Annotated in this window: 57 protein-coding genes (1 of these 57 cut by a window edge); 23 read left to right on the top strand and 34 right to left on the bottom strand. The window is 61.2% G+C overall.

Annotated elements, in window-relative coordinates; translation table 11 throughout:
- The 3 genes from ACWPWQ_RS18990 to ACWPWQ_RS18980 all read left to right on the top strand — a co-directional run.
- Positions 1-976 carry the 3' portion of a multidrug effflux MFS transporter gene (locus ACWPWQ_RS18990; RefSeq protein WP_454010524.1) on the top strand. 191 nt of this gene lie to the left of the window's left edge, so the window shows 976 of its 1,167 coding nt (coding positions 192-1,167); its start codon lies beyond the left edge, outside the window; the stop codon is at positions 974-976.
- 157 nt (positions 977-1,133) lie between these two features.
- Positions 1,134-2,183: an oxidoreductase gene (locus ACWPWQ_RS18985; protein ID WP_454010523.1), complete on the top strand. Its 1,050-nt coding sequence runs from the start codon at positions 1,134-1,136 to the stop codon at positions 2,181-2,183.
- A 309-nt stretch (positions 2,184-2,492) separates the two neighbouring features.
- Complete coding sequence (locus ACWPWQ_RS18980; protein WP_025328222.1) at positions 2,493-2,726, top strand: hypothetical protein; 234 nt, start codon at positions 2,493-2,495, stop codon at positions 2,724-2,726.
- 84 nt (positions 2,727-2,810) lie between these two features.
- On the opposite strand, the gene ACWPWQ_RS18975 is transcribed toward ACWPWQ_RS18980, so the two are convergent.
- Complete coding sequence (locus ACWPWQ_RS18975) at positions 2,811-3,266, bottom strand: NfeD family protein (protein ID WP_139434045.1); 456 nt, start codon at positions 3,264-3,266, stop codon at positions 2,811-2,813.
- Positions 3,263-4,186 carry an SPFH domain-containing protein gene (locus ACWPWQ_RS18970; protein WP_139434046.1) on the bottom strand — a complete coding sequence of 308 codons (924 nt, stop codon included), beginning with the start codon at positions 4,184-4,186 and terminating at the stop codon, positions 3,263-3,265. Before ACWPWQ_RS18970 ends, ACWPWQ_RS18975 begins: the two co-directional genes overlap by 4 nt.
- Before the next feature lie 198 nt (positions 4,187-4,384).
- Between ACWPWQ_RS18970 and cysG the strand changes: the two genes are divergently transcribed.
- From cysG to cysC, 5 genes are all read left to right on the top strand, one after another.
- A complete protein-coding gene (gene cysG / locus ACWPWQ_RS18965; RefSeq protein WP_454010522.1) occupies positions 4,385-5,815 on the top strand; it encodes a siroheme synthase CysG in 1,431 nt (476 codons plus the stop codon).
- A 104-nt stretch (positions 5,816-5,919) separates the two neighbouring features.
- Positions 5,920-6,828 carry a sulfate adenylyltransferase subunit CysD gene (cysD, locus tag ACWPWQ_RS18960; protein ID WP_106885853.1) on the top strand — a complete coding sequence of 303 codons (909 nt, stop codon included), beginning with the start codon at positions 5,920-5,922 and terminating at the stop codon, positions 6,826-6,828.
- Between the two features lie 23 nt (positions 6,829-6,851).
- On the top strand, positions 6,852-8,279 hold the full coding sequence (gene cysN / locus ACWPWQ_RS18955; protein WP_454010521.1) for a sulfate adenylyltransferase subunit CysN: 1,428 nt from the start codon (positions 6,852-6,854) through the stop codon (positions 8,277-8,279).
- A 4-nt stretch (positions 8,280-8,283) separates the two neighbouring features.
- Positions 8,284-10,008, top strand: coding sequence for an SLC13 family permease (locus ACWPWQ_RS18950; RefSeq protein ID WP_202047182.1), 1,725 nt, complete (start codon positions 8,284-8,286; stop codon positions 10,006-10,008).
- Between the two features lie 49 nt (positions 10,009-10,057).
- Positions 10,058-10,651, top strand: coding sequence for an adenylyl-sulfate kinase (gene cysC, locus ACWPWQ_RS18945; protein ID WP_454010520.1), 594 nt, complete (start codon positions 10,058-10,060; stop codon positions 10,649-10,651).
- A gap of 125 nt (positions 10,652-10,776) precedes the next feature.
- Here the strand turns inward: cysC and ACWPWQ_RS18940 are convergent, their stop codons facing one another.
- From ACWPWQ_RS18940 to ACWPWQ_RS18865, 16 genes are all read right to left on the bottom strand, one after another.
- On the bottom strand, positions 10,777-11,373 hold the full coding sequence (locus ACWPWQ_RS18940; protein WP_199767361.1) for a DUF2971 domain-containing protein: 597 nt from the start codon (positions 11,371-11,373) through the stop codon (positions 10,777-10,779).
- Between the two features lie 464 nt (positions 11,374-11,837).
- A complete protein-coding gene (locus ACWPWQ_RS18935) occupies positions 11,838-12,410 on the bottom strand; it encodes a YkgJ family cysteine cluster protein (RefSeq protein WP_454010519.1) in 573 nt (190 codons plus the stop codon).
- 504 nt (positions 12,411-12,914) lie between these two features.
- Positions 12,915-13,130 (bottom strand): hypothetical protein, encoded by a 216-nt coding sequence (locus ACWPWQ_RS18930; RefSeq protein WP_454010518.1) that lies wholly within the window; start codon positions 13,128-13,130, stop codon positions 12,915-12,917.
- Positions 13,131-13,539: 409 nt separating this feature from the next.
- Positions 13,540-13,854: a hypothetical protein gene (locus ACWPWQ_RS18925; protein WP_454010517.1), complete on the bottom strand. Its 315-nt coding sequence runs from the start codon at positions 13,852-13,854 to the stop codon at positions 13,540-13,542.
- 54 nt (positions 13,855-13,908) lie between these two features.
- Entirely contained in the window at positions 13,909-14,064 is a 156-nt protein-coding gene (locus ACWPWQ_RS18920; protein WP_454010516.1) for a hypothetical protein, read from the bottom strand.
- A gap of 1,050 nt (positions 14,065-15,114) precedes the next feature.
- Positions 15,115-15,462, bottom strand: coding sequence for a hypothetical protein (locus ACWPWQ_RS18915; RefSeq protein ID WP_454010515.1), 348 nt, complete (start codon positions 15,460-15,462; stop codon positions 15,115-15,117).
- 136 nt (positions 15,463-15,598) lie between these two features.
- Positions 15,599-16,027, bottom strand: coding sequence for an ester cyclase (locus tag ACWPWQ_RS18910; protein WP_454010514.1), 429 nt, complete (start codon positions 16,025-16,027; stop codon positions 15,599-15,601).
- A gap of 677 nt (positions 16,028-16,704) precedes the next feature.
- Entirely contained in the window at positions 16,705-18,333 is a 1,629-nt protein-coding gene (locus ACWPWQ_RS18905) for a methyl-accepting chemotaxis protein (protein WP_454010513.1), read from the bottom strand.
- A gap of 262 nt (positions 18,334-18,595) precedes the next feature.
- Entirely contained in the window at positions 18,596-19,444 is an 849-nt protein-coding gene (locus tag ACWPWQ_RS18900) for a TIGR03899 family protein (RefSeq protein WP_454010512.1), read from the bottom strand.
- 133 nt (positions 19,445-19,577) lie between these two features.
- A complete protein-coding gene (locus ACWPWQ_RS18895) occupies positions 19,578-20,051 on the bottom strand; it encodes a DUF3299 domain-containing protein (protein ID WP_139434054.1) in 474 nt (157 codons plus the stop codon).
- Positions 20,052-20,084: 33 nt separating this feature from the next.
- Entirely contained in the window at positions 20,085-21,332 is a 1,248-nt protein-coding gene (locus ACWPWQ_RS18890; RefSeq protein ID WP_454010511.1) for an ABC transporter permease, read from the bottom strand.
- 79 nt (positions 21,333-21,411) lie between these two features.
- Positions 21,412-22,098 (bottom strand): ABC transporter ATP-binding protein, encoded by a 687-nt coding sequence (locus tag ACWPWQ_RS18885; protein ID WP_454010510.1) that lies wholly within the window; start codon positions 22,096-22,098, stop codon positions 21,412-21,414.
- A 4-nt stretch (positions 22,099-22,102) separates the two neighbouring features.
- Positions 22,103-22,675 (bottom strand): DUF2796 domain-containing protein, encoded by a 573-nt coding sequence (locus ACWPWQ_RS18880; RefSeq protein ID WP_454010509.1) that lies wholly within the window; start codon positions 22,673-22,675, stop codon positions 22,103-22,105.
- Positions 22,676-22,710: 35 nt separating this feature from the next.
- Positions 22,711-23,001, bottom strand: coding sequence for a hypothetical protein (locus ACWPWQ_RS18875; protein ID WP_454010508.1), 291 nt, complete (start codon positions 22,999-23,001; stop codon positions 22,711-22,713).
- A gap of 43 nt (positions 23,002-23,044) precedes the next feature.
- Positions 23,045-23,587 carry a YtfJ family protein gene (locus tag ACWPWQ_RS18870; protein WP_429108638.1) on the bottom strand — a complete coding sequence of 181 codons (543 nt, stop codon included), beginning with the start codon at positions 23,585-23,587 and terminating at the stop codon, positions 23,045-23,047.
- 219 nt (positions 23,588-23,806) lie between these two features.
- Complete coding sequence (locus ACWPWQ_RS18865; RefSeq protein ID WP_202047168.1) at positions 23,807-24,685, bottom strand: hypothetical protein; 879 nt, start codon at positions 24,683-24,685, stop codon at positions 23,807-23,809.
- A 123-nt stretch (positions 24,686-24,808) separates the two neighbouring features.
- On the opposite strand from ACWPWQ_RS18865, the gene ACWPWQ_RS18860 reads away from it, so the two are divergent.
- Positions 24,809-25,159, top strand: coding sequence for a hypothetical protein (locus ACWPWQ_RS18860; protein WP_193558717.1), 351 nt, complete (start codon positions 24,809-24,811; stop codon positions 25,157-25,159).
- A 27-nt stretch (positions 25,160-25,186) separates the two neighbouring features.
- Here ACWPWQ_RS18860 and ppa read toward each other — a convergent pair whose 3' ends face one another.
- Entirely contained in the window at positions 25,187-25,717 is a 531-nt protein-coding gene (gene ppa / locus ACWPWQ_RS18855; protein WP_005329022.1) for an inorganic diphosphatase, read from the bottom strand.
- 234 nt (positions 25,718-25,951) lie between these two features.
- On the opposite strand from ppa, the gene mpl reads away from it, so the two are divergent.
- Together mpl and ACWPWQ_RS18845 are read left to right on the top strand one after the other, a co-directional pair.
- Positions 25,952-27,316, top strand: a complete 1,365-nt coding sequence (mpl, locus tag ACWPWQ_RS18850; RefSeq protein WP_454010507.1) for a UDP-N-acetylmuramate:L-alanyl-gamma-D-glutamyl-meso-diaminopimelate ligase — start codon at positions 25,952-25,954, stop codon at positions 27,314-27,316.
- Positions 27,313-27,924 carry a flavin prenyltransferase UbiX gene (locus ACWPWQ_RS18845; protein ID WP_429108644.1) on the top strand — a complete coding sequence of 204 codons (612 nt, stop codon included), beginning with the start codon at positions 27,313-27,315 and terminating at the stop codon, positions 27,922-27,924. Before mpl ends, ACWPWQ_RS18845 begins: the two co-directional genes overlap by 4 nt.
- A 79-nt stretch (positions 27,925-28,003) precedes the next feature.
- Here the strand turns inward: ACWPWQ_RS18845 and ACWPWQ_RS18840 are convergent, their stop codons facing one another.
- Positions 28,004-28,618, bottom strand: a complete 615-nt coding sequence (locus ACWPWQ_RS18840) for a TetR/AcrR family transcriptional regulator (protein ID WP_025328201.1) — start codon at positions 28,616-28,618, stop codon at positions 28,004-28,006.
- A gap of 201 nt (positions 28,619-28,819) precedes the next feature.
- On the opposite strand from ACWPWQ_RS18840, the gene hpt reads away from it, so the two are divergent.
- From hpt to ACWPWQ_RS18825, 3 genes are all read left to right on the top strand, one after another.
- Positions 28,820-29,350 (top strand): hypoxanthine phosphoribosyltransferase, encoded by a 531-nt coding sequence (gene hpt / locus ACWPWQ_RS18835; protein ID WP_041205063.1) that lies wholly within the window; start codon positions 28,820-28,822, stop codon positions 29,348-29,350.
- Between the two features lie 112 nt (positions 29,351-29,462).
- On the top strand, positions 29,463-30,380 hold the full coding sequence (locus ACWPWQ_RS18830; RefSeq protein WP_139434064.1) for an ABC transporter ATP-binding protein: 918 nt from the start codon (positions 29,463-29,465) through the stop codon (positions 30,378-30,380).
- Positions 30,377-31,150, top strand: a complete 774-nt coding sequence (locus tag ACWPWQ_RS18825; protein WP_454010506.1) for an ABC transporter permease — start codon at positions 30,377-30,379, stop codon at positions 31,148-31,150. Before ACWPWQ_RS18830 ends, ACWPWQ_RS18825 begins: the two co-directional genes overlap by 4 nt.
- 61 nt (positions 31,151-31,211) lie before the next feature.
- On the opposite strand, the gene ACWPWQ_RS18820 is transcribed toward ACWPWQ_RS18825, so the two are convergent.
- The 9 genes from ACWPWQ_RS18820 to thpR form a co-directional block, all read right to left on the bottom strand.
- Positions 31,212-31,559 carry a putative quinol monooxygenase gene (locus ACWPWQ_RS18820; RefSeq protein WP_139434066.1) on the bottom strand — a complete coding sequence of 116 codons (348 nt, stop codon included), beginning with the start codon at positions 31,557-31,559 and terminating at the stop codon, positions 31,212-31,214.
- Positions 31,560-31,579: 20 nt separating this feature from the next.
- Positions 31,580-32,434: a pantoate--beta-alanine ligase gene (panC, locus tag ACWPWQ_RS18815; RefSeq protein WP_139434067.1), complete on the bottom strand. Its 855-nt coding sequence runs from the start codon at positions 32,432-32,434 to the stop codon at positions 31,580-31,582.
- 188 nt (positions 32,435-32,622) lie between these two features.
- On the bottom strand, positions 32,623-33,417 hold the full coding sequence (gene panB, locus ACWPWQ_RS18810; RefSeq protein WP_163147221.1) for a 3-methyl-2-oxobutanoate hydroxymethyltransferase: 795 nt from the start codon (positions 33,415-33,417) through the stop codon (positions 32,623-32,625).
- An 18-nt stretch (positions 33,418-33,435) separates the two neighbouring features.
- Complete coding sequence (gene folK / locus ACWPWQ_RS18805) at positions 33,436-33,933, bottom strand: 2-amino-4-hydroxy-6-hydroxymethyldihydropteridine diphosphokinase (RefSeq protein WP_247625581.1); 498 nt, start codon at positions 33,931-33,933, stop codon at positions 33,436-33,438.
- Between the two features lie 10 nt (positions 33,934-33,943).
- Positions 33,944-35,416 (bottom strand): polynucleotide adenylyltransferase PcnB, encoded by a 1,473-nt coding sequence (gene pcnB, locus ACWPWQ_RS18800; protein ID WP_162519105.1) that lies wholly within the window; start codon positions 35,414-35,416, stop codon positions 33,944-33,946.
- A gap of 143 nt (positions 35,417-35,559) precedes the next feature.
- Entirely contained in the window at positions 35,560-36,462 is a 903-nt protein-coding gene (gene gluQRS, locus ACWPWQ_RS18795) for a tRNA glutamyl-Q(34) synthetase GluQRS (protein WP_454010505.1), read from the bottom strand.
- Between the two features lie 112 nt (positions 36,463-36,574).
- Positions 36,575-37,024: an RNA polymerase-binding protein DksA gene (gene dksA / locus ACWPWQ_RS18790; protein WP_005329052.1), complete on the bottom strand. Its 450-nt coding sequence runs from the start codon at positions 37,022-37,024 to the stop codon at positions 36,575-36,577.
- A 125-nt stretch (positions 37,025-37,149) separates the two neighbouring features.
- Positions 37,150-37,887 (bottom strand): DNA/RNA nuclease SfsA, encoded by a 738-nt coding sequence (gene sfsA / locus ACWPWQ_RS18785; protein ID WP_139434071.1) that lies wholly within the window; start codon positions 37,885-37,887, stop codon positions 37,150-37,152.
- Positions 37,884-38,429: an RNA 2',3'-cyclic phosphodiesterase gene (gene thpR, locus ACWPWQ_RS18780; RefSeq protein ID WP_454010504.1), complete on the bottom strand. Its 546-nt coding sequence runs from the start codon at positions 38,427-38,429 to the stop codon at positions 37,884-37,886. Before thpR ends, sfsA begins: the two co-directional genes overlap by 4 nt.
- A 234-nt stretch (positions 38,430-38,663) precedes the next feature.
- On the opposite strand from thpR, the gene hrpB reads away from it, so the two are divergent.
- The 3 genes from hrpB to gloA2 all read left to right on the top strand — a co-directional run bounded on the left by hrpB (position 38,664) and on the right by gloA2 (position 44,140).
- Complete coding sequence (gene hrpB, locus ACWPWQ_RS18775) at positions 38,664-41,111, top strand: ATP-dependent helicase HrpB (protein WP_454010503.1); 2,448 nt, start codon at positions 38,664-38,666, stop codon at positions 41,109-41,111.
- Between the two features lie 254 nt (positions 41,112-41,365).
- Positions 41,366-43,687 carry a penicillin-binding protein 1B gene (gene mrcB, locus ACWPWQ_RS18770; protein WP_139434074.1) on the top strand — a complete coding sequence of 774 codons (2,322 nt, stop codon included), beginning with the start codon at positions 41,366-41,368 and terminating at the stop codon, positions 43,685-43,687.
- Positions 43,688-43,729: 42 nt separating this feature from the next.
- Positions 43,730-44,140, top strand: a complete 411-nt coding sequence (gloA2, locus tag ACWPWQ_RS18765; protein WP_429161143.1) for an SMU1112c/YaeR family gloxylase I-like metalloprotein — start codon at positions 43,730-43,732, stop codon at positions 44,138-44,140.
- A gap of 66 nt (positions 44,141-44,206) precedes the next feature.
- Here the strand turns inward: gloA2 and ACWPWQ_RS18760 are convergent, their stop codons facing one another.
- Both ACWPWQ_RS18760 and ACWPWQ_RS18755 read right to left on the bottom strand, forming a co-directional pair.
- On the bottom strand, positions 44,207-44,527 hold the full coding sequence (locus ACWPWQ_RS18760; RefSeq protein WP_025328187.1) for an SMR family transporter: 321 nt from the start codon (positions 44,525-44,527) through the stop codon (positions 44,207-44,209).
- The gene (locus ACWPWQ_RS18755) at positions 44,515-44,907 is read right to left on the bottom strand and encodes a DMT family transporter (protein ID WP_139434076.1); all 393 of its coding nucleotides are present in this window, start codon (positions 44,905-44,907) and stop codon (positions 44,515-44,517) included. The genes ACWPWQ_RS18760 and ACWPWQ_RS18755 overlap by 13 nt, the downstream gene beginning before the upstream one ends.
- Before the next feature lie 158 nt (positions 44,908-45,065).
- On the opposite strand from ACWPWQ_RS18755, the gene ACWPWQ_RS18750 reads away from it, so the two are divergent.
- The gene (locus ACWPWQ_RS18750) at positions 45,066-45,947 is read left to right on the top strand and encodes a LysR family transcriptional regulator (RefSeq protein WP_139434077.1); all 882 of its coding nucleotides are present in this window, start codon (positions 45,066-45,068) and stop codon (positions 45,945-45,947) included.
- Positions 45,948-46,010: 63 nt separating this feature from the next.
- On the opposite strand, the gene ACWPWQ_RS18745 is transcribed toward ACWPWQ_RS18750, so the two are convergent.
- Entirely contained in the window at positions 46,011-46,526 is a 516-nt protein-coding gene (locus ACWPWQ_RS18745; protein ID WP_265436838.1) for a DUF2937 family protein, read from the bottom strand.
- Positions 46,527-46,734: 208 nt separating this feature from the next.
- Between ACWPWQ_RS18745 and ACWPWQ_RS18740 the strand changes: the two genes are divergently transcribed.
- Positions 46,735-47,418 carry a phosphatase PAP2 family protein gene (locus tag ACWPWQ_RS18740; protein WP_454010502.1) on the top strand — a complete coding sequence of 228 codons (684 nt, stop codon included), beginning with the start codon at positions 46,735-46,737 and terminating at the stop codon, positions 47,416-47,418.
- Between the two features lie 279 nt (positions 47,419-47,697).
- Positions 47,698-48,618 (top strand): TSUP family transporter, encoded by a 921-nt coding sequence (locus ACWPWQ_RS18735; RefSeq protein WP_454010501.1) that lies wholly within the window; start codon positions 47,698-47,700, stop codon positions 48,616-48,618.
- A 38-nt stretch (positions 48,619-48,656) separates the two neighbouring features.
- Here the strand turns inward: ACWPWQ_RS18735 and ACWPWQ_RS18730 are convergent, their stop codons facing one another.
- Together ACWPWQ_RS18730 and hemL are read right to left on the bottom strand one after the other, a co-directional pair.
- Entirely contained in the window at positions 48,657-49,481 is an 825-nt protein-coding gene (locus tag ACWPWQ_RS18730) for a hypothetical protein (RefSeq protein WP_429161174.1), read from the bottom strand.
- A gap of 210 nt (positions 49,482-49,691) precedes the next feature.
- Positions 49,692-50,978, bottom strand: a complete 1,287-nt coding sequence (hemL, locus tag ACWPWQ_RS18725; RefSeq protein ID WP_408844866.1) for a glutamate-1-semialdehyde 2,1-aminomutase — start codon at positions 50,976-50,978, stop codon at positions 49,692-49,694.
- A gap of 223 nt (positions 50,979-51,201) precedes the next feature.
- Between hemL and clcA the strand changes: the two genes are divergently transcribed.
- From clcA to erpA, 3 genes are all read left to right on the top strand, one after another.
- The gene (clcA, locus tag ACWPWQ_RS18720; protein ID WP_454010500.1) at positions 51,202-52,596 is read left to right on the top strand and encodes a H(+)/Cl(-) exchange transporter ClcA; all 1,395 of its coding nucleotides are present in this window, start codon (positions 51,202-51,204) and stop codon (positions 52,594-52,596) included.
- Between the two features lie 87 nt (positions 52,597-52,683).
- On the top strand, positions 52,684-53,376 hold the full coding sequence (locus tag ACWPWQ_RS18715) for a DUF6776 family protein (RefSeq protein ID WP_342059619.1): 693 nt from the start codon (positions 52,684-52,686) through the stop codon (positions 53,374-53,376).
- An 89-nt stretch (positions 53,377-53,465) separates the two neighbouring features.
- A complete protein-coding gene (gene erpA / locus ACWPWQ_RS18710; RefSeq protein WP_025328177.1) occupies positions 53,466-53,816 on the top strand; it encodes an iron-sulfur cluster insertion protein ErpA in 351 nt (116 codons plus the stop codon).
- Positions 53,817-54,148 lie beyond the last annotated feature (332 nt).

Here is a 54,148-nt window from a genome sequence, read left to right as displayed (position 1 = left end):
CGGGCGCAAGCCCATCGCCCTTGGCGGCGTGCTGCTCTATGGTCTGAGCGCCCTGGCCGCCGGTTTTGCGGCGAGCCTCGGCGAGCTGATGCTGGCGCGGGTGCTGCAAGGCTTCGGTGCCTGTGCCACCTCGGTCGCCGCCTTCTCCGTGGTGCGTGACAGCTATGGCCCCAAGAAGAGCGGTCAGATGATCTCCTACCTGAACGGCGCCATCTGCTTCATTCCGGCGCTGGCGCCCCTGCTAGGTGGCTGGCTCACCGCCAAGGCGGGCTGGTCGGCCAACTTCTGGTTTATGGCCGGGTATGCCGTTGTGGTCGGTAGCTGGCTGCTGTGGCGCATGCCGGAGACCCGCCCGGAGGAGACCAGCAGCAGCGGCCCGCTCATCAGCTGGTCCCGCTACAGCCCTGTGCTGCGCTCCCCGAGCTTCCTGTTCAACGCGGGGCTCTGCATGCTGGCGATGGCGGTGATCCTGGCCTATGTCACGGCGGCGCCGGTACAGCTGATGGTGAAGCTGGGTCTGGACATGAACGGGTTCAGCTACTGGTTCACCGCCAACGCGGCGCTCAACATCCTGGCCTGCTTCCTGGCACCGCGCTTCATCGCCAGGGTGGGACCGAGACGCACCCTGCGCATCGGCCTGCTGGTGCTGCTGCTGTCGGCCATCCTGCTGACGCTGACCATGCACCTGGCTCATCCGCTGGCGATGATGGGGCCGGTATTCCTCTCCAGCATCGGCTTCGCCATGATACTGGGTGCAGCAGCAGGCATGGCGCTGGCTCCCTTCGGCCACTGCGCCGGGACCGCCGCCGCCCTGCTCGGCCTGTTCCAGATGAGCGGCTCCGGCGCCCTGGTGGGGATCACCGGTTGGTTGATGCCGGATCCCCTGAGCCAGCTGGCCCTGCACATGTGGCTGCTGCTGCCCCCCTTGCTGATGCTGATGACGCGGCAGGGTCGTCGCCTCTGCCTGCAGTCTTGATGCGCGGGGCAGAGCCCCGACGTCGATGGATAACGTCGCTTGCACAGGCCATAAATCCTGTGCTCTGATGAACGAAACGGGGGCTTAAGGCCCCCTTCTTTTTTGGGCGCAGCGTCGCCAGGTGCCTATCATATTGGACAGTTCAGCGGAGAATCCCATGAGTCAGACAATCAACGCCGCCCTGGTGGGTTACGGCTTTGCAGGACAGACCTTCCACGCCCCCTTCCTGACCAGCACCCCGGGGCTTGCCCTGCGCCGGGTGGTGAGCCGTGATGCCGCCAAGGTGCAGGCCGAGCTGCCGGGCTGCCAGGTCGGCACCCTGGACGAGGTGCTGGCCGACAGCACGGTCGATCTGGTGGTGATAGCGACCCCGAACGATACCCATGCCCCCATCGCCCGTCAGGCTCTGCTGGCGGGCAAGCACGTGGTGATCGACAAGCCGTTCGCGCTGGATCTGGCCGAAGCCGAGGCGCTCGTCGAGCTGGCCGAGAAGCAGCAGCGGCTGCTCAGCATCTTCCACAACCGGCGCTGGGACGGGGACTTCCTCACGGTGCGCCGTCTGCTGGCCGAGGGGGCGCTGGGGCAAGTTGCCCAGTTCGAATCTCATTTTGATCGCTACCGCCCCGAGGTGCGTCAGCGCTGGCGCGAGGCGGGCGGCCCGGGTTCCGGACTCTGGTTCGATCTCGGTCCCCACATCCTGGATCAGGCGTTGCAGTTGTTCGGCCAGCCTGACTGGATCCAGGCGGATTTGGCCGCCCAGCGCCCCGGCGCCCTGAGCGATGACTACTTCCACGTGGTGCTGGGTTACGGCGAGATGCGGGTCATTCTGCACGGCAGCTGCCTGGTCTCTGCCACCATGCCGCGTTTCGTCATCCACGGCAGCGAAGGATCCTTCATCAAGTTCGGCATGGATGTGCAGGAGGAGCAGCTCAAGCTCGGCCTGCGCCCGCCTGCGGCGAACTGGGGCCAGGATCCCGAACCCGGTCAGCTCAGCCGCATGGTGGAGGGGCAATCCTCGGTGCAGGCGGTGAGCGGGGAGGCTGGTGATTACGGCGCCTACTACCGCGGTGTCTGCGCCGCCATCAGGGGGGAGGCCGGCAACCCAGTGCCCGCGGTGGAGGCCCTGGCGGTGATGGCACTGCTGGATCTGGCCAGAGAGAGCGACAGCCAGGGGCGGCGGCTGAGCTGTCAGAAGCTGTCTGACTGAGGGCACGTTCACGATACCGATGACGGCTGCCGAAATGGCAATGATTGACTGACAATCGTTCTCTTGTTGGTTTTTAATCGTGCAGTTTCGCGTCAATAAAGGCGTATTGTATTAACATTTGTCGTTGCAGTAGTTCTTTTTATCCAGCCAACGAGAAAATATCATTGTGATACGCGTTTTCATTGGTCGCATATGGGGATATATTTCGCGCGCCTCCCGACTCCCGGTGGCTCGCTGTTTTACCGGGGGCGAAGACGCACAGTGATGGTTTTTGACACCATCTCTCCATCTTTTTTTGAGGGTATGCACATGAACAAAGTACTGGTAGCCGGTATCCTGGGTCTGATGTTGACCGCCTGTGGTCAGAAAGAAGAAGCCGCCGCTCCGGCCGCTACTCCGGCCGCCGACGTTGCTGCAACTGTTAGCGAAGCTGCCTCTACCGTAGAGAAGGCCGCTTCCGAAGCCTCTGCTACCGTCGAGAAGGCTGCTGCTGACGTGGCCACCAAGGCAGAAGCTGCTGTGAGCGATGCCAAGGCCAACTAAGCCTGCACCTCATAAAAAAAACGGGCCCGGCGGTAACGCCGGGCCCGTTTTTTTTTATGGCCACTGCGGGCAACGGCTCCCCGCTCAGGGCAGCGGCTCCACCAGCAGGATATGGGAGTCATATCCCGTCACCCGGACTCTGCTGCCCGCCGCCAGCGGCTGGTTGCAGCGCACCGTCCAGACGGTGTCATCCAGGTGCACCCGGCTCATCCCCTGGCTCACCTCATCGAGCAGGGTCAGCTCCCGTCCCAGATAGCTCTGCATCCGCTCGTTGATGGGGGCGGCCGCATCCCGGCTCGAGCGGTCGCGCTTGTGCTGCCAGCGCCACCAGGCCCAGGTGGTCACCAGGGACTGCGCCGCGAACAGCAGCAGCTGTGCCTGCCAGCCGAAGGGCCAGATCAGCAGCAAGATCCCCACCTCCAGGGCGGCGATGCCGGTCCAGAGCAGGAAGCCCACCGATCCCAGCACCTCGATGGCCAGCAGCACGAAGCCGAGCCCCAGCCAGTGCCAGTGGGTCAGCCCCTCGAACAGGGCTGTCATGACTTGCCGACCTTGCCATCTTTATTGAACAGCTCGGCCATGCCGGCCACCGAACCTATCAGGCTGCCCGCCTCCAGCGGCATCATGATGATCTTGCTATTGGGCCCTTCGCCGATGCGGGCCAGGGCCTCGGTGTATTTCTGGGCCACGAAATAGTTGATGGCCTGCATATCCCCCTCGGCGATGGCCTGGGAGACCATGTGGGTCGCCTTGGCTTCCGCCTCGGCGGCACGCTCTCGCGCCTCGGCGGCGAGGAAGGCGGCCTGGCGTTCCCCCTCGGCTTTGAGGATCTGGGACTGCTTCTCCCCTTCCGCTTTCAGGATCTTGGACTGGCGCACCCCTTCGGCCTCCAGCACCTCGGCCCGCTTCTGGCGCTCGGCCTTCATCTGGGCGTTCATCGCCTCCACCAGGGCGAGCGGCGGGCGCACATCCTTGATCTCGATCCGGGTCACCTTGATGCCCCAGGGGGCGGTGGCGGCATCCATGGTGCGCAGCAGCTTCTCGTTGATGGTGTCGCGCTGGGAGAGCATCTCGTCCAGCTCCATGGCGCCGAGCACTGTCCGCATATTGGTCATCGTCAGATTTCTGATGGCGCTGGTGAGATCGTTGACCTCATAGGCCCCTTTGCGGGCATCCACCACCTGCACGAAGCTGATGGCGTCTATGGTGACGTTGGCGTTGTCCCGGGAGATCACCTCCTGGGCCGGGATGTCCAGCACCTGCTCCATCATGATGATCTTGTGGCCGACTCTGTCCACATAGGGGATCAGCAGGTTGAGGCCCGGGGTCAGGGTGCGGGTGTAGCGGCCGAAGCGCTCCACGGTCCAGTTGAAACCCTGTGGCACTATCTTGATGCCCGCACTCAGGGTGGCCAGCACCAGGAACACGAAGATCCCCAGCACAATCAATGACTCATTCATGGTAAAGCTCCTTATGAAACACTTTCACTAGCCTAGAGTCTGGTGCGAACCACCACAAGGACATTCGCTCCCCTTTGCCACCGCACGGCTTTACTAATTACTAAAACGCATTAAAGAGCATTTTTTATTATTTTGAGGGATAAGGACTCCTGCCTATAGTCGCCCAAGATGTCGTCGTATGCCGAGGAGTGGGCCCTGATGGATTATTTACCTATGTTTGCCAGGTTGGAAGGCCGCCCGGTATTGCTGGTGGGCGGGGGCGAGGTTGCCCTGCGCAAGGCGCGCCTGCTGCTGGCGGCAGGTGCCCGGCTGACCCTGGTCTCCCCCGAGCTCGAGCCCGACTTCCATGAGTTTGCCGGTCGCTTCACCCATGTGGCGGCGCGCTTCGACCCGGCCCATCTGGCCGGCCAGATCCTGGTGGTGGCGGCGACCGACAGCCTCGAGGTCAATGCCCTGGTCTACCAGAGCGCCAACCAGCTCGGGCTTTTTGTGAATGTGGTGGATGACCCCGAGCGCTCCAGCTTTATCTTCCCCTCCATCATCGATCGCAGCCCCATCATGGTGGCCGTCTCCAGCGGCGGCAAGGCGCCGGTGCTGGTGCGCCTGTTGCGCGAGCGGCTCGAGAGCCTGCTGCCCCGCCATCTGGGCGGACTGGCGGAGCTCTCCGGCCGGGTGCGCAGCCGGGCCAAGCGGGTGCTGGCCTCCCTCTCCGATCGCCGCCGCTTCTGGGAGCGCGCCTTCGCCTCCAACACCCTGGCCGGTCTGATAGAGAAAGCCGATTGGCAGGGGGCCGAGCAGTGGCTGAACGAGGGGCTGGACAAGGCCCAGACCGAAATGGGGGAAGTGGTGCTGGTAGGGGCGGGCCCCGGCGATCCGGGCCTACTGACCCTCAAGGCACTGCAACAAATTCAGCAAGCCGAAGTGGTGCTCTATGACCAGCTGGTCTCCCCGGAGATCCTGGATCTGGTGCGCCGGGACGCCACCCTGGTGTCGGTCGGCAAGAAGGCGGGGGCCCACAGCGTGCCCCAGGAAGAGACCAATCGCCTGCTGGTGGAATACGCCAGGGCGGGCAACCGGGTGGTGCGGCTCAAGGGGGGGGATCCCTTCATGTTCGGCCGTGGCGGCGAGGAGCTGGAAGTGCTGGCAGAGGAGGGCATCCCCTTCTCCGTGGTGCCCGGCATCACGGCCGCCGCCGGTGCCACCGCCTATGCGGGCATTCCGCTGACTCACCGTGACCATGCCCAGAGCGCCGTCTTCATCACGGGCCACTGCCAGAAGGAGGGCAAGGAGCCCGACTGGCAGCAGCTCGCTTCAACCAACCAGACCCTGGTCATCTACATGGGGCTGATGCGCTCCGAGCACATCCAGCAGCAACTGGTGAGCCATGGCCGAAGCGCCGCCACCCCCATCGCCATCATAGAGCGGGGCACCACGGCGCGGCAGCGGGTGCTGACCGGCACCCTCGACGATCTGGCGGAACTGGCCCAGCAGGCGGTGAGCCCGTCCCTCATCGTCATCGGCGAGGTGGTGGCCTTGCGCAAGCAGCTCGCCTGGTTTGGCGAGCAGGGTGGCGAGCGGGCCGAGACAGAGGCGAGCCGCCACGAACTCAAGCTGGTGAGCCTGGCCTGAAGGGCGAGACCCGAATCGATTTGACGGTGCGGCCAAGGCGGCACCGAACTGAACCAGAACCGCGCCCCGAGCAGGCGCGATAGCAATGAACCGAGGACCCAGACATGGACCGTGAAAGACTTACCCACTTGCAGCAGCTGGAAGCCGAGAGCATCCATATCATCCGCGAGGTGGCTGCCGAATTTGAAAACCCGGTGATGATGTATTCCATCGGCAAGGACTCCTCCGTCATGCTGCACCTGGCCCGCAAGGCCTTCTATCCGGGCAAGATCCCCTTCCCGCTGCTCCACGTGGACACCAACTGGAAGTTCAAGGAGATGATCAAGTTCCGGGACGAGACCGCCAAAAAATACGGGCTGGATCTCATCGTCCACAAGAACCCGGACGGCCTTGCCATGGACATCAACCCCTTCGTGCACGGCAGCGGCAAGCACACCGACATCATGAAGACAGAGGGGCTCAAGCAGGCGCTCAACAAATACGGCTTCGATGCGGCCTTCGGTGGCGCCCGCCGCGACGAGGAGAAGTCCCGTGCCAAGGAGCGGGTCTACTCCTTCCGTGACAAGTCCCACCGCTGGGATCCGAAGAACCAGCGCCCGGAGCTGTGGCGCGTCTACAACAGCCAGGTCAACAAGGGGGAGAGCATCCGGGTGTTCCCGCTCTCTAACTGGACCGAGCTCGACATCTGGCAATACATCTATCTCGAGAACATCGACATAGTGCCGCTCTACTTTGCCGCCCATCGCCCGGTGGTGGAGCGCAATGGCATCAAGATCATGGTGGATGACGAGCGCATGCCCATAGGCCCGGAAGACGAGGTGAAGCAGGAGCTGGTGCGCTTCCGCACCCTGGGCTGCTACCCGCTGACCGGGGCCATCGAATCCAATGCCACCACCTTGCCCGAGATCATCGAAGAGATGCTGCTCACCACCTCGAGCGAGCGGCAAGGGCGGCTCATCGACCACGATCAGGCCGGCTCCATGGAGCAGAAGAAGCGTCAGGGCTATTTCTAAAAAATGTTCTAAGGAATCGCATCATGAACAACCACATTCAGACCGCCATCAGCGAACAGGGCATTGAAGCCTACCTGCACGCCCAGCAACACAAGAGCCTGCTGCGCTTTCTCACCTGCGGCAGCGTGGACGACGGCAAGAGCACCCTCATCGGCCGCCTGCTGCACGACTCCCAGCAGATCTATGAAGATCAGTTGAAGGCGCTGGAATCCGACAGCCAGAAGCTCGGCACCACGGGCGAGAAGCTGGACCTGGCACTGCTGGTGGACGGCCTGCAGGCGGAGCGCGAGCAGGGCATCACCATAGACGTGGCCTACCGCTATTTCTCCACCGCGAAACGCAAGTTCATCATCTCGGATACCCCGGGCCACGAGCAGTACACCCGCAACATGGCCACCGGCGCCTCCACCTGCGATCTGGCCATCATATTGATCGACGCCCGCAAGGGGGTGCTGGATCAGACCCGTCGCCACAGCTTTATCGCGAGCCTCCTTGGCATCAAGCAGTTCGTGGTGGCGGTCAACAAGATGGATCTGGTGGAGTTCAGCCAGGAGGTGTTCGATCGCATCAGTGCCGAATACCGCGAGTTCGCCAGGAAGCTCAGCGTCGACACCATCCACATAGTGCCGGTCTCGGCCCTGGACGGTGACAATGTGGTGAACCAGAGCGACAAGCTGGCCTGGTACGAGGGCGAGACCCTGCTCTCATTGCTGGAGAGCGCCGAAGTGGAGCGCGAGCTGGAGCGCCATCCGGTGCGCCTGCCGGTGCAGTACGTGAACCGCCCCAACCTCGATTTTCGCGGCTTCGCAGGCACCCTCGCCTCCGGCATCCTGCGGGTCGGCGACAAGCTGGCGGTGCTGCCGTCCGGCAAGGAGAGCACAGTCACCCGCATCGTCACCTTCGACGGGGATCTGGAGTACGCCCTGCCGGGTCAGGCCATCACTGTCACCTTCGCGGACGAGATCGACATCAGCCGGGGCGACCTGCTGGTGGATGCGGCGAAAAAGCCCCAGGTGACCCAGAACGTGCTGGCTCACATCGTCTGGATGGGGGAAGAGTCCCTGCAACCGGGCCGGGTCTATGACGTCAAGCTGGCCACCAAGAAGAGCCGCGGCCAGGTGGAGGCCATTCGCCACCGCATCGAGATCAACAAGCTCGACGAGCTGGACGCCTCCGAGCTCAAGCTCAACGAGATCGGCCTGTGTGAATTCAGCCTGACCGACCCGGTGGCGTTCGACCCCTACAAGGAGATCCGCGATACCGGCAGCTTCATCCTGATCGACCGGCTGACCAACGTCACCGTGGGCGCGGGCATGATAGTGGAAGGCTTGGCCGCGAAAGTGGCTAAAGGGCAATACAGCGAGTTCGAAGTGGAGCTCAACGCCCTGGTGCGCAAGCACTTCCCCCACTGGCAGGCGCTGACCATCAGCAACGATTCCGGCAAGGAGTAAGCCCATGACCTGGCAACAATCCCTGGTGCTGGGTCTGCTGGCTGCCCTCGTCGCCCTGCTGATCCAGGGCAAACTCCGGCCGGCGCTGCTCTTCTCGGGCGCCGTGCTCATCACTTATCTGAGCGGCCTGGCGGACATCAACGCCGTGGTGGCGGGTTACACCAACAGCGCCCTGCTGACCCTGGTGTTGCTGCTGCTGGTCTCCTTGGCGGTGGAGAAGACCCGGGTCATGAGCTGGTTCGCCAACCTGGTGGGCACCGGCTCTTTCAACAAGGTGCTGGTGAAGGTGTGGTTCTCCACCGCCTTCCTGTCGGCCTTCGTCAACAACACCGCCGTGGTGGCCTCCATGCTGGGGGCGGTCAAGCGCAACCCCAACCATGCGCCCTCCCGGCTGCTGCTGCCCATGTGCTTCGCGGCGACCTTTGGCGGCGTGCTGACCCTGATCGGCACCTCCACCAACCTCATCGTCAACAGCTTCCTCATCAAGATGGGGGCGCCGCCGCTCGGCATGTTCGACTTCTTTATGGTGGGGGCGGGGACATTGCTGACCGGCCTGGTGGCCGTGTTGCTGTTTGCCCGTCACCTGCCGGAGCAGGACACAGAGATGAGCCGGGAATCCGGCTACTTTCTCGAGGCCAAGGTGGGCCCCGGCTCCCCCATGGCCGGTCGCAGCGTCAAGGAGAACGGCCTGCGCAGCCTGAAGAGCCTCTATCTCGCCGAGATCATTCGCGGCAACCAGGTGATCTGCCCGGTGCAGCCGGAACACGAGCTGCACGAAGGGGACATGCTGCTGTTTTGCGGCGACGTGGAGAGCGTCGGTGTGCTGCAGGAGCTCAAGGGGCTGGATCTCTACGGTCAGCACCGCCTCAACGGCCAGCATCTGGTGGAGGTGATCGTCAGCCACAGCTCGCGGCTGGTGGGGCAGACCATCAAGGATGCGGAGTTTCGCACCCACTTCGATGCGGTGGTGCTGGCGGTGCGCCGGGGCGAGACCCAGCTCACCGGCGGCCTCGGCCAGATTGAACTGCACGCGGGGGACACCCTGCTGCTGGCCCCCGGCCCCAAGTTTGCGGGCAACAAGTCTCTCTCCCGGGAGTTCGTGGTGGTGAGCGGACTGGAAGCCTCCACCCGGCTCGATGGCAAGCGCAGCGCCGCCGTGGTGCTGGGGTTTCTCGGGGTGCTGGCGCTGTCGGTGTTCGATCTGGTGCCGCTGTTCAAGGGGTTGTTGGTGATGTTGGTGGTGCTGCTCTTCTCCCGCATCCTGACCCTGGACGAGATCCGCCGCCGCTTTCCCCTCGACATCTGGCTGGTGGTGGGTGGGGCGCTGGCCATCGCCGATCAGCTGGAGAAGAGCGGGCTGGCCAGGTTGATTGCCGACTGGCTGATGGGGGAATTCAACGGCTCCAGCCCCATCATCGCCTTTATCGGCATCTACCTGTTTACCCTGGTGCTGACCGAGCTGATGAGCAACAACGCCGCCGCGGCCCTGGCCTTCCCCATGGGCTACCAGCTGGCGCTCAGCATGGACGTCTCCACCATGCCGTTCATCCTGGCGGTGCTGTTCGGGGCCAGCTCCAGCTTTATACTGCCCTACGGCTACCAGACCAACCTCATGGTCTATGCGGCGGGCAACTACAAGATGCCGGATTATCTCAAGCTGGCGGTGCCTGTCTCCCTGGCCTACAGCCTCGGAGTGATCGTCATGGTGCCCCTGCTGTTTCCGTTTTAAGGCGCAACCCTCTTCGTTTTGGGGCCCTGATGCCTCGCAAGGAGTTTGAATGAGCAATATCGTGTGGCATGCCCATGCCGTCGACAAAGAGAGCCGGGCCGAGCTTAAAGGGCAGAAGCCGCTAGTGATCTGGTTCACCGGGCTCTCCGGGGCGGGCAAGTCCACCCTGGCGGGTGCGCTGGAGCAGGCGCTGGCCGCCGAGGGCAAGCACACCTATCTGCTGGATGGGGACAATGTGCGCCACGGCCTGTGCGGGGATCTCGGCTTCGATGACGCCGCCCGCCAGGAGAATATCCGCCGGGTCGGGGAGGTGGCAAAACTCATGGTGGATGCGGGCCTGATCGTCCTCACCGCCTTTATCTCGCCGTTCCGTGCCGAGCGGGATCTGGTGCGTAGCCTCCTGGGGCCGGACGAATTTGTCGAGGTGTTTGTGGATGCGCCCCTTAGCGTGTGCGAAGAGCGCGACCCCAAGGGGCTTTACAAGAAGGCGCGAGCGGGGGAGATCCGCAATTTCACCGGCATCGACTCCGCCTACGAGGCCCCCGAACAGCCGGAAATCCATCTGCTGAACGCCGGTAAGCCGGTGGAAGCGCTGGTGGAAGAGCTGTTGACCGCCCTGCGGCAGCGGGGGTTAATCGATTGATGCCCATGTTATCCGCCGATCATTCATAGCAGAGGGGGCCTTGGCCCTCTTGTTTATTGCTTGCCGGCTATTTCCCTTGTCGTCAGCGGTTCTTTGCTTAAGCACATAAAAAGGTGGGTGTCATACTATCCTGTCACGCTCGCTTTACTTGTTATGTCTTTTTTCATTGCGAAACTCTTCCATTGGTCGTTTTCCACTAAGCTTGACTTATAAATTTTTAATGATTTGCAGCCAGGCATTGATTTTAGTGTTGCTTTAACATGTTCTACGACTTCAATCGGAAGCCAAGGACTTAAAATTATTCTGTTTATTGCAATCAACGGAACATTTAGTCTATATGTTTTTGCTGATGTTTTTTTAGAACCCCAAAATATCCTGAATTCCTTTTCATCTTGAAAAGCGTAGCGTTTGATAAAGGGAAGTTCATCCTCGTCTAATGGATCATCTCGCAATTGCTGAATAGTACAATACTCTACTGATTCAGCTCTTAGCTGTTTACATTTAGATACATACCCCTCCAATTTTTCTTTTGAAAATTCAATGCACACACCACTTGACCCAGAAGAAAATACTTTCCAGTGGTGGTATGTTTCGGGTGCTTCAGTTAGACATAATGCAGCGAACCCTTGCAATAACTTTCTTGTGGCATACTGCTCAATATAATACGAGTCATTTCTGTCATCCCATAATTTTGGATTCAGTAACACCAGCTCCTTAGTCATTAAATAGTCAATGAGAAATGGAAGTTCCGTATATCTTCTAACGTTTTTTTTTAATCTCATACTATTCCTTTATCATGGAGGGTAAATCTGGGACATCCACTATTGGGACTGTAGCGTGGTGTGTTGTTTTGCTTGATGGGTTGCTAGTCGAGGAGTGTGCCATGACTATCGCTCGTTCACTCAAGTCGGCAATCTTCATTCGGAGTTCTTTGTTCTTTTTAGACCACCTTGGTATTCCTCAATATCGACTTTGATGCCAAGGATGAAGTTGGTTGAAAAAACACATTTCAAGCCAAAGTCACGAGATTTTCTCATCCCCGCCCCAAAGCCCTCAGTGCGGTTTTGATCACGGCAGCCACAGCCAGTCATACCAAGGCTCACTCAAATTTGTGGGTGTCACAAGAGTTCCTCATGCTCTGGGCAGCACTGCGGTCTCACAGCAATATTTTGTTAGATCGTGATAGTTAGAAGATTTCTCGTATATCAAATAATCTATTTCTCCTCGATTCATAAATTAAATATTCAAAGCTCTTCTGGGTTTCAGTGAAATTTAATAGTGGCATTATTTCTTGGTTGCAACGCTCAAGTTCGCACCAATAGGATGTTTTTGTTAACACAACATGCCTTCTACAAACAAATGGTCGCACATTGTATATGCTGCAACCGTTGTCCTTTAGGAAGGGGCAAGGTTTATTCTGCGTTATGTCATATGCAGAGAATGCTTTTCTCTTGATCTTTAAGGATTTCTCTATGTACTCCACTTCTAGCTCGGAAACTGATACTGGAATATGGCAACAATGAGAGCAACCTTTTTTGCAAGGTGTGAATTTATCTACATAAGCATAAATCTCATTCATTTCTGAGAACAAGGAAGATAACTTGTTTAAATAATTAGCTTTACTTTTTGAGATTCTAGCATATAAGCCTTCTTCTTTTTTAGACAGAGAAGAAGGAAACAGCCTAATCATTTTTTCACGATTCGAATTCGAGAATTCAACGGCCATTTTGGGATTCTTTTCATCGAGTTCACGATCCATAAAAGGTCCTACGTTGCTAAAACTCTAACTTTTACTTGTGGGGTTGTGAAGCAACCGCACACCAATTTTTGGTTATAGCTTTACTATATTTAATGCGTATTCAGTTTCGGATTCTTTGCATTTCATTATTTTCACGTGTGAAAATTTCGCATCAGACTTAACTGTTTTTAGTAGTTCATCTGTAAAGCATTGTGTTGCATTAGCACCGATTAATATTTCCATGACCGATTCTTGTGGATATTTAAAAAGATGAACTTTTGGGGGGTGACCATCCAGAACTCGGTCTCATCTTTAAGTACAGAACATATCCTCCATTCTTGCTCATACTCCCAAATATCGGACTTCAAAGAAAAAGATCTGTGCTATTTATTTGTCTTAAAGCCTTGGATGGACGTTTTTTTAATATAATTAACCTTTCTCAAATGATAAAACTCATCTTTTTCAGAGCGTTTCCTGTTAAAAAATGATGTGAGGAATCAAACCAATGCAGAAGCCCTATGTGAATCAGCATAATGAGACCACATCAAAGATTTTTCCTTTTTCAGTTAAGCTCAAAACACCAACAAGCTGATTGGAAACGTTAGTTAGTGTGCTTGATACATTTTTCGCTGCTACACTTGATTGACGTTTTATCCAGCCTTGGTTGTTATTAATCTGATCGCGAACCCATTTTTTTAAATCATGCCCAATTAGCATGGTTCTCAACTCAAGCGAGCTCATCGATTTTTGATTGAATCAGTTTATCAAAGTTTTTATCTATCTCATCTTGAACCTCATCAATAGACAATGTTGATTCTATTACCGGCTTAAACTCGAAAGGATCATTAAAAGCTATAGGTTGAGAGAATCTAATGCTTCTATTTTTAAGACATCAATTCTTTCAGGTGGCAGATATTTATATATAGGAGCATAATTGTCTCAAAAGTTAAAAAATCTTGTATTTTGGGCTAAAAAATCTTTGGCTGGGGCTGAACGAAAAATAGCTGCAAAATGTATCTGCAAGATTTTTCAAATCGACCCCATCCATCTTTATCCAGCTCTGGTTTATGTGATGATGCTTGTCCGTTGTGCTTCGCTTCGCTCTGCGCTAACCTACAACAACCACGTGACCGTCCCTGAGTTTCAGTCTTCAGCGCTTCAATCCAGTTGACACAGGGTTTATTGGTTTGGGTTGCTTCGCCTTAACCATATATTCATATCGCTGACGACCTCTTTGCGGGCTTTTACCGTTACTGTTTTTCAATCCGTGATCAAGTGATTCGTAATGCCGATATTCAATATTTATTTTACCGAGAGCCTTAAGACGCAGCATCATTTCATCTGTTTTTTGAGGTGATACCGAGATATCCATTCCTCCCTGAATGATCAGCAAAAAGAGGAGACTTTGCTTTTTAAGGATCAAGCTGATCGATGGAGAACATCTGCTGCCACCAATGATAGCCATGCCCGCTCATATCAAGCTCGAAGGGTTTGCTGAAGAACATGCTCGGCAAATCCTCTAAAGCCGTCGATCTCTTTCTCTCGCCGCTTCGGGATTGTTATGTTTTTTTACAGCGATATCTGTGAGATCATCGATAAACCAGCGACCACCGCCATTAAAGGCGATGGTGGCATCGATATAGTCAACATCTGCGGTAACCAGGTTGGCGATCACGGCACCTTCACCCAGAGATAAATCTCTTGTGCCCCTCTTTTCGAACGGGTATCGAGCACAGCCTTGATATCACGCTACCCGTTCAGGTTGTCCTTTTCAAGGTACTGAGCAGGGCAGTCCTTGCGTGCCGGATCGGTACTGTGTTTTAATTTACTATCAATGTTGTATTTTTCGATTAGTAAAACATCAGCTTCTAGGCCAGACATTCTTATAGTCGGTGAGTATAGAGTCTATTTTCAACACACTATTGCAATCAGAGCCTTGCAGGATCAACAGCAGTGTATCTGTGTCATAGGAATGTGGAACCAAATAATACGAGATAGGTGAGCCATCGTCTCTACTCGCTGTACGAGTCATGATATCTTTCGCGCTCACTGAGCATGTCAAAAAGGAGCAAGAGTAAAGATATTGCCCAGTTGCATTTTTCTTGACCTAATAGTGGTGAGGTAATGGTGAGTGTCCCAATAGCTACCGAAGTATTCATTTTCCGGAATGATATAAATAATACCAGTGACCGCATCTAATATATAACTCATCGCCTCCGATTTTTATCCGCAAAGCCTAACGTTTCAGTTATGGTGGAAGACCTTGTGCGTTTTTATGAAAAAATAATCAATTTAATTTTTTCGGAAGAAATTAGTTCCCGATAGGAATTGATTTTTTCATTTACATAAAGTGATTTAACATCGTTTTGATAACATACCTGACGTTGAACCAGAAGGAGCCTTCGCGAAAGAATTTGCCATTGATAAAAGCCATCTCGTCTTTTAATACGAGTTCATCCTCACCAATGAAGAGGCATGCCGCTCTCACCTGATAGCGTGATTTCCTCTCCGAAGATGATGACGTGGATGAGCTGGAAGAGGCATGTTCTCCAGTTGATGTAGTGACAGACATGTCGTCACATGCGATTATAAAAAGTAAAGAAAGCATAAGGGGTGAAAATATGTTTCATAATCTATTCCTAACGCCAGGCTTTGGGGCGGCTGAAGCGCAGTGTAAATCGCCCCAGCCTGGCTGCTGTTGACAATATCATCTTGCTATAAGCGATTAACCACCAAATTCACGGCTAATAATTTGTGTAGGGACAACATTCTCTGGTAAGTCATTCGACATTTTTTGAGCAAGTTCACCAGCCAAACCAAATGCGTTGTCAACAGGATCTACCTTCATTCCGCTTTCGACAGCCAACTCCAAAAATTTCTTGCCAATCTCATTGCACGCATCAACCCAGTTTTTGGGCAGCTCCCCCATGGTGAGCTTGGGCTGACAGACCAGTTGAAATGTATTCTTGCCTTCTTGTATTTGAAATGCCACCTCAACAAATTCACTTTTATATGGGTTGGCTAACGCACTTGAACTAAGTAAATAAATGGCTCCAATATATGATTTTTTCATGACACGTCCTTGTAATTTGTAACGCCCACCAAGGGGCTGATAGCATACGGCCGCTAAACTAAGCGGCAACAAAATAACCATTTCGGCCAATGGGGTTGGAAACGCCGCGCGATGACAGTCTCTCTTGAGGCGTTTGTTAGCTGAATTGCCCAAGATGTAATTCGAGCTGATTATGCAAACCCTGATTTTCCTGCTGAATCCAGTATTCAACTATTTTATTTCCGCTAACTCGATATACCGCGCTGCCTACTGTCGAGAGCGTTAAACCAGTGGGTTCATAACCCAGGATATTCCCTAGATGTCGACCTTCTTGACGCCAACGCACATATACTTTTTCACCTTGGGTTAAAAATTCTTCAATGAAAAGTTCATAATCGCCATAAGCCTCGAGAAACTCCTCTACATGTAGACGATAATTTTCCGGGGTTCGATCTATTGCTTCCGAAACGCCAGACACAATTTGATGGGCTACGACAACCGGGGCTAGATATTGAACGGCCAACTCTGGTTTTTTCCCTGACCGAACGTGCTCGATAAAACCTCTTACCACTTCTTCCACTGACATAAACGCTTCCCTCCATATGACACTGCTCCGCCCTGATAACCGCCATAAACAAGCCAATGTTAAATCAGCCTATTGCCAGCCAGGCTTGGGGGAGGCATTTGTTTGACTTCTTCTTTATCGCGACACTATTGCAACTGGATAAAAAACAGCCATGGGGCCAGTCATGGAAAGCATCGGCATGGCTACCGCCCCTGAATTCCAGCCTCCAGCTTGCTGCGCTTTCCCTGCGATATGGCTCTGGTCTGGCTCATGGCTGACTCCGACAAGAGGCGATCCTGATGGCTATGTTACCGAACGGAGCCGGTGAGGGAAGGGGGACAGGGTAATTTCTCGGGCAAGATCAATAAATTGAGTGGCCATGGGGTTGTGGTCTGGAGTGGATGGTGGATGAGAAGGATCTCCAGGCGCTGCTCTTTTTCACGCTCAACGCTCACGGCGTATGGGGGCGGGAGTGAACCAGGATTCAGCTCTGCTGAGCAGCCATGCTGCGTCGCCGATATGGTCGCACGGCAAGGCAAGCTGGTGGCTGCGCGGGCGGATGGGCCGCTCGATGCATTGCGGGTCGGGGCCTTATCTCGGGACCTCATAATGTCGATGGGCCCCGTCTTGTGAGAGACGGGGCCCATGTTTTTTTGTATTAGCGCACGGTCTTTGGGTCTGGTTTGCTCCGTGAAGGCTCAGCGGGCCAGCAGGGGCTGGCCGCTGGTCAGGGTCGCACTGGTTGGCTGGGCGGCGGGATGCTGCTGGAACTGGCGCACCAGCCGCTCCAGTTCGCCGAGTTGGCGCACCAGCTGAATGATGCCCTGCACGGCGTGGCGGCTGCCCTGGCTGGAGTCGTCGGCCAGGGTCTTGATGCTGAGCACGCTGCGGTCGATGTCGGCGGTGACCTGGGACTGCTCCTGCACCGCCTGGGCTATCTGGCTGCTGCCGGAGGCCACCTGCAGCAGGCGATCGCTTATCTGTTGCAGCACGTCCCCGGTGGCGGCGGCCTTGAGTCGGCAGATGGCGGAGCGCTGCTCTCCCTTCTCCATCGCCTGTTCCGCATCCCCGGCGCTGCCCTGCAGCAGGGTGATCATCTTCTGGATCTCGCCGGTGGACGATTGGGTCTTGATGGCCAGGGTGCGGATCTCGTCCGCCACCACAGAGAAGCCGCGACCCGCCTCGCCGGCCCGGGCGGCCTCGATGGCGGCGTTGAGGGCCAGCAGGTTGGTCTGGTTGGCGATGTTGTTGATGACGTCCAGGATGCCGTCGATGGCCCGGCACTGGGTGGCGAGGGTGGTGATCACCCCCTTGGAGGCGATCAGCTCGCTGTGCATCCCCCCCACCTCGACCAGTGTCTCCTGCACGCTGCGGTTGCCCTCCCTGAACAGATCGGCGGTCTCATCGAGCCGATCGGAGGCGGCGGTCGAGCTGTGGGAGACCTCGCGGATGGACTCCGCCATCTGGGTGATGGCGGTCGCCACCTGGTTGGTCTGGGCCTGCTGTTGCTGCAGGTTGTCGGTGATGGTCTCGGCGTTGTGCAGATCCGTCTGGGCGGATGACAGGATCTGCTGGCAGGTCTGCTGGGTGCGGGCCAGCACCGCATTGAACTCGGCCTGGTTCATCTGCATGGCGAGCTCGACGGCGGCCAGGCGATCGACCCGGCCGGTGTAGAGCAACTGCATCAAGGGGTTGTCGAAGCGGTCGCGGGCCAGGGTATCCAGCCGCGCGAGGCGGCGAGAGAGGGTCTGGTTGATGGCGAGTGCCAGCATCAGGGAGAGGGCGCCGAGGAGAAGGGGCCAGTCAGTGCCGTGCTGATAGCCCAGAGCCACCAGGGCCGCCAGGCAAGGCAGCAGGCAGAGAGTGAGCGCAAGGGTGTGGGAGAAGGGGGGAAGGCGCAGGGCCCGCGGGGTCTTGCCGCTGCGAATCTCCTCATAGACTCGCTCCGCCCGCTGCTTGACTGCGTCATCCGGCGCCGTGCGCACCGACTGGTACTCCACCACCTTGCCGCTCGCATCCTGGATGGGGGTCACGAAGGCGCTGACCCAGTAGTGATCCCCGTTCTTGCAGCGGTTCTTGACCGGGCCCATCCAGCTCTTGCCTTCCCGCAGATGGCGCCACATGTCGGCGAAGGCCTGGGGCGGCATGCCGGGGTGGCGGACCAGATTGTGGGGCGCGCCCTGCAGCTCCTCCAGGGTGAAGCCGGCGATCTGGCAGAACTCGTCGTTGGCATAGGTGATGCGGCTCTCCAGATCCGTGGTGGAGATGAGGTTCTGGTGCACTGGATAGAGGCGCTCACGCTGGGTAACGGGTTGATTGACTCTCATGGCGGCGTCCGGCTGTGGAGGGGATGATGAGTCCCGACAATTTGGGACTAGTGGTCCCATTGCAAGCCGTGCACCAGAGTGTCAGAAGGCGCTTAAATTGTGTGCAGAATGCATCTTGTCTGCCCAAAACCCGGGAATCGACGAAAACGAGCCGGGCCTGTGTCTCCGCCTGCTGAATCGTTTCGCTTTTTGGGAGCCGTTTTGGCAACGGCGGGACGGGTTTCGCAATTTGGCAAGGCGGGGCCGGGGGGCCCCGCCGGGATCAGCTGGGGAGAGCGGGCTCGCCGGCCGGGGCCAGCATCAGGGTCTCTATCTGCAGGTTGGTCGAGAGTAGTGTCTTCAGGTCCTGCAGGTACTCCTCCAGGGGCGGCTCTTCCAGCAGCAGGGCAAGCTCGTTGCCGATGGGGGTGAGGCGGTAATAGAGCAGGGTGAGGTTGCTCTGGCGCTGGCGCAGGCGCCAGCGCTGATTGCCGAAGGCCAGCTCGACCCCGTCCGCAGGCAGGGGACCGGATTCCAATTCGCCGCGGTGCAGCAGGCCGAGATCGCACAGCAGCAGCAAGGCGCTGTAGGGGACCCGGTATTTGCCCAGCCCCATGCGGGTGACCTTGGCGCGGCTGAGCAGGCCAGCCCCCTTGTGCATGCCCAGCAGCAGACGCTGCTCGTCGCTGCCCTCGTAGTGACAGGAGAGGGCGCAGATGCGCTGGAACAGCTGGGCTTCGCGCTGGGTCATCTCCTTGAGGGTGTTGAGGGCCCGGATGGAGAAGCGGCCCGGGGTCGCCACCTCCAGGGCGAAGATCCGCCCCCACAGCTGCTGCATGGGCGCCATGCTGATGTCTTCGGCCAGTTGCAGGAAGCGGGTCAGCCAGTCGCTGTCCATCTCGCCGCCGGCCGCCGTCTCTTCACAGTGGCGGGCGGCCATCACCATGATGGCCTCCAGATTGCGCTGGCGGGCAGCCTGATCCGCCAGATGGCGGAAGGTGGCGCGCTGTTCGAAGGTGCTGTCGCTGTTGCGGGTCAGCATGCCGTCTATGCCACGGCTGCGGGCCAGGCGCAGGGTCTGCTCCTGGCTGCTCAGGATGGCACTCTCTTTCTTGGGGGGCAGGTCGGCCATGCTGGCTCCGTGATCGCAGGGTCTGGTGTTGAATGTTACTCCAACCGGGCCCATGAACAATCCCTCAGGCGGGGACGGCGTCACCGGGCCCAGGATAAAAAAATGGCCTCCCGCAGGAGGCCATCGGCGTGGCTTACTCTTCGTAGACGCTGACCTCGACCGCATCCATGGAGTAGGAGGCGGTCGCCATCTCGTGGCTGGAGCTGACGGTGTGCATCTTGCCCTTGACCCAGATGGCGTCCCAGAGATCGTCCACCGGTGCCCCCTTGGGGTAGCTCACGTAGATCACCTGGTTGGTGGGGGGCGGCGGCACGTGGATGCAGGCGCCGAAGTAGGGCACCAGCAGGAAGGCGGTGATGGTCTTGGCATCCCCCTCTAGCGGCACCACGAAGCCGGGGATCCGCACCTCCTGGTTGTCCAGCTTCTTGTTCACCCCGCCCACCGGCTGCGGCACCGACATGGGATCTTCGTGATTGACCTGGGGCGGTGGCAGCAGCTTCTCCCCCTCCGGGATCAAGACGTCCCAGTCGATGGTCTTGTAATCGGCGGCCATGGCAGGCAGCACCAGCAGGCCGGCCAGCAGCGCCACTATCTTCCACTTCATCATCTGTCCTTCTTTCTTGGTCGTATGCGTCCGGGGTCAGACGCGGATGCTCATGCCGTCGCTCAGGCTGTAGCGGTAAGCGCGGGCGGCGGGGAGCAGGCCTATCACCATGCCCGCCAGCCAGACCAGCCCCAGCAGTTGCCACTCATAGGCGCTCGGCAGCCCCAGGCTCATTTGCAGGCCATAGTGGCTGAGCAGCCAGGGGGTGGCAAGCCCCTGGCCGAGATAGAGCGCGGCCACCCCGAGGGCGATGCCGAGGGTGGTCAGCGCCATCGCCTCCAGCGCCAGCAGCAGGAAGAGGTGGGCAGGACCCGCGCCCAGGGATCTCAATATGGCGAGCTCGCGGCGCCGCTCGTTGAGGCCCGCCAGCAGGGTGGTCAGCATGCCGATGAGGCCCGCCACCACCACGAAGCTGGCGATGACAGAGAGCGCCGTCTCCGCCACGCTCATCAGGCTCCACAGCTCCTGCAGGGCGGCACCCGGCAGGATGGCCATCAGCGGCTCCCTGGGGTAGGTGTTGATGCTGCGCTGCAACTGGAACGCCAATATGCGGTTGCTTAAGCCCACCATAAAGGCGGTGATGGTCTTGGGGGTGAGATCCAGCGCCAGCGCCTGCTCCGGGGTGACGTTCTTGCTGTGACGGCCGGTGTCCCAGCCCAGGTGTATCGCCTCTATGCCCGCCAGCGGCACATGTATGGTGCGATCTATGGGGGTACCGGTCGGTGCCAGAATGCCCACCACCTTGAACGGCATGTTGTCGTGCTGGCTGAAGGAGGTGTTGCCGGCGCCGTGGGCGATGACGATGGCTTGATCCAGCTTGTAACCCAGCTTCTGTGCCACCTGGGCGCCCAGCACCGCCTCGAACGGCGTCTCGAACGGGCGTCCCTCGCGCAGTTGCAGCGACTGCTGCTGGCCGTACTTCAGATGGGTGAAGTAGTCGCCGTTGGTGCCGAGCACCCTGAACCCCTTGTGGGAGTCACCGAGGGAGAGCGGGATGGTCCAGGCGACGCCTGGCTTTGTCTTGATGGCCTGGTAGGAGTCCCAGCCCACGTTGTTGGTGGGGTTGCCGATGCGAAACACCGAGTAGAGCAGCAGGTTCACCTGACCGGAGCGGGCGCCGACGATGAGGTCGGTACCCGAGACGGTGTTGGAGAAGCTTTCGCGCGCCTGGGTGCGCACCCGCTCCACCCCGAGCAGCAGGGTGACGCTGATGGCCACGGCCAGCAGGGTGAGCCCGGCGGTGAGGCGACGGGCCCAGAGACTTTGCAGGGCGAGTTTCAGCATGGTGCCCTCCGTTCTTTCGCTTGTGATCGACCCGACCCGACGGGGTTGGCCGGGCAGAGGCCCTGGCTTGCGTCAGTCATCATGCCGCCCTCCGGTTGAGCAGTTGCAGATTCTCCACCCGGGGGAAGAGGGGCTCCAGATAGGGGTCGTGGCTGACGAAGACGAGGGTCGATCCCTGCTTGTCGCACTCCTCGAACAGCAGCCGGATGAAGGCGGCTCTGTTGTCGGTATCCAGGGCCGAGGTGGGCTCGTCGGCGATCACCAGGGGGGGCGAGCCGATCAGCGCCCGGGCGGCGGCGACCCGCTGCTGCTGGCCGATGCTGAGGGCGTGGACGGGTCTGTGCAGCGCCTCGTCCGGCAGTTGCAGCTCCCCTAGCAGGCGGCGCGCCTCCTGCTCCGGGCTCCCCTGCAGGCGGGCGCGCTTCTCGGGGGAGAAGGTGAGGGCGGCGGTGACGTTGTCCAGCACGGATAAAAACGGCAGCAGATTGAACTGCTGGAAGATGTACCCCAGATTGGCCGCCCGGAAGTGGTCACGGGCACGGCCACAGAGCCGGGCCAATGGCTGGCCCAGCACCTCCAGGGTGCCGTGGTTGGCGGTCTGGATCCCGGCCAGCAAGCCGAGCAGGGTGGACTTGCCACAGCCCGACGGCCCCTTGATAAACACCCGTTCCCCCTCGGTGATGGTGAGGGCGGGCAGATCGAGCACAGCCTCGCCACCTGGCCAGGCAAAGGCCAGATCGCGGATCTCAACCACGGCGTTTTTCATGGCGTTACCAGCTCAGCTTGTTGGCGGACGGGGTCAGCTCGGCCGCGGTCTGGCCGGTGGGCAGTATGCCCTGCACGCTCAGCTTCTCCAGGCTCGGGTAGAGGCTGAACAGGGTGGCCTCCAGGCCGGTGAGCTTGGCCGGAGTGGCGCAGGTGTAGGTATACATGGCGCCCATGTCCGCATGACCCGCTTCGTCATGGTGGTGTTCATCGTGATCACCGGCGGCCTTGTCATGGTCATGGTCATGCTCGTGATCCTCTTTGGCGGCTTGCAGCTCCTGCTGGGTCAGCTTGCAGCCGGCGGCCGGGTCCAGGCGGAACAGGGCGTCAGGCTGCTGGAGGCGGGCCACCGCCTTGGCGTATTGCGCCTTCTCTTCATCGCTCTTGGCGGCATGCTCGAAACCCACCAGATCGGCGGCGGGTGCCTCCAGCTCGATCATCAGCTGGTTGCCGTCGACCACCAGATTGAGATGGCCGTGGCCGTGCTCGTGGGCGCCGTGGCCGTGGCTCTCGTGTTCGTCGTGATGTGCCTGGGCGCCGAAGGCGGCGGCCGCCAGCAACAGGGTGATAGCTTTCATCGTTAATCCTTTTGAAAAATTGATAAGAAACTGATTCAACGGAAGAAACAATGAGGGTATGGCGGGGCTCTGATGCGGCTATGCCCCGTTGTGGTGGTGGTGATGGTCGGCAGAGTGGCGCCGACAAACAGCACTATGGCAGAGGACGGGGTGGGGATTAAGGGGGACGGGGTCAGTGCCAGCTTGCCATCCAGATGCAGGGCGCAGAGGGAACAGGCGTGGCTATGTTCGGGCAGGTCGGCTTCGAGCGGGTGCTGTGCCAACGCCGGTTGCATCCACAACCAGCCCAGCAGCAACACCCAGATTGTCAACGTGGAACGACCCATAGACCCTTATGGAAAGGGCGCCATCAGCGCCCTTCTCTCTGATTCAGAGACGGGACTGGATGAGCCCCATCACCTTGGTTATCTCGGTGGCATCGAGCTGGCCATCTTTGGCAAACAGCACCTTGCCCTCTTTATCCAGCACTATGATGGCCGAACTCTCCGGCGCCAGATCCCAGGCGTTGCGGGCCATGCCCTTGGCATCCAGCACCATGGCGGACCAGGGGAACTCTTTCTTGCTGTCTTCGGCGCTGCTCTTCACAAAGCCGGAGGTGCCCCAGATGGCGTCATTACTGTTGATGATGGTGACCGTCTGGTACTTGTCATGGGGCAGCTTGGCCGCCTTGATCGCCTCTATCATGGGGGCGTTGAGCTCCTTGGCGCTGGAGCGACCCGCGATATGCTGGATCAGAAAGACCTTGCCGGTCAGTACCTTGCTTTGCCAGGGCTGATAGCTGATCGCTTTATCCTTCAGCACAAGCTCACCCTTGTCGCCGATGTTGACCAGCGGCACCTGGGCCGACTCCTTGATGTTGTGGGCCAGAACCAGGGTTGGCAGCAGCGCCAGGGTAAGTACGAGATGTTTCATCCGTATGACACTCCTTTGTTATGTTATAACGATTTTGGGATCGAGGGAATGGGACAACCCACATCCTAAACTGATCGGATCTGTTTAAAAAGTGTTAAATAAACGCGAGAGTTGATCAGGTCACAGCATCAATCTGCTCCTGAATCTGCAAACAACGGCGGCAAGGATGGCACGGAGTCGATAAAAATCAACTGGTTGCCCATGTTTTGGGCGCTGGACTCAATAGAGTGGCTCACTGACCAGGGGGATCTGGGCCATGGTCATCTGCTGGGCCAGCAGGGGGGAGCCGGTCAGCAGCACGTGGCGCTGGTTGTCTATCACCAGGGTATCTCCTTCCAGCCCGCTGTCGGCGGTGATGGCGAGCCAGGCCGGCGAGACGCTGCCGATGCTGATGCCCGGATAGATGATGCTGAGGTTGTATTGCGGTGCCAGCTCCGCCAGCAGGCTGGCCATCAGCAGCGCCTTCTCGTCGCTGTCGGCCTTGTTGTCCTGCAGGGCCTGCAGGGGAGGGGCGAAGTGATCCATCTGCTCGGGTGGGGTGGGGATGGCGCTCAGCCACTCCTGCAGCAGGGTGACGCTGGTGGCCAGATCCTTGGCCGAGAACTGCCGGGCCAGGGGCTTGAGATCCCCCTTGAACTGGTAGAACAGCTGGGAGTAGTTGGGCCTCACGCAGGGGAGCTGGCGATTGGCCGGGTGCACGCAGGGCAGCACCCGCATCTCGTAGAAGGCATCTTCCTGATACTGCTCGTAGGCTTGCCAGAACTGGGTGGATTCTAAGCTGTTGTCATGCAGGGTGAAGGCCTGCTCCAGATTGCGAAACTTGGTCGCCGTCTCCGGGCTGTGCTGGTTGATCTGGTTGATGCTGTTGTAGAGCCTGGGGCTGATGTAGGAGTAGAGGGTCTCCAGCGGGTAGTTGAGGGAGGTATCGAGCAGGGTCATCTCGTGGCGGCTGGCCGAGAGGACCCGCTCGTCCGTGCTCAGTTGCAGGTGCTTGCGTTGACCGTCGGCTGATTGCCACTGCCAGCTCAGGTTGACCTCGTTGGCCATAGCCGCGGAGCCGAAGAGTAGACTCCACAGCAGGCCTTGTGCCAGTTTCATGGTGTGCATCCTGCTTGGGTGATACTAAACAACTAGGTGAGCCGACGGAATTTGGATTGGTTTAGTGATGACGATATTGGTAATTATCTGATCCAGCTTTAAATTTAATCAGGGAAATAAGTCATGCGGGAAATAACCATGAAGCCTGTTTCAATGTGTTTGCTGATATTGCTCTCTCTGCCGGCACTGGCGGGTCAGGTGATCGTCAATCAGGGCATGTCCACGGCAGATACCTTCGCCCTGCGGGATCAGCTGGCACGGGAACATGAGTGGCAGGAGTGGTTGCGGTTCCAGCAGGCCGTCAAGTGGCTGGAGGTGCTGCCGGTCAACTGCGATCTGGTGGGGGGCGCCGGGCGGGAATATCGCTGTGGCGACAACTATTACCGCCCCTATCGACAGAACGGGCGCGATCTCTATATCCAGGGGGACCCCCCCGGCCAGTCCCCGCAACGGCCGATAAAAAAGGCGCCATAAGGCGCCTTTTTTTTGCGAGAGAGACGCTTACTTGGCAGCGTAACGCTCGGCAGAAGTCAGGATTTCGGCTTCGGCGGCGGCCTTGTCGCCCCAGCCTTCCACCTTGACCCACTTGCCTGCTTCCAGTTCTTTGTAGCGCTCGAAGAAGTGCTGGATCTGGGCTTTCAGCAGCTCGGGCAGGTCGTTCACATCCTGGATGTGATCGTACTGCTTGGTCAGCTTGGAGTGGGGAACGGCCACGATCTTGGCGTCTTCGCCAGATTCGTCGGTCATCTTCAGCACGCCGACCGGGCGGCAGCGGATGACGGAGCCGGCCAGCAGCGGGTAGGGAGTCGGCACCAGCACGTCGACGGGGTCACCGTCCAGGGACAGGGTGGCGTTCACGTAACCGTAGTTGCACGGGTAGAACATAGGGGTGGACATGAAGCGATCAACGAAGATGGCACCGCTGTCCTTGTCGACTTCGTATTTGATCGGGTCGGCATTCTGCGGGATTTCGATGATGACGTAGATGTCGTCAGGCAGGCTCTTGCCAGCCGGTACCAGGTTCAGGCTCATGACGTTTCCTTTGAGTGTTGGAGTCAAGTTTGCAGGCCGACATTATAGCGATGTCCCGTCAAATGACCATATTTCGCGGGCAGGGGAGCACGCTGGTGGATGTCGCGCCGCCTGAGTTCGTCCGATTTCTGTCGCCTCGCCAGGGCTGACTGCGCCCTGGCCATGGTCGCGGCTTGTGCCACTGGGTCAACAGACCCTAGAATGCGCACTCCCTTTACTGGAAAAGGCAGCGGTATGCACATTCACATTCTCGGGATCTGCGGCACCTTCATGGGTGGTCTGGCGGTGTTGGCAAAACAGCTGGGCTATCGAGTCACCGGCTCGGATGCCAACGTCTATCCCCCCATGAGCACCCAGCTCGAGCAGCAAGGCATAGAGCTGACCGAGGGTTATGACCCGTCCCAGCTCGATCCGGCGCCGGATCTGGTGGTGATCGGCAACGCCATGAGCCGCGGCAACCCCTGTGTTGAATATGTGCTGGACCGCAATCTGCCCTACATCTCCGGCCCCCAGTGGCTGCTGGAGCACGTGCTGCAGGATCGCTGGGTGCTGGCCGTGGCGGGCACCCATGGCAAGACCACCACCGCCAGCATGCTGGCCTGGGTGCTGGAGTACGCCAAGCTGGAGCCCGGCTTCCTCATCGGCGGCGTGCCGGGCAACTTCCCGGTCTCCGCCCGTCTCGGCTCCGCCCCCTTCTTCGTCATCGAAGCGGACGAGTATGACTGCGCCTTCTTCGACAAGCGCTCCAAGTTCGTCCACTACCACCCGCGCACCCTGGTGATGAACAACCTGGAGTTCGACCACGCGGACATCTTCCCGGATCTCGCCGCCATCCAGCGCCAGTTCCACCACCTGATGCGCACCGTGCCGAGCAATGGCCGGGTGCTGTTCCCCCAGGCCGACGACAACCTCAGCGCCGTGCGCAAGATGGGCTGCTGGAGCGAGGTGGAGCTGGTGGGTCAGGACGACGCCAAGTGGAAGGCGGTCAAGCTGGCCGATGACGGCTCCGCCTTCGAGGTGTGGCTGGATGGCGTCAAGCAGGGGGAGGTGCACTGGGAGTGCATCGGCGAGCACAACGTCAACAACGGTCTGATGGCCATCGCCGCCGCTCGCCATGCCGGTGTCATGGTGGAGCACGGGATCAAAGCTCTCTGCCAGTTCAAGTCCCCCAAGCGGCGGATGGAGCTCAAGGGCGAGGTGGCGGGCATCAGCGTCTATGACGACTTCGCCCACCACCCCACCGCCATCGAGACCACCCTCGGCGGCCTGCGCGCCAAGGTGGGTGAAGCCCGCATCCTGGCGGTGCTGGAGCCCCGCTCCAACACCATGAAGCTCGGGGTGCATAAAGAAGAGCTGGCCGGCTGCTTCGACGGCGCCGACCAGGTGTTCTTCTTCCAGCCTGCGAACATCGGCTGGGATCTCGGCGAGGTGACAGCCCACATGACCCGACCCGCCACCGTGTTTGACGATCTGGAGACCCTGATCGGCGCCCTGGTGGCCGAGAGCCGCGCGGGGGATCATATTCTGATCATGAGCAACGGCGGCTTCGGCGGCATTCACGACAAGCTGATCGCCCGCCTCAGGCAAGGCACATCATGAACAAGCAGATCACCCTGGCGCTGACCGGTGCCTCCGGCGCCCCCTATGCCCTGCGCCTGCTCCAGTGTCTGGTGCAGGCGGACTATCGGGTCTACCTGCTCGCCTCTTCGGCGGCCAGAGTTGTACTCAAGACCGAGCAGCAGCAGGAGTGGCCAGGCTCGCCGAAAGAGCTGTCGGCCCATCTCTGTCGCCAATATGGCGCCAAAGAGGGGCAGATAATCGCCTGCGGCAAGGAGGAGTGGTTCTCGCCGGTGGCCTCCGGCTCGGCGGCGCCGAAACAGATGGTGGTCTGTCCCTGCTCCATGGGCACCGTCTCGGCGATTGCCAACGGTACCTCGGACAACCTGCTGGAGCGGGCGGCGGATGTGGTGATCAAGGAGCGCGGCCAACTCATTCTGGTGCCCCGCGAGAGCCCCTTCTCGGCGATCCATCTGGAGAACATGCTGAAACTGGCACGACTCGGGGTGACCATCATGCCCGCCGCACCGGGGTTCTACCATGAGCCGAAAAGCATCGAGGATCTGGTGGACTTCATGGTCGCCCGCATTCTCGATCATCTGGGTGTCGAGCATGAGCTGACCAGTCGCTGGGGCTATGCCAAGTCCTGAGTCAGCGAGACGAAAGAGAGACAAACAAAAGCGGCGCCGACCTGAACAGTCCGGCGCCGCTTTTTATTGGCAGGGAGGATCAGACCACCTGGAGGGGGGCCGTCACGTACTTGAACAGAAAATCGGTCACTTCTTCCCGGCTCGGGCGCTGTGGCTGATTGATCATCTGCATCATGACGTAGCCGAACCCGGTCAGGGAGCGGGCCAGATCCTGCGCCGACAGCACGCTCTGGATCTCGCCGCTGTCCATGGCCGCTTGCAGGTGGGGGGCGATGCGCTCCAGCGCCTTGTCCAGCAGGCGGGTGTAACGGGGCCAGACCTCTTCCCGTACCGATGAGCTCCATTCCAGCCAGATGCTGGCGTGGTCCGGTTTGTCATAGGCGGCGTCAACGAACAGCTTCACATGGCGGTGGATGCTGTCCCTGACCGAGCCCTGGCCGTTATAGGCCTGCTCGAGGATCTGCTGCACAAAGCCTTCAATCTCGGCCAGCACTTCATCGACCAGATCTTCACGGGTGTTGAAATAGTTGAACACGGTGGCAACCGAGACTTTGGCCTGCTCGGCAATCTCGGCATGTCCCGCACGGCCGATGCCGCGACGGGAAAATACCTCGATGGCACATTCCATCAATTGATCACGACGAGCCTCCGGCGACAGCCGGGTCCGACGTCTTATTTCTGCGCGTGGTTCCATAGTTTTTTCATCTAATAGTTATTGATTATGGTGTTTATAGTATTGTCACCGATAATGCCCGAAGGCTTGCTAACTCTATCAATTAAAATAAGCCGATAAAAGCATCACGTATGCCTGACGCCTTCCGGTTGGAGTGGTAGAATCATCGGTTTTGATGTTAATGAACGGCCAATAACCCTTTGGCCATTATTGGAGTATGTGATGAAACACAACGTCGAGGTGATGATCTCCGAGGCCGAGGTCGCCGCCCGGATCGCCAAACTGGGTGAAGAGATCACCGCCCGTTACCAGGGCTCCGATGAAGTCGTGATGATTGGCCTCTTGCGCGGCTCCTGCGTCTTCCTGGCCGATCTCTGCCGTCAGTGCCAGCTGCCCATCACCCTGGATTTTATGACTGCCTCCAGCTATGGCTCCGGCATGCACAGCACCCGTGACGTGCGCATCCTCAAGGATCTGGATGATGACATCAAAGGCAAGGACGTGGTGATCGTCGAGGACATCATCGACACCGGTTACACCCTCAACAAGGTGCGCGAGATCCTCTCCCTGCGCGAGCCGAAATCCCTGGCCATCTGCACCCTGCTGGACAAGCCGTCCCGTCGTGAAGTCCAGGTGCCGGTGGACTGGATTGGCTTCGCCATCCCGGACGAGTTCGTGGTGGGCTGTGGCATCGACTACGCCCAGAAGTACCGTAATCTGCCCTTCATCGGCAAGGTAGTTCCGCAAGAGTAAGCAAGGCTCGGACGTGGCAGGGCAGCTTGGCCGCCCGCCATCGACTGTCTTCAGGCGGCGCTCGAGCCGCCTTTTCTGTCTCGAGATGGGCTCATCCATCACAGGGGTTGCAATGAACGCATTGGAAATCAGCGGTCTGAAGAAGACCTATCAGGGGGGCGTCGAAGCCCTCAAGGGCATAGATCTCACCGTCAAGCAGGGGGATTTCTTCGCCCTGCTCGGCCCGAACGGGGCGGGCAAGTCCACCACCATCGGCGTGATCAGTTCGCTGGTGAACAAGAGTGCCGGCAAGGTCAAGGTGTTCGGTTACGACATCGACACCGATCTGGAGCTGGCCAAGGCCCAGCTCGGGCTGGTGCCCCAGGAGTTCAACTTCAGCCAGTTCGAGAAGGTGAGCCAGATTGTCACCCATCAGGCCGGTTTCTACGGCGTGCCAAGTGCCGAGGCCAAGGTGCGCGCCGAGAAGTACCTGCGCCAGCTCGATCTGTGGGACAAGCGCGACATGGCGGCCCGCACCCTCTCTGGCGGCATGAAGCGCCGGTTGATGATAGCCCGCGCCCTGATGCACGAGCCTAGGCTGCTGATCCTGGATGAGCCGACCGCCGGGGTGGACATCGAGATCCGTCGTTCCATGTGGAGTTTCCTCAAGGATCTGAACGAGCAGGGTGTCACCATCATACTCACCACCCATTACCTGGAAGAGGCCGAGATGCTGTGTCGCAACATCGGCATCATCGACAAGGGGCGCCTCATCGAGAACACCAGCATGAAGAACCTGCTCGGCAAGCTGGGCCGCGAGACCTTCCTGCTGGATCTGGTACCCGGCAGCCAGGTGCCGACCCTGCCCGAATTCAACGGTCGCATGCAGGATGAGCACACCCTGGAGGTGGAGCTGGACAAGAGCCAGTCCCTCAACAGCCTGTTCGAGCAGCTCTCCGCCCAGGGGGTGAAGGTGCTGAGCATGCGCAACAAGGCAAACCGGCTGGAAGAGCTGTTCGTCAACCTGGTAGAGGAGGGTCGCAAAGCATGAACCCCATGACCTATTACATCGCCTTCAAGAGCATACTGGCCAAGGAAGTGAGCCGCTTTACCCGGATCTGGATCCAGACCCTGGTGCCGCCGGCCATCACCATGAGCCTCTACTTCGTCATCTTCGGCAACCTCATCGGCTCACGCATCGGCGACATGGGGGGCTTCAGCTACATGGAGTTCATCGTGCCCGGCCTCATCATGATGTCGGTCATCACCAACTCCTACTCCAACGTCGCCTCCTCCTTCTACAGCGCCAAGTTCCAGCGCAACGTGGAGGAGCTGCTGGTGGCGCCGGTGCCCAACTACATCATCATCGCCGGCTACGTGGGCGGCGGCGTGGCACGTGGTCTGTGTGTCGGCCTCATCGTCACCCTGGTCTCCCTGTTCTTCGTGCCGCTGCAGGTCCACCACCTGTTCAGTGTCTGCGTCACCGTGCTGCTGACCTCGATCCTGTTCTCTCTGGGGGGGCTGATCAACGCCGTGTTCGCGAAGTCGTTCGATGACATCAGCATCATCCCGACCTTCATCCTGACGCCGCTCACCTATCTGGGTGGGGTCTTCTACTCCATCAGCCTGCTGCCGCCGTTCTGGCAGGGGGTCTCCCAGGTGAACCCCATCATCTACATGGTGAATGCGTTCCGCTACGGCTTCCTCGGCATCTCCGACGTGCCGCTCGGCACCGCCTACCTCATCATCATCGGCTTCATCGTCGCCCTCTACGGGCTGGCCTGGTGGCTGATTTCCCGGGGTACCGGGCTGCGCCACTGAGGCGCAAACCGGCCAGCAAAAAGGCGCCCTCGGGCGCCTTTTTATGTGCTTGAGATCTGCCTCAGAGGGCAGGGGCGTCATAGTCCGCCGGCTCGTCGCTGTAGACGCAGACGTTCCACTTGGCCGCCAGCCCCTCTTCGGCCAGACAGTAACGCTCGAAGAAGGCCTTGATCTCGGCGCGCTGGCAGTGGGCCTCGAAGCTGGCCATGTCTTGCCAGATCTCGTTGAAGACGATGGGGAAGCTCTCCCCCTCGGCGAAGGGGCTGGCAATGTGTCGGGTGACTCTGTACTGCAGGCAGCCGTCTTCCCTCAGGGTGTTGGGCTCCAGCCCCTGCAAGACCTGGAACAGGGCCTGCTCCTTGCCCGGCTTGGGCAGGAACTGGGCAATGCAATAAACCTTCTTGGACATCTTTGTCTCCTTGCCGTGTCTCAACCCTGAAGGGTGACGACACTGTTGTCGATAAGGCGGGCCTTGCCCAGATACGCGGCCATCAGGATCACCAGCCGCTTGCTGGCGGCGCTGGCCGATTCGAGGGTGTCGGCGTCGACGATGTCGATGGCATCCGTCCTGAATCCGGCGTTGTCGAGACGCTGGCTGGCCTGGGCCACCAGGGAGGGGAGGTGGTGGTTCCCCGCCTCAATCTGCTCGGCTATCCAGTTCATGGTGCGCGCGAGCTCGGGGGCCAGGGCGCGCTCGGCAGCGGTCAGGTAGCCGTTGCGCGAGGAGAGGGCCAGCCCGTCCTCGGCCCGCACCGTGGGCACGCCGACTATCTCGACCGGCATGGCCATGTCGGCCACCATCTTGCGAATGAGCGCCAGCTGCTGGTAATCCTTCTGGCCGAAACAGGCCACGTCGGGCTGCACCAGGTTGAACAGCTTGGTGACGACAGTGCTGACACCGCGGAAGTGCCCCGGGCGCAGCGCCCCTTCCAGCAGGCCGGAGAGACCCGGCACCTCGACGAAGGTCTGGCTGGCCAGCCCGTGGGGATACATCAGCTCCGGGGTCGGGGTGAACACCAGATCCACGCCGGCGGCCTCAAGGGCGGCGCAGTCCTGCTCCAGGGTGCGGGGATAGTTGGCGAGATCCTCGGCCTTGTCGAACTGCAAGGGGTTGACGAAGATGCTGACCACCACCTTCTCGCCGTGGCTGCGGGCCTCATCGACCAGGGTGAGATGGCCCTGGTGCAGATTGCCCATGGTGGGTACGAATGCGATGGCGCGGCTTTCGCGGCGCCATTGGCCGATCTGTTCACGCAGAGCGGCAGGATTGTTCACAACCAACATCAACAGTTCACCTTCGGATAGGTCAAGGAAACAGGGATTGAAAGGACCCGCGTGGATGGCACGGGATAGTTCACGAGCGACATCACCAACAGTTCACCTTCGGATAGGTCAAAGAAACAAGAATTGAAAGGGCCAGAGAGGGAGGCGAAACGGGGGCCGAGCCCCCGTTGCGGTTCATGTGGCCAGGATCAGTTGAAGCAGTGCTCGGGGCCGGGGAAGGTACCCTCGCTCACCTGCTGCACATAGAGGCGGATGGCGGCGCGCATGTCACCGGTCTCGGCCAGGAAGTTCTTGGTGAACTTGGGCACATAGCCGGAGGTGATGCCAAAGGCGTCGTGCATCACCAGGATCTGGCCATCGGTGGCCGGGCCCGCGCCTATGCCGATGACAGGGATGCGCAGGGCCTTGCTGATGCGCTCGGCCAGGGCGACCGGCACGCATTCGAGTACCAGCAGCTGGATGCCCGCGGCCTGCAGCTCGAGGGCCTGGCGGTAGATCTCCTGGGCGTGGAACTCGTCGCGCCCCTGCACCTTGAAGCCGCCAAACACGTGGACGGATTGCGGGGTCAGCCCCAGGTGACCACAGACAGGCACGCCGTTGCGGGTGAGGTGGCGAATGCTCTCGCACAGCCAGTCGCCCCCTTCCATCTTCACCATGCGGGCGCCGGCGGCCATCAGCCGGGCGGCGTTCTGGTAGGTCTGCTCGGGAGTGGCATAGCTCATAAACGGCATATCCGTGATGACCAATGCCTTGCTGGCGCCACGCACCACGCAGCGGGTGTGATAGACCATCTCATCCATGCTGACGGCCAGGGTGTCGTCCCCTCCCTGCAGCACCATGCCCAGGGAATCACCGATGAGCAGCACCTGGGCACCTTCGTCGTCGAACAGCTTGGCGAAGGTGGCGTCATAGGCGGTGATGGCGGTGATTTTTTGTCCGTCCTGCTTCATCTTCTGCAGGTCGGTGATGGTGATCTTGCTCATTACGTTGCTCCTACTCGTCTACTCACCCGTGGCATCGGCAAGGATCTCGAGACCATTGCGCGGGCAGCGGGCAACCAGTTCGGTGAGCGGGGTGCCGCAGGGCAGCACCAGGGCGGGGGCGATTTCGGCAAGGGGCAGCAGGACGAACTCCCGCTCCTTCATGCCGTAGTGGGGAACGATCAGGCGTTCATGCTGGATGACTTGCTCGCCGTACAGCAGCAGATCCAGATCCAGGGTTCTTGGACCCCAACGCTCGTCCTTGCGCACACGTCCCTGTTCCCGCTCGATTTTCTGCAGTTGATCCAGCAAAGCCAGGGGGCCGAGCCGGGTATGAAGCCGCACCACGGCATTGACGTAGTCCGGCTGATCCGCAGGGCCCATGGGGCGGCTGCCGTAAAGCTGCGAGGCCTGTTGCAATGCGGATTCCGGCAGCCTGCCCAGGGCGGCGACGGCCTGTCTGGCCTGGGCGACGGGATTGCCCAGGTTGGATCCGACGGCAACGAAGACCTCGATCATCGGGTGGCCTTTATTCTGCCGCTTTCGGCTTGCGACGACGGGGACGACGGCGATTGCGGCTGTTGCTGCCACGTTTCTCACCGTCTCCGCGCGGCTCGGCCGCCGGGGCTCGCTCACCGCTCGCCGGGCGGCGGGTCGCTTCCCGTTGCAGTTGCGGACGCACATCCGGGTTGGAGGCCACATAGCGCTCCCACCAGCTGGCCAGCTCGCCGAGGCCACGTTCGACCCGGTTGCGCAGCAGCAGGAAGTCAAAGGCTGCGCGGAACTTCGGATGCTCCATGGCGCGCTCGGGGTGACGACCCTGGCGACGGGTCAGGCGCTGTTGCAGGGCCCAGATGTCGCGCACGTCCGTGGTGAAGCGGCGCGGCACGGCGATGATCCGCACCTGGGCATCCAGCACCTCGTTGATGGCCAGCATGAAGGCGTCGTGCCAGGGCAGGCCGCTCTCGTTTTCCAGCACCCGGGCACGGGCCTCGACGGCGCCCCACAGCAGAGTGGCATAGAGGAAGGCCGGGGTGACGCGCTTCTCTTCACGGACCCGGGTATCGGTATCCATCAACGCCAGCTCGATGAACTGCTCGTAGGGGGAGTTGCCGTTGGGGGTGAACAGGGCCGCGACCTGGGGGAACAGGGGCTGGAACAGCCCGTATTCCCGCAGCAGCTTGTAGGTGGCGAGACCGTCACCGGCCAGGAACAGCTTGAGGGTCTCCTCGAACAGGCGGGCGGCCGGAATGTCCTGCAGCAGGGGCGCCAGTTCCCGGATGGGGGCGGCGGTGCGCGGGCTGATGGTCATCTCCAGCTTGGCGGCGAAGCGCACGGCGCGCAGCATGCGCACCGGATCTTCCCGGTAGCGGGTCTCGGGGTCACCGATCAGCTCCAGCTTGCGCTCGGCAAGATCCTCGATGCCACCCTCGAAGTCGTGCAGGGTGAAATCCTTGGCGCTGTAGTAGAGGGCGTTGACGGTAAAGTCGCGACGTTCGGCATCCTCTTCTATGGTGCCGTAGACGTTGTCGCGCAGCAGCATGCCTTCATCCGACTGGGCCGACACGTGCTTGCTGGTATTGACCTGATGGTGGTGACCACGGAAGGTAGCCACTTCGATCACGTCACGACCAAAGACGATGTGGGCCAGACGGAAACGACGGCCGATCAGGCGGCAGTTGCTGAACAAGGCCTTGATCTGCTCCGGCGTCGCATCGGTGGCGATGTCGAAATCCTTTGGCGTTTTCCCGAGCAGCAGGTCACGGACGCCGCCACCCACCAGGTAGGCTTCGTAGCCTCCCTTGTTCAGGCGGTAGAGCACCTTGAGCGCATTCTCGCTGATCTCTTTGCGCGAGATGGGGTGCTGGTCACGGCTCAAGGTTCGACGTTGACCGGCGACACGGGCTGGAATGGGAGACTCCATCGACTGCTCGCCGTCTTCCTTGCCGAGCACCTTGCGGCAAAAGTTTGCGATCTGGGAAAAAATGGTACACCTCTTCATGACTTCAAATTGACGGGAGGCCAAAAAATAGCGGCCTATCATAGCTCAGGCCCGACCAAATGAGAAACGCTGCGGTCTGCTTCCCCGATCCGGACCCGGTGACACCAGAAACACGGTGGTCTGCCCTTGCTCTTGGGGTCTGCCTATCTGGCCCCCAGCACTATCTTCTGCTGGCGGGGAACCCGGGCCAGCTGCCAGTGGGCAATGCCCCAGGCGATGATCTCGTCGACGGTATTCTCTCTCAGGCAGGGCGGCGGGCACTGGCCGAGGAAGGCGAGGGCCTGCCACAGGGCGGGCCTGACATCATCCTGTGCCAGCGCCGGCGCGTGGTTCTGCTTCGACAGCTTGTTGCCATCCGCCAGCACCGCCAGCGGCAGGTGCACCCAGTCGGGCACCTCTGCTCCCAGGGTCTGGTAGAGGGCAATCTGGCGCACCGTGGGCTCCAGCAGATCGGCGCCGCGCACTATCTCAGTGATGCCGCTGTCCATGTCATCCACCACCACCGCCAGGTTGTAGGCGTAGAGCCCGTCCCGGCGGCGCACGATGAAGTCCTCCTCGGCGAGTGCCGCAGGCACAGCGATATGGCCCTGCAGCTGATCCTCGAAGTGGTAGACGGGATGATGCTGGCGCAGGCGGGCGGCGCAGCCCTCTGCGGTCAGCCCCAGGGTGCGGCAGTGGCCGTTGTAGAAGCCGCCCGCCGCCATGATCTCGCGCCGGGTGCAGCGGCACCAGTAGAGATCCCCGGCCCGGTAGAGCCCCTCTATGATCTCGTCGTAGCGTCCATGGCGCCGGCTCTGGTACATCACCTCCCCATCCCAGCCGAGGCCATGGGTCTCCAGGGTCTGGAGGATGAGCTCGCTGGCCCCGGCCATCTCCCGCGGCGGATCTATGTCCTCGATGCGCACCAGCCAGCGCCCCTGTTGCGATCTCGCCTGCAAGAAGCTGCCGAGGGCGGCGACCAGGGAACCGAAGTGGAGCGGACCGGACGGGGAGGGGGCAAAGCGGCCCACATGAGGTCGGACAGGGGAGGAGGGGGTCATGGCCATGGGAATTCGGGTAGACGATGAATTGAGGCTGCATTCTGGGATGGTCGTGGGAAAAGCTCAATAAAAAAGGGAGCCCGCGAGCTCCCTTTTTTGTCCATGTCGATGGGCGGCATCAGCCAGCCATCTGTTTTTCCTTGATTTCAGCCAGCGTCTTGCAGTCGACACAGAGGTCGGCAGTCGGACGGGCTTCCAGACGACGAATACCGATTTCGATACCGCAATGTTCGCAGTAGCCAAAGTCGTCTTCTTCGAGCAGCAGCAAGGTCTTCTCGATCTTCTTGATCAGCTTGCGTTCACGGTCGCGGGTGCGCAGCTCGAGTGCGAACTCTTCTTCCTGCGCGGCGCGATCGACCGGATCCGGGAAGTTTGCAGCCTCATCCTTCATGTGGTCGACGGTGCGGTCAACTTCCTGCATCAGTTGGTTGCGCCAGGCTCCCAGGATCTTGCGAAAATGTACCTTTTGTTGGTCATTCATGTACTCCTCACCGGCTTTTACCTGGTAAGGCTCTACACCCGCAATGGCCAGGGGGCCCAGAGATTTCCTGTTTTCGCCTGTTGGCATGCCCTGTCTCCTAATTCAGCACGCTACCCGTGCCATCCATAAATTGAGGGCGGTATCTATAGCAGAAGGGTCAACGGGAGGCAAACAAGCCTTGTCAATATTGTTACCCACTCCAGCATTTATTCTCAGCCCTCGGGTAGCAGATGGTCAGATTCAAATGGAATAAAATCTTGAGCCACCATGCCCTGCACCCCAACATGGGGGCGATAGCATAAAATTTCAACCCCTGCCGCCATCGCCTGCTCAACAAGCTGACTATAGTGCGGATCTATATGGGCTGCAGGGCGCATTCTCGCGATGCCGGAGTGCAACACCATGAACAGCAGCACGGCTCTGTGCCCGGCCGCCTTCATGGCCATCAATTCACGCAAGTGCTTGGCGCCACGGGCGGTGACCGCATCGGGAAAGTAGCCCATGCCCGCTTGTTCCCGCTCGTCGAGCAGGGTGACGGATTTCACCTCTATGTAACAACTTGGCCTGTGATCATCCTCCAGCAGCAGGTCGATGCGGCTGTTCTCCTCCCCATATTTCACCTCGGTGCGCAGCCTGGCATAACCCGCCAGCGGCGCCAGCGCCCCTTGCTCGATCAGCTCCCGGGCGATCTGGTTGGCCCGCGCCGTGTTGACGCAGATGAAGTGACCCGCCGGACTCTCGGCTATCTCCCAGCTGTGGGCCAGCTTGCGCTTGGGGTTGCTTGAGGTGGAGTACCAGACCCGGGTGCCCGGATCGGCACAGCCCGTCATGGCACCGGTATTGGCGCAGTGGAGGGTGATCACCTCGCCGTTGTCGAGCTGCACATCGGTCAGGAAGCGCTTGTAGCGGGCGATGAGCAGACCGGATTGCAAAGGGGGATCGAAAATCATGGGGTCAGCTCCTCGCTGTTGGTCTCTTTGATGCGGGCACGCAGGGGCCAGCAGGCGATGGGCTCATAGCTGACCCCCTGCGGGGTGCTGACGGACTGGTAGAGGCAGAAGCTGTCCGCCTGCAGCACAAGATCGGGGGCGGGCAGCGCCTCCGGGGCCTCGCCGGCCTTGCGCGACAGGGTGACATGGGGGCGGTAGCCCTGTTCCCCGTTGCCAAGCCCCAGCTTCTCGCCGTGGCGACGCAGGGCCCTGGCGAGGACGTTCAGCTCGTTTGGCCACTCGCTCGGTCCCACCCAGGCGGCCCTGGCGCGGGCAAACCAGCCGGTCTGATCCAGATGGACGCTGAAAGGGGGGCAGCGCTGCTGCCCGGCGGCGGCGATCAGCCTGGCCTGGGTGGCCTCGTCGGCCTCGCCGAGAAAGGCCAGGGTCAGATGCAGATTGCGCTCGGGCACCGACAGGCCGGGCCAGGGGCGCCGTTCGCGCCAGTCGATCAGGGCGGGGGCAAGCTGGTGCAGGGGCAGGGCAAAGAAGAGTCTGGGCATGCGCAGCGTCGGTCCTCGTGGTACTCACATGAAGGGGCCATTCTATGGCAGCTCGTCTGCGGATGTCTCCTGGTCGCGTCTCGCGCCTGTCCGGGCGTGACTGTCGTACCGGCGGGGACGTCCCGGGTCTGCCCAACCGGTTGGCGCGCCCCCGGCACGGCTGCTGACGGTGGGCGGCTGGCTGTGGCAGAATGGGCGCCGTTTTCATGGTCATCACAGAAGGTCTTCGCCGTTTTGTCCCAACTCCCCATCGTCTCTGTGCTGCCCGAGCTGTTTGATGCCATCGACAGCCACGCCAGCGTGATACTGCAGGCCCCCCCGGGGGCGGGCAAGTCGACCCTGCTGCCCCTGGAGCTGGTGCGCCGAAACCGGCTGCCCGGCCGCATCATCATGCTGGAGCCCCGCCGTCTCGCGGCGCGCAACATAGCGGGCTTTCTGGCGCGCCAGCTCGGGGAGAAGGTGGGGGAGCGCATCGGGCTGCGGGTGCGAGGCGAGAGCCGCACCAGTGCCGCGACCCGGCTCGAGATAGTGACCGAGGGGGTGCTGACCCGGATGTTGCAGCAGGACCCCGAGCTTAGCGGGGTGTCGCTCGTCATCTTCGATGAATTCCACGAGCGCAGCCTGCATGCCGATACCGCCCTGGCCTTCGCCATCGAGAGCCAGCAGGGGCTGCGCGATGATCTCAAGCTGCTCATCATGTCCGCCACCCTGGACGGCATGGCGCTGGAGGCCCTGTTGCCGGACGCCCCGGTGATCCGCTCCGAGGGGCGCGGCTTTCCCATCGACTACCACTACCGCCCCGCCAATCGCCAGCAGTGGTTGGAGCCCCAGGTGGGCGCCGTGGTGCTGGAGGCGCTGGCGGCCCACGCCGGCAGCGCCCTGGTGTTCCTGCCGGGACAGGGGGAGATTGAGCGGCTCGCCCTGTGGCTGGAGGGGCGCCTGCCGGATGACGTGCGCCTCGCCCCCCTCTACGGGCGTCTCGACATGGCGGCCCAGCAGGCGGCCATAGAGCCCGCTCCGGCGGGGCGTCGCAAGCTGGTGCTCACCACCAATGTGGCGGAGACCTCCCTCACCATAGAGGGGGTCTCTGTGGTGATCGACAGCGGGCTGGAGCGGCGCGCCACCTTCGATCTGAGAAGCGGCGTCACCCGGCTGGAGACCCGTCAGATTGCCAGGGCCTCCGCCACCCAGCGGGCCGGCCGTGCCGGCCGTCTCGGCCCCGGGGTCTGCTACCGGCTGTGGAGCGCCGAGGTGCAGGAGCGCCTCGCCGAGCAGAGCCCGCCGGACATCCTCACCCAGGAGCTGACCGGCCTGCTGCTGGATGCCGCCCAGTGGGGGGCCAAGGTAGAAGATCTGCCGCTGCTGGACATGCCCCCCGCCGCTGCGGTGGCGAGCGCCCGTCGCCTGCTGGTGGCCCTTGGCGCCATGAAGCAGGAGGCTGAGCAACAACTCACTCCGGCCGGCCGCACCATGGCCGCCTTCGGCACTCATCCCCGTCTGGCGCGCATGCTGTTGCGGGCCCGGGAGCTGGAGGCCGAGGGTCTGACAGGGATTGTCGCCGATGCGGCATTCCTGGTGGCGCTGCTGGAAGAATATCTGCGAGGATCTGAGCGCCTTTCCGTGCTCTTCCATCGCCGTCTGGGGGCCCTGCGTCAGGGGGCCGCCCGCTGGTTCGAACGGCTGGGGGCACGCCCTGCCGGCGCCCAGGGGCAGTGGCTGGGGCTGCTGTGCGCCCTCGCCTGGCCGGACAGGATCGGCAAGCTGCGCGGCGGCAGCCGCTATCAACTCAGTGGTGGGATCAGCTGCGATCTGGTAGAAGGTCACCCATGTCAGGGACAAGGGGCCCTGATCGCCATCGAGATGGGGCAGAACGATCGCGGCAGCCGCATCTTCATCGCCGAGCCGGTGGCGCTGGACGAGCTGGTGCGCCAGCTGCCGGAGTTAGTCAGCGAGCGCCAGTGGTTCGACTGGGACGAGCGCGAGGAGCGGGTGCGGGCCGAGCGCCAGCAGGTGATCGGCGAGCTGGTGCTCGGCCAGCGGCCGTTGACCGAGCTGTCGGACGAGCAGAAGGGGCGCTGCCTGTTGCAGGGCATTCGTCGCAAGGGGCTGCATGTGCTGCCCTGGGACGAGGGCAGTGAAGGCTTGCTGGCCCGATTGCGCTGCGCCCGCGACTGGCTGCCGGACGAGGGCTGGCCCGCCGTGGACGACGAGAGTCTGCTGGCCCGGCTGGAGGAGTGGCTCTTGCCAGCCCTGAGCGGCATGACCCGGCTGGAGCAGCTCAAGAGGCTCAACCTCTCGGATCTGCTGCGCCAGTCCCTGCCCTGGCCCTTGCCAAAACGGCTGGACGAGGCGCTGCCGAGCCACTTCAGCGCGCCGACCGGCAGCCGGGTACGGATCCGCTATCAGCCGGGGCAGGCCCCGGTGATCCCGGTGCGCATCCAGGAGATGTTCGGGCAGGGCACCACCCCCTGTGTGGCCGATGGCCGGGTGCCCCTGGTGGTGGAGCTGCTCTCCCCGGCCCAGCGGCCGCTGCAGATCACCGCCGATCTCGCCGCCTTCTGGGCGGGCTCCTACGAGCAGGTGAAGAAAGAGATGAAGGGGCGTTACCCCCGCCACTACTGGCCGGACAATCCCCTGGAGGCCATGCCGACCCGGGTCACCAAGAAGAAGATGGGGTTGTAGGTGGGGGCTGGCATGGGGAAGCCCAACGCCAGCAGACGGCCCTCACCCTCTCCCAGGGGGAGAGGAAACCGAGCGAGCCTGGTGTTTGCTCCCTTCTCCTCTCCCTTTTTCAAAGACATGGGAGAAGGGTTGGGGATGAGGGGGCATCCCTTTGCCTGGCGAAGCGAAACCCAGGATCCAGGTTCGATTGGTTAAGCCCGATCGGACGTTCGCGCATGCGACATCACAAGTAGAAAGGAAAGCAAAGAGGAATTATGGCAACGCAACAACGCAAGCGTACCCCCAAGAAGGCGGCGCCCAAGCGCACCATCTGGCGCACCCTGTTCTGGCTGGGCTTCAAGCTCTCCCTGGTGGTGGCGGCCTTCATGGTGGTGTTCGGCATCTATCTGGATACCAAGGTGCGCGAGCGTTTTGACGGGGAGAAGTGGCAGTTGCCCGTGATGGTCTACAGTCGTCCGCTGGAGCTCTACCCCAGCCAGCGCCTCTCCCAGACCCAGATGCTGCGGGAGCTCAACATGCTGAGCTACAAGCAGGTGCGCCAGCCCCACACCCCGGGGGAGTATGCCGTGAGCGGCAACCGCATCGAGCTGGTCCGCCGTCCGTTCGAGTTCCATGACGGCGCCGACGGCGCCCGTGGCCTGCGTCTCACCTTCAACGGGGCGCGGCTGGAGGGGATCCAGTCCCTGGAGAACCAGCGTCAGCTAGGTTATGCCCAGATGGACCCGGTGTTGCTGGACCGCCTCAACACAGAGGATCGGGAGGATCGCCTGCTGGTACGCCTCTCCGAGGTGCCGGACAGCCTGCTGGTCACCCTGCTGACCACAGAGGATCGGGACTTCTACCAGCACGGCGGCGTCTCCCCGGTGGCCATCATGCGCGCCATGGCGGCCAACCTGCTGGCGGGTCGCACCGTGCAGGGGGGCAGTACCCTCACCCAGCAGCTCGCCAAGAACTTCTTCCTGACCCGGGAGCGCAGCCTGTGGCGCAAACTGCAGGAAGCCTATATGGCGGTGCTCATCGACTACCGCTACAGCAAGGACGAGATCCTGGAGGCCTACCTCAACGAGGTCTATCTGGGGCAGAACTTCTCCCAGGGGGTCTATGGCTTCGGGCTCGCCTCCTACTTCTACTTCGGCATTCCGGTCAACGAGCTGGACATCGATCAGGTGGCCCTGCTGGTGGGCATGGTGAAGGGACCCTCCTATTACGATCCCTGGCGCTTCCCCGAGCGGGCCAAGGCGCGTCGGGATCTGGTGCTCAAGCTGCTGATGGATCACGGCAGCCTGACCCAGGCCGAGTATGAGCTGGCCAGCAAGCAGCCCCTTGGCATCATCACCCGGGGCCAGATGAGCTATGGCCGCACCCCGGCCTTCATGGGGCTGCTCAAGCGGGAGATCCAGAACCGCTTCGGCCCGGATCTGCTCAAGCAGTCCGGCCTCAAGATCTTCACCAGCCTGGATCCCATCGCCCAGCACGCCGCCGAGCAGGCGGTGCAGACCGGCCTCGCCACCATAGAGAAGCAGCGCGGCAAGAAGAAGCTGGAGGCGGCCATGGTGGTCTCCGACTGGCACAAGGGCGAGGTGGTCGCCATGGTGGGGGGACGGGATCCCCGTTACGCCGGCTTCAACCGTGCCCTGGATGCCCGTCGCCAGATAGGCTCCCTGGTGAAACCGGCTGTCTATCTCACCGGTCTCTCCAACGGCCTGACCCTGGGCACGCCGCTGAAAGATCAGCCGATCCGCATCCGCGGTCAGGATGGCCAGATCTGGACGCCGCAGAACTACGATCGCAAGTTCCGCCAGAGCGTGCCGCTGATGGAGGCGCTCGCCAGCTCCCTCAACGTGCCGACCGTCAACTTGGGGATGCAGGTGGGGCTCGACAAGGTGGTAGACACCCTGCACAAGCTGGGGGTCCAGCAGGAGATCCAGCCTTATCCGTCCCTGGTGCTGGGGGCGGTGGCGCTCTCCCCCATGGAGGTGAACCAGATGTATCTGCCCATCGCCAATCAGGGGCTGACCCAGCCGCTGTCGGCCATCCGCGCCGTGGTGAACGGCGATGGCAGCCAGCTCTATCAGCATGACGAGACCGCCAAGCGGGTGACGGATCCCCAGGCCAGCTGGCTGACCCTGTTCGCCATGACCAAGACGGTGAGCCAGGGCACGGCCCGGGCGCTCGGCGCCAAGTTCCCCGGCGCCACCATGGCCGCCAAGACAGGGACCACCAACGAGCTGCGGGACTCCTGGTTTGCCGGTATGGACAACAACGAACTGGTGAGCGTCTGGGTCGGCCGGGATGACAACCAGCCCGCCGGGCTGACCGGGGCCAGCGGTGCCTTGCAGCTGTTCAGCGGCTACATGAGCCAGCGCGGCGTCAACAGCCTGGGGCTGAAGATGCCGGAAGGGGTGAGCTGGGCCAGCTTCTCCCGCGCGAGCGGCGCCCGGGTCGCCAGCGACTGTCCCGGCAGCCTGCAGGTGCCGGCCAAGCTGGCGGGGCTCGGGGCTCCGGCAAGCTGCGCCAGCCCTGTCTCCAACCCGGTCAACGCGCTGGATGACTGGTTCGGCGGCTTCTTCAACTAACGAAAACGGGCAGCCCTGGCTGCCCGTTTTACAAGGATTGCCATGACACTTCCCCTGCTCGGCGGCATTCACCATGTGGCCATCATCGCCAGCGACTATGATCGCTCGCGCCACTTCTACCACCAGGTGCTGGGGCTGCCCATACTGGCGGAGACCCTGCGGGAGGCCCGCCACTCCTGGAAGCTGGATCTGGCGCTGCCGGATGGCAGCCAGCTTGAGCTGTTCAGCTTTCCCGCCCCCCCTGCACGCCCCTCCAGGCCGGAGGCGTGCGGCCTGCGGCACCTGGCGTTTCGGGTGCGGGCGCTCGAACCCGTCATCGCCCATCTGGAGCGCCACGGGGTGGCCGTGGAGCCGGTACGGGTGGACGAGCTGACCGGCAGTCGCTTCACCTTCTTCGCAGATCCGGACGGCCTGCCGCTGGAGCTCTACGAGGTCGATGCGGAGCCGGCATGAGCGGGCTTTGCTCATGAGTGCACAAGAGAGCCGCCCGGCGAACACCGGGCGGCTTTTTTCATGGGGTCAGGCCGTGGTCAGCAGGGCCACGGCGACGGCCATCACCAGGATGCCGACCCAGCCGACGGGCTTGAGGCGCTCGCCAAACAGCAGCAGGCCGCCGAGGGCGGTGCCCAGGATGCCGATGGCGCCCCAGGTGGCATAGGCCACGGCGAGATCTATCCTGCCGGTGCTCACCGCCTCACTGAGCAGGGTAAAGGCACAGAGCACCAGCAGTATGCCGAGCAGGCCCCAGCCCTTGTGGCGAAAACCGAGGGAGCGGTTGATGGCCATGTTGGCCCCCACATCCAGCAGGGCGGCGCCCAGTACGATGATCAACGGGTGCATGGAAGCTCCTTGGCCGTAGTTGCATCAAGCGGCTCGGCATGGGTTTCCCCCAGGGTCACCATAACAATGCCCACTATTGCCAGCGCCAGCCCGATCCACTCCTGCACACTCAGCTCGTAGCCCAGGAACAGCACGGAGACGGCGGTGATCAGGGCGATTCCCAGCCCCTCCCACAACGCGAACGCAATACCAATGGAGATTGTTTTGGCGGCCTTGGCCAGCAGCAGGTAGGAGAGGGCGATGAGCAGCCACATCGGCAGATGGTGGAGCCAGCCGGTCTCACTCTCCGGGATCAGGGCCATGGTGGAGGTGCCTGCCACCTCGGTCAGGATGGCCCCCGTCAGGAAGAGGCGGGCCAAAAGCAGGGGACTGAATGACATGGGGTTTCCTTCTGTTGCTGCGACGAGGGAGAGGATAGCCGCAGCCGGGGCAGACCTGGGCATCGCTGAGCGTCGATAATTACGGCGCTACGGGTTTGCCTTGGGGAAGGGGGGCGGCGTAAGGTAAAGATGGAACAAGCTGCCACCAGAGCGCGACCATGAAGCTTTATCAGATACAACTCTTTGTAGAATCAGCAGACAGTGGTTCGATTGCCAATGCCGCCAGACGCCTTGGCAAGAGCCGGAGCGCCGTCAGCACGGCGATCGCCTCCCTGGAAGTGGAGCTTGGCGTCGACCTTTTTGAACGAGGGGCCAACCAGAGCCGACTCACCGAGATAGGGGAGCAGGTGCTGGACGACTGCCGGCGGCTGCTGCAGGCGGCCAACAGCCTCAAGCTCAAGTGCGAGCACCACGCCTCCGGGGCCGAGGTGGCGCTGCGGGTAGCGCGGGATGACGCCATCCCGGAGCCGGTCTGGCGCGAGATGCTGGGGGCGCTGCGCCATCAGTTTCCCGGCACCAGCATCTCCCTGGTGCTGGCCTCGCCCCCCGAACTGCCAGCCTTGGTGGAGGAGGGGTTCGTGGATGCCGCCTTCGGCCTCATCACCGAGGATCAGGAGCGTAGCGGCCTCAACATAGACGTGCTCAACCCCATCCGCACCCTGATGGTGGTAGCGCCCAGCCACCCGCTGGCGGGGTTGAAACGGGTGCTGCAGCAGGATCTCACCGATCAGACCCAGGTCACCCTCTCCTATGTGGACGAGTTCTCGGTCAAGAGCCTGCTCCCCATCGGCGGCCAGCACATCGGGTTGTCGAGCTTCGAGCTGATGCGGGATGCCGTGCTGGACGGTCTCGGCTGGGCGGTGCTGCCCTCACCGCTGATCCAGAGCCAGCTGCGCCAGGGGGAACTGCTGACTCTGAAGCACAAGTTCAGCCTGCAGTGGCGCGATTACGGGGTCTATCTGTCGGAAAACGCCCATCACGGCAAGGTGCTGGCCTGGCTGAAGAAGGCCATCGAGGCCTACCTCGAACCCTTCGAGTAGCCCCTTTCGGCAGGAGAACGACAACAGGGGCCGCTGGCCCCTGTTGCTTGAGACGGCCAGGGGTCAGCGCAGGGCGTGACGGGGGGCGGGCTGGCGCTGGCGAAAGGGCAGCAGGAGCAGGCCGAGCAGCAGATCCCCCAGCAGGGACGCGAGCAGTCCCGCCGCCACACCGCAGAAGATGGCGGCCTGCTTGAGGGGCACCACATAGCCGTAGTTGCGCAGGGTGTCCTGCCAGAGCTGGGAGTCCGCCTGCAACAGCAGGTGGGAGACTTGCAGGTACCAGGGCCTATCCTGGAAGGCGCGCTCCTGCTGCAGGTGGCGCTGCTGGCTCACCAGTTGCTGCAGGCTGGTGGCATCCTGGGTGAAGACGGGATCCTGGCTGGCGCCGTAATGGGCGACCAGGGCGTCGAGATCGCCGCCAAAGTGCTGATCCGCGGTGCGCTGGAAGGGGGCCAGACTGAGGCCGGCCTGCTGCAGGCGCGCATCCAGCCTCTGGTAGTAGAGATCGACGATCCCCGGTATCTGCACGCCCGCCAGCAAACCGAGGGCAAACAACATCATGCGAAGGTAGCTGCGCATAGCCATCATCCTGAGTAAAAAGAGCCTCATACCAGCCGCAAGCCCTGGCGCGCCAAGGTGGCGCTGGCCGCTCCCGTAATCCGGGGCTATGGGTATAAACAAGATTCAATAGAGCATTGTTTGTTACATGAATTCCCATATTTTGGTGATTCGCTCAAGTCACCGGGAGGCTGGCCTAGAATCACCGCTTTTTGAAGGAAGACTCGGCATGAGCAAGTTCATACCTTTCTATCTGATCGGGGGCCTGATTGCCCTCAGTTGGGCCACCCTGCCGGGTCATGGCCCCTGGGATCACTGGGATCTCGCCACCTTCCAGCTGGTTAACGGCTGGCTGGGTGAATCCGCCCGCTGGGCCGATCTGGTGGCCATCACCAACAATCGCCTGTTCGATCTGGCCACCCTGGGCTGCATGGGGCTGATCCTGGCCACCTGCTTCTTCCGGGCCCGGGGTGAGGGGCGCCGTCGCCTGGTGGCCATGGGGATCGTCATGTTGCTGGGGGCCCTGGTGATCAATCAGCTCGGTCACCTGCTGCCGGTCAGCCGTCCCAGCCCCACCCTGATGGTGGACGGGGCACTGCGGCTGACCGAGCTCAGCACCATTCCGACCAAGGACTCTGCGGGCGACAGCTTCCCCGGTGATCATGCGCTGTTTTTGATGATCTTCGCCGGCTTTGCCCTGCGTTACCTGCCGCGCCGGGCCGCCGTGATCGCCGTGCTGATGGTGCCCCTGTTCTCGGCTCCCCGCATCCTCGCCGGTGCCCACTGGCTGACGGACGTCTATGTCGGTGCCCTCTGCCTCGCCCTCATCTGCCTGCCACCCTTGCTGCTGACCCCATTGTCGGATCGGCTGATCGACCGCCTGGCTCCCAGGCTGCCCCGCTGGATCTCCTGAGGCCGTTGCGGCCGGGATGACGGAAGGCAATAAAAAGAAGGCGGGTGACCGCCTTCTTTTGCTTATGCCCATCGGTGCTGTGGTCGTCGCGAAATGACCAGGACTACGCCCGATGAGTGCGGGCTTGCGCCCTCAACGACAAGTATTGGCAGAGTCATTCGAGCTTTACCATCAGAAACTGACGGGGCAAAACGTTTGCATCCGATGAAAGCGTGATCCAGACCAGGATCTTTTCTGTGGGCTGCCTTAGAATCGCCGCCCGTTGCTGGAGGTCCCCCTATGCTTGTCACTTTTCTACGCCTGTTGTTTATCGGTTGCGCCCTGGTCTTTATCTTCATGCTGATCCACGCCTGGTGGCACAAGCGGCGCCGGGGCGAGCTGGAGTCCACCCCCTTCTGGCCGGTGGCGACCATCGGCTTCGTCGCTAACTTTCTCGACACCCTTGGGGTCGGCAGCTTCGCGGTCAAGACCGCCTGCTACAAGCAGTTCAAGCTGATCGACGATCGCCTGCTGCCGGGCACCCTCAACGGTCAGTGCGTGCTGCCGACCGTGACCCAGTCCCTCATCTTCATCGGCGTGGTCAAGGTGGATCCGCTCACCCTCATCAGCATGATGGCCGCCGCCGCCGCGGGCGCCGCCTGGGGGGCCCGTCATGTGGCCTCGTTCGATCGCCAGACCATCAGGCTGGTGATGGCGGTCTCCCTGCTGGTGGTGGCCGGACTCATCTTCGCCGGCCTGCTGGGTCTGTTCCCGCTCGGGGGCGAGGCCATGGGGCTCAGTGGCTACAAGCTGGGAATAGCCCTGCTCGGCAACTTCCTGTTCGGGGTGCTGATGAATGTGGGCATAGGGCTGTTCGCCCCCTGCATGACGCTGGTCTATCTGCTGGGGATGAACCCGCTGGCGGCCTTCCCCATCATGATGGGGTCCACCGCCGTGCTCAGCGTCTTCTCGGCGGGCACCTTCATCCGCAAGGGGGCCTTCGATGCCAGGGCCGTGCTGGCGGTGGCCCTCTTCGGTCCCATCGGCGTGGTACTGGCGGCCATGCTGGTACAGTCCATGGACATGGAGATGCTCAAATGGCTGGTGGCCTTCATCGTCATCTACACCTCCTGGACCATGTACGCATCCTGGCAGGCGGCGCGCCGTCAGCCCGACATCCAGGTTGAAGCACAAGCCCAGCTGAGTGAGGCTCCCCGCTAGCCGTCTCCAATCCACAGGAAGCCTGTCAGGGCGAGGAGTTATCTCGCCCGTCTGAAGCCACTGCGTCGCCGAGGCAGAAGGCCTGCCCCTGACTCGCCGCCACTGGTCAGGGGCCGCTGACTGGAGGCGACCAGAGCGGCCTCGGCCTTGGCGCCGAGAAAGACATAGAGCCCCAGCGCCAGCAGCAATCCCACGGCGCAACCCATTACCCCCACCGCAGGCCAGAGCAGTTCGTTCTGGCCGAGGGATCCCTTGAACAGCAGCAATAGCCCCTCGATGGAGACCGCGATCAGGATGGCGGCGATGAAGCGGGTGATGGTGCGGCGAATGGCGCTGTGGCGGAAGATGTCCTTATGCAGCAGCACCTCCTCCTCCAGTATGGTCTTGCCGAGATCGAACACCGCCAGCGCCAGGGTCAGGAAGATGATGGCGCTGAAGGCGCCGAGCCGGTTCTGCTGGGTGCCACACAGCAGCAGATAGAGCTGCTCGAGGCCATGCCAGATCAGGGTTCCCACGATGAGAAACAGCGCCAGGCTCAGGATCACGTAGACGGCCCTGAACCAGGGGATGGCACGGCGCCGCTCCCTGTCCCCCATCAGCCAGGCGATCAGCTGGTGCAGATTGATCTCAAGCTCGCGGCCATGACCCTGCACCCTCAGCCTCAACTGCCCCTGGGGGGCCGGAATGGGGGGAAGGATCCTCGCGCTTGCCTGGCTCTGGCCCAGGCTCTGCACGCTCAGCACGAAGGGATAGCCCTTGAGGGCCTCCTGGGGGAGGGTGAGCAGTCCCAGCAACAGGGGGGTCAACTCGGTTTCGTACTCCTGATAGCGCCGCAGCACATCGATGGGGCTCATCTCTGCCATATGGACCTCGGTCAAGTGGGCTCCTGAGTAAGGCAGTGCAAATAGTGGGCCCGCTTTATGACAGCCAGTGTGGCCGCGAATGCACCAGCAAGTGGCAAACGCCGGCGAGAAGAGAGAGGGGGCTGCACCAGAAGGGGGCTCTGGCAAGGCGAGACGACAGCAGTAACAAAAAAGGGCCCTTCGCGGGCCCTTGGTTCATGCTGGCAGGGCTCAGCCCGCCAGTTTGGCGAAGCTGCGCTCGGCGGCGGCCAGGGTGTGTTCAATCTCCTTGTCCCCGTGAGCCAGGGACAGGAAGCCCGCCTCGTAGGCACTCGGCGCCAGATAGACACCTTCCTCAAGCATGAGATGGTAGAAGCGCTTGAAGCGCTCCATGTCGCAGCGGGTGACCTGCTCGTAGCGGGTGATCTCGGTCTCTTCGGTGAAGAAGAAGCCGAACATGCCGCCCACGTAGTTGATGGCGAGCGGGATGCCGTGCCTGGCGGCGGCCGCTTTCAGCCCTTCCGCCACCCGGGCAGTCTTGGCGCTCAGCTGCTCGTAGAGGCCTGGCTCCAGCAGCAGGTCCAGCATGGTCAGACCGGCAGCCATGGCCACCGGGTTGCCGGAGAGGGTACCCGCCTGATAGACGGGGCCGGTCGGGGCTATGTATTGCATCACCTTCTTCTTGCCGCCGAAGGCGCCCACCGGCATGCCGGCCCCGATGATCTTGCCGAGGGTGGTGAGGTCGGGATCGATATTGTAGTGGCCCTGGGCGCCGCGCAGGGAGACGCGGAAGCCGGTCATCACTTCGTCCAGGATCAGCAGGGCGCCGAACTCGTCACAGATGGCGCGCAGTCCTTCCAGGAAGCCGGGCACCGGCGGGATGCAGTTCATGTTGCCCGCCACCGGCTCGACTATGATGCAGGCGATTTCGCTGCCGTACTGGGTGAAGGCCTCGCGCACCGAGTCCAGATCGTTGAACACGCAGGTGAGAGTGTGCTTGGCAAAGTCGGCCGGAACGCCCGGGCTGTTGGGCTGACCCAGGGTCAGGGCGCCGGAACCCGCCTTCACCAACAGGGAGTCGGCGTGGCCGTGGTAGCAGCCCTCGAACTTGACGATCTTGTCCCGGCCGGTATAGCCGCGGGCCAGCCGGATGGCGCTCATGGTCGCCTCGGTGCCGGAGTTGACCATACGCACCTGCTCCATGGAGGGGACGATCTGGCGTACCTTCTCGGCCATCAGCACTTCGATCTCGGTGGGGGCGCCGTAGCTCAACCCCTTCTCAACGGCCTTGATGACGGCGGCCTTGATGGCCGGGTGGTTGTGACCCAGCAGCATGGGGCCCCAGGAACCGATGTAATCCACATAGGCCTGGCCATCCACGTCATAGAGGTAGGCGCCATCGGCGTGATCGATGAAGCGGGGTGTGCCGCCGACCCCATTGAAGGCGCGGACCGGTGAGTTGACGCCGCCCGGAATGGTCTGGCGGGCCTGTTCAAACAGCTGATCTGATTTTGACATGGATCATCCTTAATGGGATTTTGGTCGTCACCCGGGCGCAGGCGGTCGATTGCGGCTCGGCAGGCTGTGGTGGGAGGAGTATGCTTTGCGCTCTCGCCACCCGGACTCCCGGTCTGCACCCGTGATAAATGAAACGGGCCGACTATAGCAGAAAGGCCCTGTGCTGGGCAGCCGAGCCGAGGCCGGGTGTTTTCCGACCCTCGTTAGATGAGCGTGAATACCCATGGTGCAACAAGCTATCCCCCCTCGCGAGGCGACCACACAAGGCCGCCCTCCTGCCCTGCAGCGTCTGATCCAGCGGGACAAGATGCCGCTGCTGGTGCTCTTGCTGGCCGCCCTGGTCGGGGTTCTGGCCGGACTGGTCTGCGGGTTGTTTGAATCCGGTGTGCACTGGCTGGCACAGCAGCGAGTCCTGCTGCTGGCGGATCGCCCCTGGTGGCAACTCGGTCTGCTGGGCTTTGGTTTCAGCGCCCTGCTGGGGTTTGTCGGCTACTTCCTCACCCACACCTTCGCCCCGGAAGCGGGTGGCTCCGGCATTCCCGAGATCGAGGGGGCCATGGACGAGCTGCGCCCGGTGCGCTGGTGGCGGGTCTTGCCGGTCAAGTTTTTCGGCGGCATCTGTACCCTGAGTTCCGGCATGGTATTGGGGCGGGAGGGGCCCTCGGTACAGATCGGCGGCAACCTTGGCAAGATGGTGGCGGACATCTTCCGCCTGCCGAAGGAACATGGCCATGCCCTGCTGGCGGCGGGGGCGGCGGGCGGTCTGGCTGCCGCCTTCAACGCGCCGCTGGCGGGGATACTCTTCGTGATGGAGGAGATGCGGCCGCAGTTCCGTTACTCCTTCCTCGCCATCAAGGCGGTGGGGATCTCGGCCGTCATGGCGACCCTGATGCTGCAGAACATGAAGGGGCAGGCGCCCGTCATCAGCCTGCCCCACTACGACGCCCCGGCCCTGAAGGCGCTCTGGCTCTTCCTCTTCATGGGGGGCTGTTTCGGCGTGCTGGGCTTCGTGTTCAACAAGCTGGTGCTCGCCTGTCAGGACGGCTATCTGGCCCTGCACCAGAACAAGCGTCACCGCTTCGTCGCCATCGGCATGCTGGTGGCGGGTATTTTCGGCGTGCTGTCGCTGTTTGCCCCCTCGGTGACCGGTGGGGGAACCGAGCTGATCCCTCATCTGGTGGGGAGCGACTATGGGATGGCGACCCTCTTCCTCATCTTCTCGGTGCGACTGATCGCTACCCTCATCTGTTTTTGTTCGGGCGCCCCCGGCGGCGTCTTCGCCCCGACCCTGGCACTCGGCACCCTGTTCGGGGTGGTCTTCGGTCACCTGTTCCATGCGGCCTTTCCCGATCTGGGCATAGAGCCCGGCGCCTTCGCCATCGCCGGCATGGGGGCGCTGTTTGCCGCCACAGTGCGGGCCCCTATCACCGGCATAGTGCTGGTGACCGAGATGACGGACAACTATCAGCTGATCCTGCCCATGATGATCACCACCATAGGGGCCACCCTGGTGGCGCAGTGGTTGGGAGGGCGTCCCATCTACTCCCAGATCCTGGAGCGAACTTTACGGCTTGCGGCGCGTCAAAAGCGGGGAGACGGCAGCGTGGCTGCCAGTTAACTCCTTGTTTATCCGTATCAATCTGGCAAGGTCGCGTATAGTGAAGGGAAACAGGCCGTGGTTTGGCGTGCTAATAGAAGAGGCCTTATGTCCCAAATCGTGAAGGTATTGGTGGTGCTGGCGGTGGGGGCCTGCATCGGCTATTTCATCGGGAATCGGCAAGAGCTGGCCCAGAGCAGTCTGCTGACGGTGCAGCAGGAGACCCTGGAGCGGCAGAGCAAGGCCATAGGCCAGCTCAAGACGGATCTGGGGGTCAAGGATACCTTGCTGGCGACCCAGAAGGCGGCCTTCGAACAGTTGCAGAAGACCCTCAAGGATCAGGAAGCCCAGGTTCAGGAGCAGAAGCGCCAGCTGGCCTTCTTCGAGCGGATCATGCGTCCTACCGGTGATCAGGTAGGGGTGACCATCGACAACCTGACCCTGCAGGAAACCAGCGTGCCGGGTCGCTATCACTATCGTCTGGCCCTGACCCAGCCCGCCAAGAAGCGGGAGCTGTTCCGAGGCCAGGTACAAATCAGGGTCGAAGGCAGTCTGGCAGACCAGCCCAGGATCCTCAGCGGGCGTGAGCTTGGCATGAAGGTCGGGGAGGGGCGCTATGCCCTGCGCTACTTCCAGCTGCTCGAAGGCAACTGGCAACTGCCAACAGGCTTTGTGCCGGATCGGGTGAGGATCATCATCGCCAAGGAGGGGCGCCAGCCGGCCCAGGAGTTGCTGGCGGAGTGGAGTGAGGTACTCAAGCCTCTGGTGACCCAACCAGCACCCTTGCCCGTGGTGCAGTAAGAGAGTGGTGAATACTTGAACTAAATGGTCGGGTATTGGATAATTTCGCGGTTTCCATGTTTGTGGATGTAATGGTTGTGAGGTCAGTAATGAGTGCAGTAGCAGAAGCCCCGTTGCCAATCCAGATGACGGATGCGGCGGCGAACAAGGTAAAGACCTTGATTACCGAAGAAGAAAATCCCGAGCTCAAGTTGCGGGTCTACATCACTGGGGGGGGCTGCTCCGGTTTCCAGTACGGTTTCACCTTTGACGAAAAGATCAACGACGGGGATACCGTGGTCGAGAAGAGCGGCGTGACCATGGTGATCGATCCCATGAGCCTGCAGTATCTGGTTGGTGGCAGCGTGGACTACACCGAAGGTCTGGAAGGCTCCCGCTTTACCGTGACCAACCCCAACGCCTCGACCACCTGTGGTTGTGGCTCCAGCTTCTCCATCTGATTGGTCAGCAGCACACATTTGAAAGGGTCCGGCAGGGCCCTTTTCTATTTGCGCATCTCTCCCTCATATATGAACCCACTCTATATAGAGCCGGCAGCCTGGTCTGAGCGGCCCGGGTGCTGCCGAAAGTGACCTCTTATGAGCCCTATGGCGAAGGTGTTTTGCACGATCTGGTTGCGGATTAAACACTTGAACGTCTTTCTCAAAAAAACACATAGTTTTTGCTTGTCAGAAAGAATCAGATCCCTATAATGCGCCTCCATCAGCACGGCGCAGTGCGCTGCTGGTCTGGCTTGCAAAGCAACCCAGTGAGGGTTATAGTTTCAGACCCT

The organism is Aeromonas sp. Marseille-Q7275, from assembly GCF_965119515.1.
The sequence above is the reverse complement of the archived record's forward strand: the minus strand, read 5'-3'. Positions and strand labels throughout refer to the sequence as shown.

Bases quoted from the DNA above. Each gene is read 5' to 3' on its own strand.
- ACWPWQ_RS18985 (WP_454010523.1), top strand. From the start codon at position 1,134: ATGAGTCAGACAATCAACGCCGCCCTGGTGGGTTACGGCTTTGCAGGA.
- ACWPWQ_RS18980 (WP_025328222.1), top strand. From the start codon at position 2,493: ATGAACAAAGTACTGGTAGCCGGTATCCTGGGTCTGATGTTGACCGCC.
- ACWPWQ_RS18975 (WP_139434045.1), bottom strand. From the start codon at position 3,266: ATGACAGCCCTGTTCGAGGGGCTGACCCACTGGCACTGGCTGGGGCTC.
- ACWPWQ_RS18970 (WP_139434046.1), bottom strand. From the start codon at position 4,186: ATGAATGAGTCATTGATTGTGCTGGGGATCTTCGTGTTCCTGGTGCTG.
- cysG (WP_454010522.1), top strand. From the start codon at position 4,385: ATGGATTATTTACCTATGTTTGCCAGGTTGGAAGGCCGCCCGGTATTG.
- cysD (WP_106885853.1), top strand. From the start codon at position 5,920: ATGGACCGTGAAAGACTTACCCACTTGCAGCAGCTGGAAGCCGAGAGC.
- cysN (WP_454010521.1), top strand. From the start codon at position 6,852: ATGAACAACCACATTCAGACCGCCATCAGCGAACAGGGCATTGAAGCC.
- ACWPWQ_RS18950 (WP_202047182.1), top strand. From the start codon at position 8,284: ATGACCTGGCAACAATCCCTGGTGCTGGGTCTGCTGGCTGCCCTCGTC.
- cysC (WP_454010520.1), top strand. From the start codon at position 10,058: ATGAGCAATATCGTGTGGCATGCCCATGCCGTCGACAAAGAGAGCCGG.
- ACWPWQ_RS18940 (WP_199767361.1), bottom strand. From the start codon at position 11,373: ATGACTAAGGAGCTGGTGTTACTGAATCCAAAATTATGGGATGACAGA.
- ACWPWQ_RS18935 (WP_454010519.1), bottom strand. From the start codon at position 12,410: ATGGATCGTGAACTCGATGAAAAGAATCCCAAAATGGCCGTTGAATTC.
- ACWPWQ_RS18930 (WP_454010518.1), bottom strand. From the start codon at position 13,130: ATGAGCTCGCTTGAGTTGAGAACCATGCTAATTGGGCATGATTTAAAA.
- ACWPWQ_RS18925 (WP_454010517.1), bottom strand. From the start codon at position 13,854: ATGGCTATCATTGGTGGCAGCAGATGTTCTCCATCGATCAGCTTGATC.
- ACWPWQ_RS18915 (WP_454010515.1), bottom strand. From the start codon at position 15,462: ATGAAAAAATCATATATTGGAGCCATTTATTTACTTAGTTCAAGTGCG.
- ACWPWQ_RS18910 (WP_454010514.1), bottom strand. From the start codon at position 16,027: ATGTCAGTGGAAGAAGTGGTAAGAGGTTTTATCGAGCACGTTCGGTCA.
- ACWPWQ_RS18905 (WP_454010513.1), bottom strand. From the start codon at position 18,333: ATGAGAGTCAATCAACCCGTTACCCAGCGTGAGCGCCTCTATCCAGTG.
- ACWPWQ_RS18900 (WP_454010512.1), bottom strand. From the start codon at position 19,444: ATGGCCGACCTGCCCCCCAAGAAAGAGAGTGCCATCCTGAGCAGCCAG.
- ACWPWQ_RS18895 (WP_139434054.1), bottom strand. From the start codon at position 20,051: ATGATGAAGTGGAAGATAGTGGCGCTGCTGGCCGGCCTGCTGGTGCTG.
- ACWPWQ_RS18890 (WP_454010511.1), bottom strand. From the start codon at position 21,332: ATGCTGAAACTCGCCCTGCAAAGTCTCTGGGCCCGTCGCCTCACCGCC.
- ACWPWQ_RS18885 (WP_454010510.1), bottom strand. From the start codon at position 22,098: ATGAAAAACGCCGTGGTTGAGATCCGCGATCTGGCCTTTGCCTGGCCA.
- ACWPWQ_RS18880 (WP_454010509.1), bottom strand. From the start codon at position 22,675: ATGAAAGCTATCACCCTGTTGCTGGCGGCCGCCGCCTTCGGCGCCCAG.
- ACWPWQ_RS18875 (WP_454010508.1), bottom strand. From the start codon at position 23,001: ATGGGTCGTTCCACGTTGACAATCTGGGTGTTGCTGCTGGGCTGGTTG.
- ACWPWQ_RS18870 (WP_429108638.1), bottom strand. From the start codon at position 23,587: ATGAAACATCTCGTACTTACCCTGGCGCTGCTGCCAACCCTGGTTCTG.
- ACWPWQ_RS18865 (WP_202047168.1), bottom strand. From the start codon at position 24,685: ATGAAACTGGCACAAGGCCTGCTGTGGAGTCTACTCTTCGGCTCCGCG.
- ACWPWQ_RS18860 (WP_193558717.1), top strand. From the start codon at position 24,809: ATGCGGGAAATAACCATGAAGCCTGTTTCAATGTGTTTGCTGATATTG.
- ppa (WP_005329022.1), bottom strand. From the start codon at position 25,717: ATGAGCCTGAACCTGGTACCGGCTGGCAAGAGCCTGCCTGACGACATC.
- mpl (WP_454010507.1), top strand. From the start codon at position 25,952: ATGCACATTCACATTCTCGGGATCTGCGGCACCTTCATGGGTGGTCTG.
- ACWPWQ_RS18845 (WP_429108644.1), top strand. From the start codon at position 27,313: ATGAACAAGCAGATCACCCTGGCGCTGACCGGTGCCTCCGGCGCCCCC.
- ACWPWQ_RS18840 (WP_025328201.1), bottom strand. From the start codon at position 28,618: ATGGAACCACGCGCAGAAATAAGACGTCGGACCCGGCTGTCGCCGGAG.
- hpt (WP_041205063.1), top strand. From the start codon at position 28,820: ATGAAACACAACGTCGAGGTGATGATCTCCGAGGCCGAGGTCGCCGCC.
- ACWPWQ_RS18830 (WP_139434064.1), top strand. From the start codon at position 29,463: ATGAACGCATTGGAAATCAGCGGTCTGAAGAAGACCTATCAGGGGGGC.
- ACWPWQ_RS18825 (WP_454010506.1), top strand. From the start codon at position 30,377: ATGAACCCCATGACCTATTACATCGCCTTCAAGAGCATACTGGCCAAG.
- ACWPWQ_RS18820 (WP_139434066.1), bottom strand. From the start codon at position 31,559: ATGTCCAAGAAGGTTTATTGCATTGCCCAGTTCCTGCCCAAGCCGGGC.
- panC (WP_139434067.1), bottom strand. From the start codon at position 32,434: ATGTTGGTTGTGAACAATCCTGCCGCTCTGCGTGAACAGATCGGCCAA.
- panB (WP_163147221.1), bottom strand. From the start codon at position 33,417: ATGAGCAAGATCACCATCACCGACCTGCAGAAGATGAAGCAGGACGGA.
- folK (WP_247625581.1), bottom strand. From the start codon at position 33,933: ATGATCGAGGTCTTCGTTGCCGTCGGATCCAACCTGGGCAATCCCGTC.
- pcnB (WP_162519105.1), bottom strand. From the start codon at position 35,416: ATGAAGAGGTGTACCATTTTTTCCCAGATCGCAAACTTTTGCCGCAAG.
- gluQRS (WP_454010505.1), bottom strand. From the start codon at position 36,462: ATGGCCATGACCCCCTCCTCCCCTGTCCGACCTCATGTGGGCCGCTTT.
- dksA (WP_005329052.1), bottom strand. From the start codon at position 37,024: ATGCCAACAGGCGAAAACAGGAAATCTCTGGGCCCCCTGGCCATTGCG.
- sfsA (WP_139434071.1), bottom strand. From the start codon at position 37,887: ATGATTTTCGATCCCCCTTTGCAATCCGGTCTGCTCATCGCCCGCTAC.
- thpR (WP_454010504.1), bottom strand. From the start codon at position 38,429: ATGCCCAGACTCTTCTTTGCCCTGCCCCTGCACCAGCTTGCCCCCGCC.
- mrcB (WP_139434074.1), top strand. From the start codon at position 41,366: ATGGCAACGCAACAACGCAAGCGTACCCCCAAGAAGGCGGCGCCCAAG.
- gloA2 (WP_429161143.1), top strand. From the start codon at position 43,730: ATGACACTTCCCCTGCTCGGCGGCATTCACCATGTGGCCATCATCGCC.
- ACWPWQ_RS18760 (WP_025328187.1), bottom strand. From the start codon at position 44,527: ATGCACCCGTTGATCATCGTACTGGGCGCCGCCCTGCTGGATGTGGGG.
- ACWPWQ_RS18755 (WP_139434076.1), bottom strand. From the start codon at position 44,907: ATGTCATTCAGTCCCCTGCTTTTGGCCCGCCTCTTCCTGACGGGGGCC.
- ACWPWQ_RS18750 (WP_139434077.1), top strand. From the start codon at position 45,066: ATGAAGCTTTATCAGATACAACTCTTTGTAGAATCAGCAGACAGTGGT.
- ACWPWQ_RS18745 (WP_265436838.1), bottom strand. From the start codon at position 46,526: ATGCGCAGCTACCTTCGCATGATGTTGTTTGCCCTCGGTTTGCTGGCG.
- ACWPWQ_RS18740 (WP_454010502.1), top strand. From the start codon at position 46,735: ATGAGCAAGTTCATACCTTTCTATCTGATCGGGGGCCTGATTGCCCTC.
- ACWPWQ_RS18735 (WP_454010501.1), top strand. From the start codon at position 47,698: ATGCTTGTCACTTTTCTACGCCTGTTGTTTATCGGTTGCGCCCTGGTC.
- ACWPWQ_RS18730 (WP_429161174.1), bottom strand. From the start codon at position 49,481: ATGGCAGAGATGAGCCCCATCGATGTGCTGCGGCGCTATCAGGAGTAC.
- hemL (WP_408844866.1), bottom strand. From the start codon at position 50,978: ATGTCAAAATCAGATCAGCTGTTTGAACAGGCCCGCCAGACCATTCCG.
- clcA (WP_454010500.1), top strand. From the start codon at position 51,202: ATGGTGCAACAAGCTATCCCCCCTCGCGAGGCGACCACACAAGGCCGC.
- ACWPWQ_RS18715 (WP_342059619.1), top strand. From the start codon at position 52,684: ATGTCCCAAATCGTGAAGGTATTGGTGGTGCTGGCGGTGGGGGCCTGC.
- erpA (WP_025328177.1), top strand. From the start codon at position 53,466: ATGAGTGCAGTAGCAGAAGCCCCGTTGCCAATCCAGATGACGGATGCG.